This window comes from Pontitalea aquivivens (assembly GCF_046507575.1).
GTDB lineage: Bacteria > Pseudomonadota > Alphaproteobacteria > Rhodobacterales > Rhodobacteraceae > Pontitalea > Pontitalea aquivivens.
The window spans coordinates 1-55310 of record NZ_JBKFEY010000018.1 but is presented as its reverse complement, the minus strand read 5'-3'; the positions used below and the strand labels follow the sequence as shown (position 1 = coordinate 55310).

52 protein-coding genes and 2 pseudogenes are annotated in these 55310 nt (G+C 63.9%); 22 read left to right on the top strand and 32 right to left on the bottom strand.

Annotation, left to right across the window (positions count from 1 at the left end; genetic code table 11):
• The 11 genes from ACK8OU_RS15475 to ACK8OU_RS15425 all read right to left on the bottom strand — a co-directional run.
• A partial coding sequence (locus ACK8OU_RS15475; RefSeq protein WP_458524357.1) for a hypothetical protein occupies positions 1 to 206 on the bottom strand: 206 nt, incomplete at its 3' end.
• Between the two features lie 8 nt (positions 207 to 214).
• Complete coding sequence (locus ACK8OU_RS15470) at positions 215 to 1411, bottom strand: GIY-YIG nuclease family protein (RefSeq protein ID WP_410304313.1); 1197 nt, start codon at positions 1409 to 1411, stop codon at positions 215 to 217.
• A complete protein-coding gene (locus tag ACK8OU_RS15465) occupies positions 1404 to 3452 on the bottom strand; it encodes a pseudomurein-binding repeat-containing protein (protein WP_410304312.1) in 2049 nt (682 codons plus the stop codon). Before ACK8OU_RS15465 ends, ACK8OU_RS15470 begins: the two co-directional genes overlap by 8 nt.
• Positions 3452 to 3895: a hypothetical protein gene (locus tag ACK8OU_RS15460; RefSeq protein ID WP_410304311.1), complete on the bottom strand. Its 444-nt coding sequence runs from the start codon at positions 3893 to 3895 to the stop codon at positions 3452 to 3454. Before ACK8OU_RS15460 ends, ACK8OU_RS15465 begins: the two co-directional genes overlap by 1 nt.
• Positions 3892 to 6627: a class I SAM-dependent DNA methyltransferase gene (locus ACK8OU_RS15455; RefSeq protein WP_410304310.1), complete on the bottom strand. Its 2736-nt coding sequence runs from the start codon at positions 6625 to 6627 to the stop codon at positions 3892 to 3894. The genes ACK8OU_RS15460 and ACK8OU_RS15455 overlap by 4 nt, the downstream gene beginning before the upstream one ends.
• A complete protein-coding gene (locus tag ACK8OU_RS15450) occupies positions 6624 to 7046 on the bottom strand; it encodes a type II toxin-antitoxin system VapC family toxin (RefSeq protein WP_410304309.1) in 423 nt (140 codons plus the stop codon). The genes ACK8OU_RS15455 and ACK8OU_RS15450 overlap by 4 nt, the downstream gene beginning before the upstream one ends.
• A 3-nt stretch (positions 7047 to 7049) precedes the next feature.
• Positions 7050 to 7298 carry a FitA-like ribbon-helix-helix domain-containing protein gene (locus ACK8OU_RS15445; protein WP_410304308.1) on the bottom strand — a complete coding sequence of 83 codons (249 nt, stop codon included), beginning with the start codon at positions 7296 to 7298 and terminating at the stop codon, positions 7050 to 7052.
• A 48-nt stretch (positions 7299 to 7346) separates the two neighbouring features.
• Positions 7347 to 7622, bottom strand: coding sequence for a WGR domain-containing protein (locus ACK8OU_RS15440; RefSeq protein WP_410304307.1), 276 nt, complete (start codon positions 7620 to 7622; stop codon positions 7347 to 7349).
• 85 nt (positions 7623 to 7707) lie between these two features.
• On the bottom strand, positions 7708 to 8640 hold the full coding sequence (locus tag ACK8OU_RS15435) for a DUF2493 domain-containing protein (RefSeq protein ID WP_410304306.1): 933 nt from the start codon (positions 8638 to 8640) through the stop codon (positions 7708 to 7710).
• A 364-nt stretch (positions 8641 to 9004) separates the two neighbouring features.
• Positions 9005 to 10036: a DUF7146 domain-containing protein gene (locus ACK8OU_RS15430; RefSeq protein WP_410304305.1), complete on the bottom strand. Its 1032-nt coding sequence runs from the start codon at positions 10034 to 10036 to the stop codon at positions 9005 to 9007.
• Between the two features lie 3 nt (positions 10037 to 10039).
• A complete protein-coding gene (locus ACK8OU_RS15425) occupies positions 10040 to 14419 on the bottom strand; it encodes a strawberry notch-like NTP hydrolase domain-containing protein (RefSeq protein ID WP_410304304.1) in 4380 nt (1459 codons plus the stop codon).
• Between the two features lie 176 nt (positions 14420 to 14595).
• On the opposite strand from ACK8OU_RS15425, the gene ACK8OU_RS15420 reads away from it, so the two are divergent.
• Complete coding sequence (locus ACK8OU_RS15420) at positions 14596 to 14889, top strand: hypothetical protein (RefSeq protein WP_410304303.1); 294 nt, start codon at positions 14596 to 14598, stop codon at positions 14887 to 14889.
• 523 nt (positions 14890 to 15412) lie between these two features.
• Here ACK8OU_RS15420 and ACK8OU_RS15415 read toward each other — a convergent pair.
• The 9 genes from ACK8OU_RS15415 to ACK8OU_RS15375 form a co-directional block, all read right to left on the bottom strand.
• Complete coding sequence (locus ACK8OU_RS15415) at positions 15413 to 16114, bottom strand: RES family NAD+ phosphorylase (protein ID WP_410304302.1); 702 nt, start codon at positions 16112 to 16114, stop codon at positions 15413 to 15415.
• Positions 16111 to 16512 (bottom strand): antitoxin Xre-like helix-turn-helix domain-containing protein, encoded by a 402-nt coding sequence (locus ACK8OU_RS15410; RefSeq protein WP_410304301.1) that lies wholly within the window; start codon positions 16510 to 16512, stop codon positions 16111 to 16113. Before ACK8OU_RS15410 ends, ACK8OU_RS15415 begins: the two co-directional genes overlap by 4 nt.
• 58 nt (positions 16513 to 16570) lie before the next feature.
• Positions 16571 to 17215, bottom strand: coding sequence for an antitoxin of toxin-antitoxin stability system (locus ACK8OU_RS15405; RefSeq protein WP_410304300.1), 645 nt, complete (start codon positions 17213 to 17215; stop codon positions 16571 to 16573).
• On the bottom strand, positions 17208 to 17627 hold the full coding sequence (locus ACK8OU_RS15400; RefSeq protein WP_410304299.1) for a hypothetical protein: 420 nt from the start codon (positions 17625 to 17627) through the stop codon (positions 17208 to 17210). Before ACK8OU_RS15400 ends, ACK8OU_RS15405 begins: the two co-directional genes overlap by 8 nt.
• A 650-nt stretch (positions 17628 to 18277) precedes the next feature.
• Positions 18278 to 18655, bottom strand: a complete 378-nt coding sequence (locus ACK8OU_RS15395; protein WP_410304298.1) for a DUF6915 family protein — start codon at positions 18653 to 18655, stop codon at positions 18278 to 18280.
• Positions 18656 to 18665: 10 nt separating this feature from the next.
• Positions 18666 to 19157 (bottom strand): DUF6878 family protein, encoded by a 492-nt coding sequence (locus ACK8OU_RS15390; RefSeq protein ID WP_410304297.1) that lies wholly within the window; start codon positions 19155 to 19157, stop codon positions 18666 to 18668.
• A 102-nt stretch (positions 19158 to 19259) separates the two neighbouring features.
• Positions 19260 to 19778, bottom strand: a complete 519-nt coding sequence (locus tag ACK8OU_RS15385; protein ID WP_410304296.1) for a DNA repair protein RadC — start codon at positions 19776 to 19778, stop codon at positions 19260 to 19262.
• Positions 19779 to 19887: 109 nt separating this feature from the next.
• A complete protein-coding gene (locus ACK8OU_RS15380; RefSeq protein WP_410304295.1) occupies positions 19888 to 20052 on the bottom strand; it encodes a JAB domain-containing protein in 165 nt (54 codons plus the stop codon).
• Between the two features lie 103 nt (positions 20053 to 20155).
• Positions 20156 to 20386 carry a helix-turn-helix transcriptional regulator gene (locus ACK8OU_RS15375; RefSeq protein WP_038145517.1) on the bottom strand — a complete coding sequence of 77 codons (231 nt, stop codon included), beginning with the start codon at positions 20384 to 20386 and terminating at the stop codon, positions 20156 to 20158.
• 374 nt (positions 20387 to 20760) lie between these two features.
• Here ACK8OU_RS15375 and ACK8OU_RS15370 point away from each other — a divergent pair, with 374 nt between their 5' ends.
• The 7 genes from ACK8OU_RS15370 to ACK8OU_RS15340 all read left to right on the top strand — a co-directional run bounded on the left by ACK8OU_RS15370 (position 20761) and on the right by ACK8OU_RS15340 (position 27391).
• Entirely contained in the window at positions 20761 to 21357 is a 597-nt protein-coding gene (locus ACK8OU_RS15370; RefSeq protein WP_051855734.1) for a TetR/AcrR family transcriptional regulator, read from the top strand.
• Positions 21358 to 21360: 3 nt separating this feature from the next.
• Positions 21361 to 22506, top strand: a complete 1146-nt coding sequence (locus tag ACK8OU_RS15365) for an efflux RND transporter periplasmic adaptor subunit (protein WP_038145515.1) — start codon at positions 21361 to 21363, stop codon at positions 22504 to 22506.
• Positions 22503 to 23636 (top strand): ABC transporter permease, encoded by a 1134-nt coding sequence (locus ACK8OU_RS15360; RefSeq protein ID WP_038145513.1) that lies wholly within the window; start codon positions 22503 to 22505, stop codon positions 23634 to 23636. Before ACK8OU_RS15365 ends, ACK8OU_RS15360 begins: the two co-directional genes overlap by 4 nt.
• 1 nt (position 23637) lies before the next feature.
• Entirely contained in the window at positions 23638 to 24330 is a 693-nt protein-coding gene (locus tag ACK8OU_RS15355) for an ABC transporter ATP-binding protein (protein WP_038145510.1), read from the top strand.
• Positions 24331 to 24415: 85 nt separating this feature from the next.
• Positions 24416 to 24898 carry a cytochrome b gene (locus tag ACK8OU_RS15350; protein WP_038145508.1) on the top strand — a complete coding sequence of 161 codons (483 nt, stop codon included), beginning with the start codon at positions 24416 to 24418 and terminating at the stop codon, positions 24896 to 24898.
• A gap of 89 nt (positions 24899 to 24987) precedes the next feature.
• Positions 24988 to 25365: a hypothetical protein gene (locus ACK8OU_RS15345; RefSeq protein WP_038145505.1), complete on the top strand. Its 378-nt coding sequence runs from the start codon at positions 24988 to 24990 to the stop codon at positions 25363 to 25365.
• A 70-nt stretch (positions 25366 to 25435) separates the two neighbouring features.
• Complete coding sequence (locus ACK8OU_RS15340) at positions 25436 to 27391, top strand: heavy metal translocating P-type ATPase (protein ID WP_410304294.1); 1956 nt, start codon at positions 25436 to 25438, stop codon at positions 27389 to 27391.
• Here the strand turns inward: ACK8OU_RS15340 and ACK8OU_RS15335 are convergent.
• The 3 genes from ACK8OU_RS15335 to ACK8OU_RS15325 all read right to left on the bottom strand — a co-directional run bounded on the left by ACK8OU_RS15335 (position 27388) and on the right by ACK8OU_RS15325 (position 30309).
• Positions 27388 to 28038 (bottom strand): DUF924 family protein, encoded by a 651-nt coding sequence (locus ACK8OU_RS15335; protein WP_410304293.1) that lies wholly within the window; start codon positions 28036 to 28038, stop codon positions 27388 to 27390. The two genes, ACK8OU_RS15340 and ACK8OU_RS15335, sit on opposite strands and share 4 nt — an antisense overlap.
• A gap of 68 nt (positions 28039 to 28106) precedes the next feature.
• Positions 28107 to 30026 carry a heavy metal translocating P-type ATPase gene (locus tag ACK8OU_RS15330; protein ID WP_410304292.1) on the bottom strand — a complete coding sequence of 640 codons (1920 nt, stop codon included), beginning with the start codon at positions 30024 to 30026 and terminating at the stop codon, positions 28107 to 28109.
• Between the two features lie 64 nt (positions 30027 to 30090).
• Positions 30091 to 30309: a heavy-metal-associated domain-containing protein gene (locus ACK8OU_RS15325; RefSeq protein WP_028714023.1), complete on the bottom strand. Its 219-nt coding sequence runs from the start codon at positions 30307 to 30309 to the stop codon at positions 30091 to 30093.
• A 108-nt stretch (positions 30310 to 30417) separates the two neighbouring features.
• Between ACK8OU_RS15325 and ACK8OU_RS15320 the strand changes: the two genes are divergently transcribed.
• Positions 30418 to 31332, top strand: a complete 915-nt coding sequence (locus ACK8OU_RS15320) for a LysR family transcriptional regulator (RefSeq protein ID WP_410304291.1) — start codon at positions 30418 to 30420, stop codon at positions 31330 to 31332.
• 33 nt (positions 31333 to 31365) lie between these two features.
• On the opposite strand, the gene ACK8OU_RS15315 is transcribed toward ACK8OU_RS15320, so the two are convergent.
• From ACK8OU_RS15315 to ACK8OU_RS15305, 3 genes are all read right to left on the bottom strand, one after another.
• Positions 31366 to 31839 (bottom strand): hypothetical protein, encoded by a 474-nt coding sequence (locus ACK8OU_RS15315; RefSeq protein WP_410304290.1) that lies wholly within the window; start codon positions 31837 to 31839, stop codon positions 31366 to 31368.
• Positions 31840 to 31981: 142 nt separating this feature from the next.
• A complete protein-coding gene (locus ACK8OU_RS15310; RefSeq protein WP_410304289.1) occupies positions 31982 to 32974 on the bottom strand; it encodes an FAD:protein FMN transferase in 993 nt (330 codons plus the stop codon).
• Entirely contained in the window at positions 32955 to 34511 is a 1557-nt protein-coding gene (locus ACK8OU_RS15305) for a flavodoxin domain-containing protein (protein WP_410304288.1), read from the bottom strand. Before ACK8OU_RS15305 ends, ACK8OU_RS15310 begins: the two co-directional genes overlap by 20 nt.
• A gap of 95 nt (positions 34512 to 34606) precedes the next feature.
• Here ACK8OU_RS15305 and ACK8OU_RS15300 point away from each other — a divergent pair.
• From ACK8OU_RS15300 to ACK8OU_RS15275, 6 genes and pseudogenes are all read left to right on the top strand, one after another.
• Positions 34607 to 36385, top strand: a pseudogene (locus ACK8OU_RS15300) (Tn3 family transposase); the annotation flags it as partial.
• 64 nt (positions 36386 to 36449) lie between these two features.
• On the top strand, positions 36450 to 37109 hold the full coding sequence (locus ACK8OU_RS15295) for a response regulator transcription factor (RefSeq protein WP_410304287.1): 660 nt from the start codon (positions 36450 to 36452) through the stop codon (positions 37107 to 37109).
• A complete protein-coding gene (locus ACK8OU_RS15290; RefSeq protein ID WP_410304286.1) occupies positions 37106 to 38464 on the top strand; it encodes an ATP-binding protein in 1359 nt (452 codons plus the stop codon). The genes ACK8OU_RS15295 and ACK8OU_RS15290 overlap by 4 nt, the downstream gene beginning before the upstream one ends.
• Before the next feature lie 302 nt (positions 38465 to 38766).
• A complete protein-coding gene (locus ACK8OU_RS15285) occupies positions 38767 to 39759 on the top strand; it encodes an alpha/beta hydrolase (RefSeq protein WP_410304285.1) in 993 nt (330 codons plus the stop codon).
• 96 nt (positions 39760 to 39855) lie between these two features.
• Positions 39856 to 41631 (top strand): PHA/PHB synthase family protein, encoded by a 1776-nt coding sequence (locus tag ACK8OU_RS15280; protein WP_410304284.1) that lies wholly within the window; start codon positions 39856 to 39858, stop codon positions 41629 to 41631.
• Positions 41632 to 41714: 83 nt separating this feature from the next.
• Complete coding sequence (locus ACK8OU_RS15275) at positions 41715 to 42074, top strand: hypothetical protein (RefSeq protein WP_410304283.1); 360 nt, start codon at positions 41715 to 41717, stop codon at positions 42072 to 42074.
• 181 nt (positions 42075 to 42255) lie between these two features.
• Here ACK8OU_RS15275 and ACK8OU_RS15270 read toward each other — a convergent pair whose 3' ends face one another.
• Together ACK8OU_RS15270 and ACK8OU_RS15265 are read right to left on the bottom strand one after the other, a co-directional pair.
• The gene (locus ACK8OU_RS15270) at positions 42256 to 42642 is read right to left on the bottom strand and encodes a hypothetical protein (protein ID WP_410304282.1); all 387 of its coding nucleotides are present in this window, start codon (positions 42640 to 42642) and stop codon (positions 42256 to 42258) included.
• A 50-nt stretch (positions 42643 to 42692) separates the two neighbouring features.
• On the bottom strand, positions 42693 to 43100 hold the full coding sequence (locus ACK8OU_RS15265; RefSeq protein ID WP_410304281.1) for a hypothetical protein: 408 nt from the start codon (positions 43098 to 43100) through the stop codon (positions 42693 to 42695).
• A 171-nt stretch (positions 43101 to 43271) separates the two neighbouring features.
• On the opposite strand from ACK8OU_RS15265, the gene ACK8OU_RS15260 reads away from it, so the two are divergent.
• The 5 genes from ACK8OU_RS15260 to ACK8OU_RS15240 all read left to right on the top strand — a co-directional run bounded on the left by ACK8OU_RS15260 (position 43272) and on the right by ACK8OU_RS15240 (position 50044).
• Positions 43272 to 43919, top strand: a complete 648-nt coding sequence (locus ACK8OU_RS15260; protein ID WP_410304280.1) for a TetR/AcrR family transcriptional regulator — start codon at positions 43272 to 43274, stop codon at positions 43917 to 43919.
• Positions 43916 to 44944, top strand: coding sequence for an HlyD family secretion protein (locus tag ACK8OU_RS15255; RefSeq protein ID WP_410304279.1), 1029 nt, complete (start codon positions 43916 to 43918; stop codon positions 44942 to 44944). The genes ACK8OU_RS15260 and ACK8OU_RS15255 overlap by 4 nt, the downstream gene beginning before the upstream one ends.
• Complete coding sequence (gene rbbA / locus ACK8OU_RS15250) at positions 44941 to 47670, top strand: ribosome-associated ATPase/putative transporter RbbA (protein WP_410304278.1); 2730 nt, start codon at positions 44941 to 44943, stop codon at positions 47668 to 47670. Before ACK8OU_RS15255 ends, rbbA begins: the two co-directional genes overlap by 4 nt.
• A 1-nt stretch (position 47671) precedes the next feature.
• Positions 47672 to 48796: an ABC transporter permease gene (locus ACK8OU_RS15245; RefSeq protein ID WP_410304277.1), complete on the top strand. Its 1125-nt coding sequence runs from the start codon at positions 47672 to 47674 to the stop codon at positions 48794 to 48796.
• A 276-nt stretch (positions 48797 to 49072) separates the two neighbouring features.
• The gene (locus ACK8OU_RS15240) at positions 49073 to 50044 is read left to right on the top strand and encodes a LysR family transcriptional regulator (RefSeq protein ID WP_094463109.1); all 972 of its coding nucleotides are present in this window, start codon (positions 49073 to 49075) and stop codon (positions 50042 to 50044) included.
• Here the strand turns inward: ACK8OU_RS15240 and ACK8OU_RS15235 are convergent.
• The 4 genes and pseudogenes from ACK8OU_RS15235 to ACK8OU_RS15220 all read right to left on the bottom strand — a co-directional run.
• On the bottom strand, positions 49977 to 50216 hold the full coding sequence (locus tag ACK8OU_RS15235; RefSeq protein ID WP_410304276.1) for a DUF2274 domain-containing protein: 240 nt from the start codon (positions 50214 to 50216) through the stop codon (positions 49977 to 49979). The genes ACK8OU_RS15240 and ACK8OU_RS15235 overlap by 68 nt on opposite strands.
• A 2-nt stretch (positions 50217 to 50218) precedes the next feature.
• Positions 50219 to 51346, bottom strand: coding sequence for a TraB/TrbI/VirB10 family type IV secretion system protein (locus ACK8OU_RS15230; protein WP_410304275.1), 1128 nt, complete (start codon positions 51344 to 51346; stop codon positions 50219 to 50221).
• Positions 51343 to 52371: a P-type conjugative transfer protein TrbG gene (gene trbG, locus ACK8OU_RS15225; protein WP_410304274.1), complete on the bottom strand. Its 1029-nt coding sequence runs from the start codon at positions 52369 to 52371 to the stop codon at positions 51343 to 51345. The genes ACK8OU_RS15230 and trbG overlap by 4 nt, the downstream gene beginning before the upstream one ends.
• Positions 52368 to 52556: pseudogene (locus ACK8OU_RS15220) on the bottom strand (VirB8/TrbF family protein); the annotation flags it as partial. The gene trbG and the pseudogene ACK8OU_RS15220, both read right to left, overlap by 4 nt.
• Positions 52557 to 52756: 200 nt before the next feature.
• Here ACK8OU_RS15220 and ACK8OU_RS15215 point away from each other — a divergent pair.
• Together ACK8OU_RS15215 and qatB are read left to right on the top strand one after the other, a co-directional pair.
• Positions 52757 to 54625 (top strand): KAP family P-loop NTPase fold protein, encoded by a 1869-nt coding sequence (locus ACK8OU_RS15215; RefSeq protein WP_028714056.1) that lies wholly within the window; start codon positions 52757 to 52759, stop codon positions 54623 to 54625.
• 223 nt (positions 54626 to 54848) lie between these two features.
• Positions 54849 to 55310, top strand: a 462-nt coding sequence (gene qatB / locus ACK8OU_RS15210) for a Qat anti-phage system associated protein QatB (RefSeq protein WP_410304273.1), incomplete at its 3' end; no start/stop codon positions are given.

Here is a 55310-nt window from a genome sequence, read left to right as displayed (position 1 = left end):
CGCTCAGCACAAACGCAGCCGACCTGAAGCGAACCGGGATAGTCCGGATGCTCCATGATATGGGCATACCGGATTTCGGCGCTCTCACACATCTCGCAGAGTTGGCTGGGCTCTTCCAAGTCTTCGACCGCTACACAGGTCCAGCCTTTTTTCGGGACGCCTGCCTCTGACCATTTCCCTCGACGCGTATGACGGTCCCGATCCATCGCCTATCCTACTTCAAAATCGGCTTGAGTGCGGCAGCATGGGGATCATAGCGATAGCTGGTTATTGTGCCGTCCCTGATCTTGTCGACTGCGTCGTTGATCGCGAATAAGGGTACGAGGAACCACTCTCGCGGAACCACAGGCCTTCCAAAGCGATCCATGATCTCGATCTCGAGCCGTGCGGGTTCGAAAATGCGGTGGATCAGGTTCTCCAGCTTGGACCGGTTGATGTTGTAGAGTTCATATGTCGCAACCACCTCGACATTCGCCATAAGAAACGTCGGCTGCAGATGCGCGCCAGCGATCCGCTTATCAACGCTCATATTGGTGACACCGATCTTGTGCACGAGTTCCCGGTTTGCCGTGACAAGTGGATGATCGGATTTGCTGCGAAGAACATAAATGATCCCGCTCGCCTCATCACCGTCGAGTGTCTGATCCGAAAAAAGTGGCCCCGCCGATGGATCTGTGATCCGGCGTCCAGCGTCGTCCTTGTTTAACGCCCTCTGCAGCGAGCGCATCAGCATGTTGCTCTCAGTGCCGTTGTCAAAAATCACCCGCAGACGCGCATCCGTGCGACCTTGCTCATTGGTGATAGTCTCGCCCTTGTCCGCGACATAGGCTTTCTGACCACTGACGATGAAAAAGCGTCCTTTCTCGATCTCGGCCTTCATCTCGAACGGGCGGGTCTCGCGCAAACCGGTATCCAGCTCTTTCTGGACCTGCTCAAACAACGGCTTGAACGTCGCAAAATCTTCACATTTCTCGCGGTTTGCCACCTCATCTGCGGCCTTTTTCTCGGCTGTCGACCGGACGTGCTTCAATTCTGTGAGTGGTGATCTAGCGACTTCCACGCCCAGCTCAGCGAGAAGGGCGTCGTCATCTAAATCATCAGGCTCTGACGCCGGGAGAGCGGAAGAGGTGTCTGCAAGGAGACCTTGCTGGTCCAGTGGGGCAAGGAGATCGCGGCACTCCTGCAAGTCGCGGATGCGATCAAGTCGCACGGCGTAGAGACGTTCAAATATCTCGCGGTCTTCCCCGTGTTGGGGAGGCCGACCGTGCTCTTTGGCAAATTGCAGGATTTCCTCAAAGCCTGCGATGATGCGCTCTTCACGTGGTGTACGGCTGAGCTGCTTCTTGACCTCGACCTCGACGCCAAGCTCAGCAAGGAGGGCATCATCGTCCTCGGTGAAACCCTTAGCCATTGGCAGCCTCCTGCTTCATGCGGGCGAGATATGCCACGCCTTCGGCCATTTTCTTCTCCCATGGATCAGGCGATGTGATGGAAGGCAGACGACCCCGCTCCTGCTTGAACTTGACAGCGCGCTTCGCCAGATCGCGCGCCTCGTCCGGTGACAGTTGCACTTTTTTCGCCGAGATCACGGCCTGAACCTGCCGAAGGCTCTCCTCGCTCATCGTCTTTGCCAATATCGAATAGGCTTCGCCGAAGGGGTTGATCCGGTCGATCAAGTCGATGTCGAGCTCACGCACATCCATCGCGAATTTGCGCACCCCGTCGATCAGCGCTGTGTTTCCCGTGGTCTGCGTGTCGTCGCCGCTCGACAGAGCGATCTCTTTCGCCTTCTGGGTCAGGTTCAGCGCGGCCACCGCATGCTGGCGCACGGCTTCCTGATCCTCGGCGTCCAGCTCCGGGAACTTTGCTCCGACGATCTTGCCCATGCGAACCTGCGTCAGTTCCTCGGGCACCAACTCCTCATCGAAGAGCCCGCGCTCGATCGTGGTCTTGTCCTGAACGAAAGCCGTGATCACCTCGTTAAGGTCTTCCTGGCAGATGCGCTTGGCTTCCTTGCTCTTGGGTTCGACGAGGCCCTTGATCTCGATCTGGAACTGCCCGCTGGCCTCGTTGAAGCCGACGTTCTCCTTGTTTGGATCATAGCCGCCCTCGCCGTAGTCGAACCCTTCGACAGGGCCACTTTTCACGGTCTTGGGCGTGAAGTTGAAACGCGGGGCCAGCACCTGCTCCATCAGGAGGCTCGCGGCGATCGCTTTCAGCGTATCGTTGACCGCCTCGGTCACGGCTTCGGCCGCGGCATCAGGCTCGGCGATCAGATTGGTGAACCGGGCGCGCGTCTTGCCCTCGGAATCGCGGGTGGCGCGGCCGATGATCTGCACGATCTCGGTCAGGCTGGCGCGATAACCGACCGTCAGGGCGTGCTCGCACCAGATCCAGTCGAACCCTTCCTTTGCCATCCCCAGGGCGATGATGATGTCGACATGGTCGCGGTTGTTCTTCTGCGCAGGGTCCTTCAGCGCAGCTGAAACCTTGTCGCGCTTGGCGGGCTCATCATCCACCAGATCGGCGATGCGCAGCACCCGCCCCTCGGGCGTCTTGACCAACTGAAACCCGGTGGCGGGGTCGGTGCCCTGCCAGTCGCCCAGGGCGTCGATGATGTGCTCGACCTCGCGATGCTTGTCCTTGGTGCTCTCGCGCGAGTTTACGTTCGGGATATGCAGGATCGTCTTCTCGGTCGGGTCGAGCACCTTGAGGATGTCATCCGCATAGGACCCGGAATAGAAGAAATACCCGATGTCGAGCGACTTGAGGTATTTGTAGCCGTTCAGCTGCTCGTAGTAGGTGTAAGTGACCGTGTCGAACCGCGCCTCGTCCTCGGGCGACAGAACGGCCTCGGCATCGCCGCGGAAGTATGATCCGGTCATGGCGACCAGATGTACTTTGTCGCGGGCGACCAGCGCGCCCAGATGCGTGCCCAGCTTGTTGTCGGGATTGGCCGAGACATGATGGAACTCGTCCACCGCGATCAGGCGATCGTCAAAGACCTCGATCCCGAACTTGTCGACGGCGAAGCGGAAGGTCGCGTGGGTGCAGACCAGCACCTTGTCGTCGCTCGCTAGGAACTTGCCCATGGCGCCGACCTTGCCGTCATCACCACCGGGGGCGTTGCACAGGTTCCATTGCGGCTGGACGGTCCAGTCGGCCCAGAAGCCATACTTGCTGAGCGGTTCGTCGTTGAAGCTGGACCCGATGGATTTTTCCGGCACCACGACGATGGCCTGACGCAGGCCCTGATTGTGGAGCTTGTCGAGCGCGATGAACATCAGCGCGCGGCTTTTGCCCGAGGCCGGGGGCGATTTGATCAGCAGGTATTGCTCGCCGCGCTTCTCATAGGCGCGTTCCTGCATTGCGCGCATGCCCAGTTCGTTCGACTTGGTCGAGCTGCCATTGGCGGCGTATTGGACAGAGACGGAAGGAATACCTTTGGTCATTACTTTACCTCGAACTCTTCCAGCAGTTCACGCATCCACGAAGAAACGCTCGGCCATGAGTAGGATCTGTATTTGCTCCACGACTTAGAATCGTTGATGCGTCCAGCCGCATCTATCCGGTTCGCCATTTCATCATGCGGGTAGACATAAACACGGTCACCTTCCGGGTCTGGATCAACAAAGGCGATGTACAGCTCCTTGCCGACGTATTTGTCGTCGATAGTCATGCGCCCCTTGAGTTGAACACGATAAAACCGCTTGCCGTCATTATGGTATGCGATGAAATCTGCACCAAGCCAGTCATCCGACAAAAGGATGCTGTTATATCCATATTCAGCCAAGCGCCCCGCCACACGGTGGAAATTGTAGGTTTCCTTTTGGCGAGAGTTTAAATCCTTGTAGACAGCCTTGTTCAGCGCCAGTGGTTCAGTTGGATGGGTCATGCGCTCACCTTCGTCGTCATCCGCGTGTACATCTCGAACAGTTTTTCCAGCCGTTCGGTGTCGTTGCGGAAGCGGCGGCCGATGTAGATGCGTTCCAGCACCTCGTCGTTGTGGTCATGCGCGGCGCGGAGGTTGGCGGGCATTTTTTCGGGGTCGTAGAGGTCGGCGATGGTGGCGGGGAAATGCGCCTCGCGGGCCAGAAGGATGCCGATCGCCGCCGCTGTCAGATCGGCGCGGTTCTTTTCGGTCAGCTTGGGGACGGGGAAGGTGTTCCAGCCGAGAGTGTTGGAATAGCTGAAATCAGTTCGCATCCGCACACAGACCGTGCCGATCCAGACCCAATGCAGGCGCGAGGCGATCAGCGCCATGTTCCAAAGCGGGGCGTCGTAGAGGGCGAAGAGTTTATTCGACGCGATTGCGCTTGAATCCTGAAAATCACAAGGAAGGTATTCCCGGTTTTCAGAACTGACTCCCGGAACAAGGATTTGCGTGCGCTTTGCTACACCGCCTATCTGAACAAAGCGATATGGCTTAGCCGCGAAGTCCTTTGTGGACTGCGCAGGTGACTCGAGCCTGTTAGCCGTCACTTTCTCTAAGCGATCAGCGATAAAGGGATTTGCTTTCGCGTGTTCGAATTCGTCAGCCTCAATCCACAGGCAGAAACGTAGCTTTCCATTGATGAGTTCTTCGGAGCCGACAAAGGTGCGAACCATGTGTGCAACTGTGCTGTCTGCGCGAAGTTTTTGGGCTTCTTCAGCGGAAAGAAAAAGATGCCCGCCATCTCTTGGCATGTTTCCGAAGAGCATCTTAGCTTGCTCACCGAGAGGCTCATTCGCCTTCAATACTGCCTCAAGTTGGTTTGGCACAAGATATGGTCCAATGCCTTCACATTCGCGGACTGTGTCACCGCCATACAGCAGCTTCGGCCTTGATGAAGTTTGACCAAGACCAACTATAATTACCGTTACACCTGCATTATGGCTCGCCAAATTGCTCCACTTAAAAGCGCTATGGGCAAAGCGAATTTCAACGCCTCGGGCTTTTGCAAGTGGCCATATTTCAGAAGCCTGTTGTCCTTGGCAGATGCTGTTGGTTGTCACGAAAGCTGCCACAGCGTTTGGAACCGCTTGGACATAATCCAAATACTTGGCGATCCAGCCCGCTACAAAATCAGTAGTCTTTGCCAGCTTGGAGTGCTTGGCCCATGCGACCACCATGTCCTCTTTTTGCTCAGGCGATTGCCACTTACTTCCACGGTAAGGCGGGTTCCCGCAGATATAGGTCTCGCCCCCTTCGTTCGCGAAATCGATCTGTGCCTGATCCAGCGGCGACATGAACAGGTCATCGGCCTGAAACTTCACCCCCGTCCCCGTGGGCGGGCAGACTGACAGCCAGTCCAGCCGCAGGGCGTTGCCGCAGGTGATCCAGTTCTGCGCGTCCAGCGGCAGGAATTCGGCCAGCGCCTCTTTCTGGCCGCGATAGGTCACGTCGCATTGGTATTCCGCGATGATCAGCGCCAGCCGCGCGATCTCGGCCGAGAAATCCCGCAGCTCGATCCCGCGATAGTTGGTCAGGGGAATATCGGTGCGCCGCAGCGGCTCGCCCCGCCGCTTGTTGATCTCATACTCGATGCTGCGCATTTCCTTGTAGGCGATGACAAGGAAGTTGCCCGACCCGCAGGCGGGATCGAAGACGCGGATCTTGGCCATGCGCGCCCGCAGATTGGCCAGCTTGCGCGCATTGTCGCCCGCCGCCTCCAGCTCCGCGCGCAGATCATCAAGGAAGAGCGGGTTCAGCACCTTCAGGATGTTCGGCACGGAGGTGTAGTGCATGCCGAGAACCGAGCGTTCCTCTTCATCCGCGACGGCCTGGATCATCGACCCGAAAATGTCGGGGTTGATCTGCGTCCAGTCGAGGCTGCCGATATGGGAGAGATAGCGCTGCGCGATCTTGGAAAAGCGCGGCACATCGGTGCTACCGGAGAACAGCCCGCCGTTCACATAGGGAAAGGCATCGGCCCAACGGGGCAGCTTGGCCTCGGCGCGTTTTGGGATGGGGGTGTTCATCGCGCGGAAGATTTCGCCGATGACCTCGTGCGTGTTCGAGCCGTCGCGGTTGGCCATCTGGTCGATGGTGGCGGTGAACAGGTTGTCGCTGACGAAGATGTCGGTGTCTTCGGCGAAGAAGCAGAAGATCAGCCGCGCCATGAAATGGTTCATGTCGTGGCGTTTGGAGGCCACTCCCCAGTCGGGGTTGTCCTTGATCAGCTCGACATAGAGCCGGTTGAGACGGCTGGTCGCGCGGATGTCAAAGGCGCTCTCGCGGATCTGTTTGACGGTGGAGATCCCGGCCAGCGGCAGGAAGAAGCCGAAATGGTCGGGGAAATCGGTGTAGCGGCAGGCGATGGTTTCGCCGGTGGTGATGTCCTCAGCCTCGAGGTCGATGCCGTCGGTGGCGAGGATGAACTTGGCCTTGGCGCGGGTGGTGGCGGGGCTGTCGCGAAGGGCGGTCAGGGTCGCCGCGATGTCGCCCGGGGCGCAGGTTGTCAGGTGGATGTTGTTGGTCTGAAGGACGCCGCCGAGGTCGGACTTGTTCGACGCGCCGGTGCGCAAGCGCTTGATCGTCGTGTCCTTGTTTCCGAAGGCCATGAGGAAGGCATAGGGGAACTCTGCCGCGTCAAAGGGCTGCTCGGCGAGTTCGGAAACGGCTTGTTCAATCTCAACGGCGTTCATGCGGTAGTCCAGGGGTTGATCAGGTCGATATCGCAACCCTCGAAGTCAGGCGTATTGCGTGTGGCGACGGTGGCGCCGCAGGCGTGCGCAATGGATGCGATCTGGCAATCCGCCTGGGCGATCGGCCGCCCGGCGGCGCGTCGTCCGGCGGCAATGGTGGCATAGGACTGCGCGGCGTCGCTGTCGAAGGGCAGGATACGCCCGGCCAAGTCCTCGCGCAGGATGCGGTCCACAGCGTCAACCAGCGCGGCGCGGCGTTTGCCGTTCCCCATGATCGCGAGACCATAGCGCAGCTCTGCCTCCGATATCGAGGTCAGGTAGACGTTCAGCCCGTCCTGCGCGGACAGCCAGTGTTCGACCTTGGGCTCCGGGGCCGGGCGCAACAGCTCGGAGATGACATTCGTATCGAGAATGATCATGCGTCAGGCCTGGTCGAACGCGGGCGGTTCACGCATGGCTTCGCGCTGCGGAAGGTCGAGATCAATGCCGCCCAGAGGCGCGACACGCGCGCGGATCGCCGCGGCAAGATCGTGGTTGGGTTTTGCCTCACCAACGACGTGGCGCAATATCTCGCGCGCCTCCTCTTCCATCGAACGGCCATGCTCGGCCGCGCGGATGCGAAGGCGGCGCTTCACGTCATCATCAAGGTTCCGGATGGTAATGCTTGCCATGATATCCTCCTGAGAGGAGTGTAATCATCGCAATCAATGCGATCAAGACTAATTGCCTGAGTGCAGAGCCTCATAGCCCCGCCGCTTCTTCACTGCTGCGAGCTTCATCAACGCGGTGATCGCTTTGCCTTCGTCCGGGTGGGTCTCGATCATCATCTGGCCACGGAAGCCGATCCGACCCCACTCGCGCACGAGGCTAGCACGGCCGAAAAGATCGCGCTGTACGCTCAGCCGATAGAAGCGACGCATGTTGCGCGCCAGATCGATCCGGCGCATCTGCACGTCAATCGGGAAGACATCGAGCTGGATCGGGCTATGGTACATGTAGTGATCAATTGAGGTTTCCTACACAATATCAGGTGGAAGTGTGCGCTTCCACCTCGATTTCCCCGCGAGGGGAAAAGGGGGCTCACGCCCCCTTCTCGAACTTCATGACCGGGATGCCCAGCTTCTTGGCCTTGTCGGCGAGGTTCTCCTGGATGCCGGTGCCCGGGAAAACGAGGACGCCCACGGGCAGCACATCGAGCATCGCGTCGTTGCGCTTGAAGGGCGCGGCCTTGGCGTGCTTGGTCCAGTCGGGCTTGAAGGCCACCTGCGTCACGCTGCGAGCCTCGGCCCATTTGGCGGCGATGAGCTCTGCGCCCTTCGGGCTGCCACCGTGCAGGAGGACCATGTCGGGATACTTGGTCCGGACCTGGTCGAGCTTGCCCCAGATCAGGCGATGATCGTTGAAGTCGGTCCCACCGGTGAGGGCAACCTTGGGACCTGCGGGAAGCATCACCTCGGTCTCTGCGCGGCGCTTGGCGGCGAGGAAATCGCGGCTGTCGATCAGAGCTGCGGTCATGTGCTGGCGGTTCACCATCGAGCCGGTGCGAGGCCGCCAAGTTGATCCCGTGTGATGGACGAACTCGGTGGCGGCGTGATCTCGCATCATATCCATGCAGTTGCGCCGTTCGATCAGCGTCAGGCCTTCGGCCGTCAGGCGCTCGAGTTCGGTGGATTTCACCTCGGAGCCGTCCTGCTCGCGCTGAAGGCGGCGCTGCACCTGCTCGTTCTCGTCGAGCGACCGCTCAATCCTCGCTGTGGCGCGGTGAAAGAGGTTGACCTGGCCCCAGAGCACCTCTTCGAGGTCGGGTTCCATGCGGGTGTCTTCCAGGGTCGCGACGAGGGCATCGAAGATGTCGGCGACGGCGACCGCGAGGCGCTGCCCATCGGGCATCGGGCGCGGATCAGGCTCATCAAAAGGACGGAAGCCATAAAGCTGCAGCTCGTCGAGCGCATGGGCGGTCTGGGATGCGGTGTGGGCGGGTTCATACGCGTCGTCGTGGGTGTGGATCGTCATCGGTTCTTGCCTCCGGGCCTGTCTCGTCCGCGCGTCATCCCGCGCGGCCTTCATGGGCTGCGAAAGCCGTCACGGGGGACGCCCCTTCACCCCCTTTCGGGGCCGGAACGCATGTGGAGGAGGACGGGGGGCGGCTGATTTGTCTCGAGATGCAAAGGCGGGGCGAGCCCCGCCGGCGGAAATCAGTCGCCCCCCGTCCTTGAAGGGGCGGCCCCTTTGACGGCCGCCTGCCCATCTCTTGAAGGCCGCTCGGGGGACGGGTGGATGAGATTGCCCGGGAAAAGGCAGCGACGATCCAGAACCGCGACAGGATTGCAGGACCCCTGCCCCGCACTCCCCCAGAAAGCCCCCTGCGCGATGCAGCTCACGCCAACAGGCGTTGACGATCCTCTGGCCCGAACTGACCTGCCAGATGCTTACGCAGCGCCTCCTTGCCGTTCGCGCGGAGATCATCGTTGAAATCTCCGAGCAGCGGTTCCAACACCCGAACGGCAATCCCGACCTCGGTTGCTCTGGCGCTCAACCTCTCTGCCGCGCGTCGCCCGGCCGGATCGCGGTCGATGGCGATGTAAAGGCGCTGCAGCCCCTTTGGCAGCAGGACGGCCCCGAGGTGACCCGACGACAGCGCCGCCCAGACGGGAAGGCCGGGCACTGCCTCGACGAGCGACAGCATGGTCTCGATGCCTTCGCCGACCACGAGGATGTCATCATGCGGGGTCAGCCTGACGGCATTGCCCAGGAGGTGACCCATGGCCCGCCGCTGCGTCTCGACCTCCGCCTTCCCCTGTCCGTCAGGTGCCAACCAAGTGCGATGCACACCCTGCAAGGCCCCTGCCCCATCGGTGACCGCAGCTATCAGCGCCGGTCTGGGGATGCTCCGGGTCTGGCCCTCATCCCGATGCCAGCACTTCGGGTGGAAGCGCAGCGCATTCGTCAATCCGCCTTGGGTGATGCCTCGGGAGCGGAGGTAGGTGTCGGCAAGCGTGCCTGCGACCGGCATCGAGGCTGCAAACAATCGCGCCGCTGCCGCTGGTGTGCCACCGGGGGGTTTGGCCTTCTTCGGCACTGGCGTATTCGGGAGGACCGGCTGGGGACGACCAAGATGCGCCCGGGCCTCGGCCAGAAGATCGGGAAAGCGCGAGATCCCGGTTCGCTCGCGGATGATGTCGAGGAGATCGCCATGCAGTCCGACCGCCGCATCCTGCCATTTGCCACGGGCGCCCGGCCCCGAAGTGGGTCCAGTCAGCCGCACGAAGAGCGACCGGCCGGGGTTGTTCTGCAAATCGCCGACGATCCAGTAGGACCCTTCCCGCCGTCCGGCGGGAAGGTAGGCGCGACACACGCTCTCTGCGTTCTCCGCCAGAGCGCGGATCACGTCTTCGGTCTCGGAATACATGGCTCAGCACCCTCCACGCGCATGTAGTCCCGTCACGGGACAACGTGCAAGAAGACGATCAAGCACTGCGATGCCGCTGGAGTCTGCTGGACAGAAGAGCCGCAGTTTCCAGGCGATGATCTCCGAGAAGAACCCATCTGCCTTCAGCCGGTCCTTGGCGGCACCCAAAAAGCCCGACAGCTCGATCCGGTTGACGCCCATGACGCGCGAGCGGTGCAGCTCCATCCCTTCGGCCAAGCGCACGACCGTCTTGCCCTCCAGAACAAGGGCATGGACTTGCGCCGCCGTGAGCTTCGGCGCATCGGCGGCAAGTGTGGTCGCGACCCACGACGGCGAAACGCGGCGACCGATGATGCGCTGACCATCGTCGGTTTGTAGCCGGTAGACGCGGGTCTCGTCCTGCGGCAGTTGCTTCCAAATCGGCAGCAGCAGCCCCGCCACGATGTGCAGCGTGGTTTCCGTGAATTCCGGCACCTCGGTCAGTTCCGCGGTCCATGCGGCGGCGAAGACTGCGCGGTCGGCTTCCAGCCAATGGGTGTCTTCCATGATCTTGGCCGGAACCGTGCTGGCCTCCAGCGGGCGGATCAGCCGCAGGCGGGGTTCGATGGTGCCGTCGTCCAGCATCAGGCTGGTGGCGGGCACCTGCACGGCAGCCCTGTTTGAGCGGCTGTTAACGAGAAGGCGAGCCTTGGGATCGTCGAGCCAGTCGAGCGCATCCGCCAGCGCGGTCGGCGTGTTCCGCCGTTTCTCCGCGATGGTCAGCAGCTGGGTTTCCGCGCCGGAGCCGGGATGGGTGTAGATTACCCGCGCATCTGTGACGCGGAAGCTTTCGGCGCGCAGCGTCTCGAGCCCGAGATCGTAGACCCCGGCAGCGATAGCGCCCTCGATTCGCTGGTCGAGGAGTTCCTCGAAGACCGAGAACAGGACCGCCTGCATGTCGATCGTCAGCGCCAGCAGGCGATTGAGGAAGGTTGTGATCGGCGGCAAGTCATCCTTCAGACCGTTGTCATCAGTCAGGCTGAGGCCGGTCGCATCCTCAAACGCCCCGAGCGAGCAGCCCGCAACATCGCCGCGATAGATGCGGCGGTAAAGCTGGCGCAAGGCATCGCGGGCATAGGGGCTCTCGAGGTTGTCCTCGGGCCGGAACAGCCCCTGCCCGCCGGTCTGGCGTTGGCCGCGCGTGATGGCCCCGAGCGTGTCGAGGCGACGCGCGATGGTCGACAGGAACCTCTTTTCTGCTTTCACATCGGTGGCGACGGGGCGGAACAGTGGCGGCTGCGCCTGATTGGTGCGGTTGGTGCGCCCGAGGCCCTGGATCGCGGCATCGGCCTTCCAGCCCGGCTCGAGCAGGTAGTGGACCCGCAGGCGCTGGTTCTTGGCCCCGAGGTCGGCGTGGTAGCTCCGCCCCGTGCCACCGGCATCCGAGAAGATCAGGATGCGCTTCTGGTCATCCATGAAGGCGGCGGTTTCCGCAAGGTTGGCAGACCCTGCCCGGCTTTCCACGACGAGGCGGGCGGCAGGACCTTCGCCTTTTCTCACGATGCGGCGCGAGCGGCCCGTGACCTCGGCCACAAGGTCGGTGCCGAAACGCTGGACGATCTGGTCGAGCGCCCCGGGCACCGGCGGCAGGCTGGCCAGATGCTCGATCAGCGCGTCGCGCCTCCGGGCGGCCTCGCGGCATTCGACCGGCTGGCCATCGCGCGTGACCGGGCGCGAGGAGAGGTTGCCTTCGCTATCGGTGAAGGGCTCATAGAGCTGCACCGGGAAGGAATGGGCGAGGTAGTCCAGGCAAGCCTCTCTTGGCGTGATATCCACCCGCACATCGTTCCACTCGTCCGTGGGGATCTCCGACAGGCGGCGCTCCATCAGCGCCTCACCTGTCGAGACGATCTGGATCACCGCTGCATGGCCAGCCGCGAGATCGGCGTCGATGGCAGCGATCAGGGTGGGGGTTTTCATCGAGGTAAGCAGATGGCCAAAGAAGCGCTGCTTGGCGGATTCGAAGGCAGAACGCGCAGCGGATTTGGCTTGCCGGTTCAGCGTGGCGTTCTCACCCGTGATATTGGCCGCCTCCATCGCGGCGGTGAGGTTGTTGTGGATGATGGCGAAGGCCCCGGCATAAGCATCATAGATGCCGCGCTGCTCAGGGGTCAGCGCGTGTTCCAGCATCTCGTATTCGACGCCGTCATAGGAAAGTGACCGGGCGGTGTAGAGGCCGAGCGACCGCAGGTCGCGGGCGAGGACCTCCATCGCGGCGACGCCGCCGGCCTCAATGGCCTGCACAAACTCGGCACGGGTTGCGAAAGGGAAATCTTCGCCGCCCCAAAGCCCGAGGCGTTGCGCATAGGCGAGGTTGTGCACTGTTGTCGCCCCCGTGGCGGAAACATAGACCACACGGGCATTGGGCAGCTTGTGCTGGAGCCGCAGGCCCGCCCTGCCCTGCTGCGAGGCTTCCGTGTCGCCGCGTTCGCCCTTCGATCCTGCGGCATTCGCCATGGCATGGCTTTCGTCAAACAGGATCACCCCGTCGAAATCAGCCCCGAGCCAGTCGACGATCTGGTCGACGCGGGACTTTTTTGCCCCCCGCTCCTCGGAGCGCAGCGTGGCATAGGTGGTGAACAGAATGCCCTCAGAAAGCGGGATGTCGCGGCCTTGGGCAAATCGTGAGAGCGGCGTGACCAGCAGCCGCTCCTGGCCAAGGGCAGACCAGTCGCGCTGAGCGTCCTCGAGGAGCTTGTCGCTCTTCGAGATCCAGAGCGCCTTGCGCCGACCGTGGCACCAGTTGTCGAGCACAATCCCGGCCGACTGACGGCCCTTGCCCGCGCCTGTGCCATCGCCGAGGAAAAACCCGCGCCGGAAACGGATGGCGTCGGGATCATCGTCCTTGGCGGCCGAGACCATATCGCCGGTCTCATCCACGGACCAAGACCCGGCGAAATGCGCGCCATGCGCCTCGCCCGCGTAGATCACGGTCTCAAGCTGCGCGTCGGACAGAAGGCCATCGTGCAGGATGGCGGTTGGAAGCTTGGGCCGGTAGCTGGGTTTTGGGGGCGCGACCGAGGCCATGGCCGCCGATTGCACCAGCTTGGTCGGGTGCGGTGTAGCGCCGGGGATGTCGATCGCCTGCAGCCGGAAGGTCTCATAAATGGCATCCGACAGGCGCGTGCTGGCCCCGTCCTCGGTTGCATCGCGCAGGGTATAGGCGAGGTCTGCGGCCTCGATCTGCACCACGGTGTTGGTGGGGGCTGTTGCAGGCGTGGCGCGCGACGAGCTGATGCCTGTGCGCGTGGTGCGGGCAGGATTTCCCGGGAAGGGGGAAGTGAGGCCCTGCCCGGCTGGTGCGACCTGCGCCAGCACGAGGCGCGGAGGGACGTGGGTGGTGATCAGCGACAGCAGGCTCGCGACATCAGGCGATATCGGGCGCGTCAGATCGGCTGTGATGCCGCCCGGCTCGCCACCGCGGCATTTGTCGAAGACAGAGATACGGGTCTCGAAACTCGTGCCGTGTTTGGCAAACGCGGCACCTGACACGGCGCCTGTGAACACCAGATGCGCGGTCTCGGTCAGGCGACCGAAGGTCTCAGCCCAGGCGGGCGCATCGGGCGCGAAACGGGCACCGGTGATGGCGACCAACCGTCCGCCGGGGACCAGACGCGCAAGCGCCGAGCGCAGATGCCTGGCTGTCGCCTCGGTGGTGCGGGCATCGACATTGGCCACCGCCGAGAAGGGCGGGTTCATCAGGATGACGCTCGGGCGCAGATCCGCGTCGAGATGATCGTCGATCTGGGCTGCGTCAAAGCCCGTGACGGGGCGGCCCGGAAACAAGCGACGGAGGAGATCAGCGCGGGTGTCGGCAAGCTCGTTCAGCGCGAGGCTGCCGCCCGCGAGTTCCGCGAGGACCGCCAGAAGCCCGGTACCAGCCGATGGCTCCAGCACCAAATCGCGCGCGGTGATCTGTGCTGCAGCCATTGCGGCCAGCCCCATGGGCAGCGGCGTCGAGAACTGCTGGAACCGCTCCATCTCCTCGGACCGCCGCGTATGGGTCGGCAAAAGGCCGGACACCTTGGCAAGGATCGGCAGCAGCGCTGCGGGCGAGCCCGCCCGCGCCAACATCGCGCGGCCAAACTTCCGCAGGAACAGGACCAGCGCTGCCTCGCCCGCCTCATAGGCCAGCTTCCAGTCCCAGGCGCCGGTCGCGTCAGAGCCGCCAAAGGCGCGCTCCATCTCAACGCGCAGGCGCAGCGCATTGATCTGGAAACCCTGCGCCAGATCAGGCTGCAGCGCATCGGCCACACTCAAGATCGCAGCAGCCGTATCGAGGGACGGGATAGGGGCGACAGGCGCAAGGGCGCGCTCGGTCGCAAAGGGGGCGAGAAGGGTCATCGGGAAACTCCGGAATGAGGAACAGGATCAGGCCCGGACACCCTCTTTCGGGCACCCTCAGGCCTGACCTTCCCCGGCCATCCTCTTCCTCTCAAACCCCATGATTTCCGCAGGTGGCTTGCTTTTGTTCCTGTTATGTTCTATTTTACGAGCCACGCTAAGAAGGGAGATCCCCGATGGAAAGCACCACTTACGCCCTGCCCGCGACGCCCAAGCAGATCGCCTACGCCCGCGCGCTGGCCCTGCGCAACCAGACGCTTTTGCCGTGGGAGGTTCAGCAAGATCGGCGCTCCTTGAGCGCCTGGATCGACGCGCAGGCCAAGCTGAAGCCGGGCACGCAGGACAGCCGCCCGACATCAAAGCAGGTCGCCTTCGCCGAGCGTCTCGCCCGGATCAAACGCCGCGCCGTGCCGGAGGAGTGTTTCCGCGACAAGGGGCTGATGTCGAAGTGGATCGACGGGAACAAGTGAGCACGGCACCGGCTAGCTCCGGCCTTCCGGAGCTTCTGCCATACCGTGGCTTGGCAAACCGAGCGTAGTTGCCAACCTATAGATTGGCAGATTTGCCCTTTGGGACATCAGCCTCGGTCAAGCTCCTGTCCGAAGGACCAAGGTCTGGTCGCGGCGGCAGACCGGGACGTACACCGCTGAGACCTTCGGCAACCGCTGCAAGTCGTTGCCGTCTTTCGACCCAGCGTCTTCAGATCTCCCTTCACGTGGGGCTAGTCCATCAATTCTTTGGAAATGGTGATATTGGAGCGTCCATAACGCTGGAAAAGCAACCTCATCGAAGAAAACTATAGTGGTCTCTTGGGGCAGAGACGTCGCCTTCCTCAGCGCGTCTATAGGAAGCCCAGAAGACCGGCGGACTCAGTCCAAAGCCTCAAAGAACAACTGATGGTCACATGACTTCAAGTGCGTGACGTCCGGCCTGTTGCCGTTTGCCGGTTTCATGTCTTCGCCCCCCCAAAAAAAGCGCATGCGCCATTACTCGTCAGCCGACGGCAGTAAGCGAGTAGTGCGGTGTCCCATCCCAAACAAGATCCCAAGAAGCGCCCGGCCGGACGTTCTGGATGGCGTGGGGCTCGAAGCAGACGAGGCAATTCCCGCCCGGCGCGGGAGCCCGAACTGAGGGGTAGATCAGGCCCCGCGATCCAGCCCGGCGAAGATGTTGGGCCAGGCTTTGGCCCTCGGGATATCCGACAGCCGGATCGGGATGCAGCGCTGGGTGTTCCGGCTCATCGGTCAGATCATCGAAGATCCCGATGAAATCCGCCAACAATTCCACATAGCGAGCGCTGTCATGGAAGCTGCCGGTAAAGCCGAGTTCACGGGTGCGGTGCCAGGCCACTTCGCTGACAGAAACCATCACCTCCCACGCGCAGTACCAGGCGCCACGATCTTCGGTGTTGAAGCGGTTCCCGCCGGCGCGGGTATAGGTGAAGGCGGCGTTGACATGACTGTCGCCGTAAATGCGCAGATCGCGGCTGCGCCGCTGCCAGGCAAGCTCGCGCGGGTCCAGATGGGGATTGCGGCCACGTTCGGCCAGAAGGCGGCCGCTGGTCAGGCCCTCGATCACTGCGAGGATCTCCATCTCGTCATCGGTATCGACGAGACCGCGCAGGGATGGCGGCTTGTGGTAGGTAGCGGGCAGAAGACGAACGAGACCGCGATCGGAAATCTCGGTCTGCTTCATGCCCCACCACGCAGCGCATCCAGATAGGTCCGAACCGCGAGAATTTGCGGCAAGCCGCCGTCGATGGCGGTGTCAACCGGACGGCTGCCTCCGAACAGCGGGCCGGTGTTCGGTCGGGTGAACCAGCTTCGCGCGAGCGGCTCGGAGAAGTAGAGTTCGAGCGATTTGTAGATGCCGATCACCGCACTGAGTCGCAGCAGTTGATCCTTGGTCAGTTCTCCCGCAAAGTCCGGCTTCTTGGCGCGCTTCCACGTGCTCACCGTCATATCGGCAAGGCCAGCCGCTTCGTTCAGGTTAAGGCCCCAGGCATCGGCCACGCGCGCATAGGCCTTCAACGCGACGGCGTTGATCTGTGCGGGTTCTCGGATTTTCTCTGCGACGTACATGGCGTCCTCCATTGGACTGAATATAGATCATATGGCCTCGTTGTAAAGATCAAATGAACTGCCCGCGCTCTCACCCGAACCGGCGCCCTTCTTCGGTGAAGGTGTACTCGTTGACGATGATCCCCTCCTCTATGGCCTCGTCCGAGGTCAGGTGGTCGTATTCAGCCTCAAGCTGGCGGTAGACCCAGCGGGCGAGATCGCGCAGCGCCTCGGTCACAATCTCTTCGGCATCCTCGCTGGGCGGCTGCCAGGTCGGGCTATCGCGGGTGACGTCCACGGACATGCAGTATTCGTGGTAGTAGCGGCCGCGGTGGCTGACCTCGGCAGCGATCTGGTAGAAATTCCGCCGCTGGATGGCCTGCAGGCGGTCGGCGATGCCATGCAGCGTCGCGTCGGTCGGGGCGTAGTCACGGATGCGTGCAGCGACGCCCTTGGTGTGGCTGAGATAACCTTCGAAGCAAGCCCCATCCCCTTGGCTCCAGAATCCTGAGAACCAGATGCAGGGTTTGGCCCGCGTCCCGCCGCCCATCAGGCGCACGGGCGTGGTTTTGAGCCGGACGCCGAGAATATCGCAGATACGCTCGAAATCTTCGTAGACCGTGTCCCACCAATCGTCGTGAGGCCCAAGCTCGCGATACCAGCTGCGCGCCTTTTCCTTGGCTGCATCTGAAAGCTCGGGGAACTGGTAGACGGTGGTGCAGATGACCTCAGGCATCGACGTCCTCCCCGTTCAGCGCGGCGGCCAGCCATTCATGGCTGCTCGTCCAGCCGACGCATTTCCGCGCGCCGAGGTCGATGACATGCGCGCCGCCGCCGAAGGCGTCGAGGCGAGGCCGGGAACAGGTCAGACCATACTGGAACCCCCAGAGGCCGGTGAGGTCGAGGTCTTCTGCCAGGCGTAGCACGAAGCGGATAACCGCCTCGACATCGCCGTGCTCGTCGTCATGGATCCAGAGGGTGCTGCCCTCAGGCGCATCCTGGTGCACGAGGTCGAAGCCTGCGACCTCCGGGTCATCGGCGTCCTGATCGGCTTCGCGCAAGCTCTGGAACAGGGCAAGGGCCCGGGCGGCCTTGTCGGGCGTGCCGACGTCGATCAGGCATGAGAAATGGGTGAAGTAATCCGCCATGGGGACCTCCTGAGATTGAGAAACCCGGGCCTAGGGGCCGGGCGCTGGATTGGGATGAAGGGTTGGTTGGAAGCGATCAGCCGGTCGGATTGTCGCCCGATGCCTGCCGTGCGGCATGCGCGCAGAGCATCTGCCGGTAGAAGGGGTGGATTCCGGTAGGGGGCAGGATTGTATCACAAGGCCCTAACGCCCCCACTTTCCATTCAATTTGAGCCGTATGGCCGCCTTCGTGGCTGCCAAGACGCTGGCACGCCCGTTTGGTGGCTGTGAAGGTGGCAAGAAATAGGGATGATTACTTCACAAACCGGACACATCCAGCCTCAGCCCCCCAGATGCGCCACGACGCACGGTGCTGTCACAACGTCGTCCCAGTTTATCGAGTGGTTTTCGGGGACACTTTCTGCATCAGCAAAATCAAGAAGTTATGAGGCAGAAAATCCAATAGGTTCAAATGGTACACAGTCGCCGGATTTTCTTATGTTACGATCCTGCCCCCTACCGGAATCTACCCCTAGAAGCGCTTGCGCGCCGTCCGGAAGCTGCGCACGGCGCGCGTATCGGGGTGCAGCGCCCGGACCGCCGCGCGCAGAACTGTCTGGGGCGATGCCGTCGGCGGCAGACCGAGGCGCAAGTATGCGGGATCAGTCATGTCAGCTGACCTCGACCACGGGCGAGGCGAGATGCGGATCGACCAGCGCTTCGATCTTCTCCGACCGGCCCATCCAGGGTTCGGGCCGGATGGCCTTCACCCAATCGGCAAAGCTCGGGATGAAGCCGAGATCTTCTTTCACATGTTGTTCACCAACCCATCGGGTCGGGATGATGCGCCCGGTCGAGAGCGTGAGGGTCTGGCCGAAGATCGTCTCGGCCATGAATATGCCCTCAGCATGGTGCCGCAGGGCCCGGTGCCGAAAATCGGCAGTGATCTCCTTGCTTTGGTCGAACCATGTATGCACCGCGATGAAATCATCAACCGTGCCGCCCCATTTCTTCACTGAGGACAGGGCGTGGTGGTAGGGATGTGCCATCGTCGCCCCCTCAGAAATCGTGCGTGTAGAGTTCGGACGAAGTGAAGCGCTCATTGAACTCGAGGTGGATGCAACGGGCCGCGGCGTCGAAGCAGAACTCGCCGTAAGCGCCGTCGTTGTTTTCCCAACCGCCATGGGTGTCGGAGAGGAAGTCGTAGGTGAGCTGCTCGACGACATCCTCCAATGACAGGTTGCGCATTTCGACCTCGGGATCATCCCACGTCAGCGCGGCATAGGGGATTTCAGTCGCGGGGAAGTCGACAGCCGTCTCACCCGCCCAGGCGCCGATGCTTTCGATCTGGCCGCTGTCACCAGCACCGTCGAAGGTCACGGTGACATGGGTGATGCCGGCGGCCATGAGGCCATCGAACAGGCGGTCCTTGTTGCCCGGGCGCAGGGCGAGGGTCCGGGCGGTGCGTTCGGCATGCGCGGCAAGGATCGCCCCGAAATCGACGGTCGAAGGCCGCAGCGGGGCGGCCAGAGTGGGTTCAGTCTGGGTCATGGATAACTCCTTTCGGTGAGGACAGGTCAGACCCCCGGGTGGCGCACTCTTCTGCCCCCCGAAGGCTCAAACCCTTCCCATCCCTCCTCTGTCTCTCGGGCGTCACGCCGCGATCTGCAGCGCGCGGGCGGCAAAGGCGCGCCAGAGCGGATCGACCAGACGCGCATCCAGCAGATCAGCACGGTGACGCAGCCGCTGCGCCAATTCAGGCTCGTGCCAGCCAGTGGCACGGCAAGCATGGGCGCGAAGTTGAACCGCCTCGGTCACGACGCCCCGCGCCTCAAGAGCATTGGCGACAGGGTGGCACCAAGCCACAGCGCCATGACTGGCGGCCCCGGCAAGAACCAGGCGCTGGTCGTAATCAAGGATGGCCAGAAGCTGCGGCGCTGCATCGGAGCCGTTGTCCTCGGCAAGTTCAAACGCCCCCTGCATGGCATCGGCCAGCGTCGCAAAACGCTCAACGACCACGGGGGCAGCGGTGCCCGACATCAGGGCTTCCGGCGTCCGGTGCATCCGCGTCAGCGCGAAAGGCAGGCTGGGATCAGAAGCGACAGTCCCACCATTTGCGACAGGACCCATCAGGCGCGGGCTCGGTTGGAGCGGCAGGGGAAGGTCAAACATGGCAATATCTCCAACGGCGCGGGAAGCCACTCTCCCCGCCTCATCCGTCAAAGACCAAACCGCCGCCCTCTTCCTCGAAGGGGCGACGGCAGCAAGTCTGGTGCCACGATCAGAGCTTGCCGAGGGCCCGCAGGCTCAGCTCCGTTCCGGCACCGACGATGATGTGGTCATGCAGCGTCAGGCCGAGATACTTGCAGCCCTTCTGGATCTCCTTGGTCATACTGAGATCGGCTTCCGACGGCGTCGGATCGCCCGAAGGGTGGTTGTGGATCACCCATTTTAATCTACTATTATATTGAATATGCTATATATTAATACTTTTTGAGAGTAGGTGGGGACGTCGTTCGGGGTATGTAGGTCGTGCTCTAGTATGATCATCACGCTTGATCCTCTACCTGCACGTCGGTTCGAGCCAAAACACGGCAGTTCACTTTGTTCTTTTCGTCCCAGGCATCGAGCTCGCTCTCAGGATAGAGTACCGCTTTGCCAATCTTGACGAACGATGGACCAATCTTCATGGATCTCCAGTTCCGCAGGGTTCCGGGCGAAACTGTTCCGCGATAGCGCTGAGAAACCTCCTCGGGTGTAAGAAATCTGTTGTCTGCCATGATGGTCTCCTCGCGTTGGGTACCACGCGGTGACTGGGTGACTAGATGCGGCAGCGTTCTTCAGTCACGGTCAGCGAGCGTCTAGGCTGTTCGTTCATTTGCGGTCACGGATGAACATGCGCCCTCTTAAAAAGCGGAGAAAGCAGAAAACTACTATCGTAGGGTTGCCGGTTAGTCCCGGCTAAACATCGGTGGGTTTGCTGATCGGCGTCGATCTATGATTTGTCAGAGGAGGATGCTCTGAAACGAGCTTCCCATCTGGCCCCCAGTGTCGTGACAATCAATACATGCAGAAAGTGACGCCCGATAATTGACGCATCGCGTGAGTCCGCTTAAATTTGTTTGTGATCGCTTACTAACCAAAGAGGCGCCCCGTGCGCAAGTCAGCAAAACTCCGCAAGGCCGAGATCGTGGCCACCGTGCTCGATCTGACCGACCGGATCGGGCCGGACCGGGTGACGACAGGCGCCGTCGCGTCGCAGATCGGCGTCACGCAGGCGGCGCTGTTTCGGCATTTTCCGACCAAGGCGGCGCTGTGGCAGGCCGTGGCCGAGCATGTCGCCGAGCGGATGACAACGGCCTGGGACGAAGCTCTCAACCTCGGCAACGCGCCGGTTATCCGGTTGCGCGCACTGATTGCCGCGCAATTCGCGCAGATCGCTGCGACCCCCGCCCTGCCGATGCTGCTGTTCTCACGTGAACTGAACGTCACCAATGCGGAACTGCGCGCCACGTTTCACGGCAGGCTCACGGCCTTTCGTGGCCTGCTTGCGCGGGAGGTCGGCGCCGGGCAGCAGGCGGGCGTGCTTTGGGACGACGTCGCCGCAAACGATGTGGCGGTGCTGCTGACCGCACTCGTGCAGGGGGTGGCAATCCGCTGGGCGCTCGGCGCGCGCGATTTCAACCTTCGCGAGGAGGGATTGCGGCTGTTCGACGTGCAATGCCGGCTTCTGGCTGTGCGAGGAGAATAGACGATGCGGCGCATCTCGTTGTTGGGCGTGGTGCTGGCGGCCGCCGTTGGGGTCGGCTTCCTGTTCTTCACGGAGCGCCCGCTGACGGTGACGGTCGTTCAGCCCGTACACGATGTGACCCTTCGCATCTACGGGCTCGGCACCGTCGAGGCGCGCATCCTCAGCCGTGTCGGCTTCGAGGTGGGCGCCGCGCTGACCCGGCTTTCCGCCGATGCTGGGGACAGCGTGACTAAAGGGCAGGAGCTTGCCGTACTTCATTCCACAGAGCAGGAAGCGCGCGTGGCGCGCGCCCGCGCGGCGGTGGCGGCGAACGAGGCCAATCTTGCCAAGGCCGGCGCGGCGGTGGTGCGCGCCCGCGCCGTGCTGGCCGAGCGCGAGGCGGCGAACCGGCGCCAGCAAGGGTTGGTGCAGCGGGATGTCGCCTCGGCGCAGCGCGCGGAGGAAACGCAGCGCGACGAGGACGTGGCCCGCGCCGATCTGGCGGTGGCCGAGGCGGATGTCGCAGTGATCCAGGCGCAAGGCGCGGATGCGGCGGCGGCCCTGCGGCAGGAGGAAGCCTTGCTCGCCCACCACCGGCTGGTCGCGCCCTTTGATGCACAGGTCGTGACCCGCCATGCCGAGGCGGGCACGGTGGTGAAGGCCGGCGATCCGATCTTCACCCTGATCGACCCGGCCACCATCTGGATCCAGGCTTATGTCGACGAGGAGCGCGCCGGCCAGCTTGCCATAGGCCAGCCGGGCACGATCCGGCTACGGTCCCAGCCTTCGGCCGAGTTCCACGGTTCCATCGCCCGCATCGGCATCGAAAGCGACCGGGTGAACGAGGAGCGCCGCGTCTGGCTGACCTGCTCCGACTGCCCCGCCGAGATGTTCCTCGGCGAACAGGCCGAGGTGCGCATCACCACCGGCAACAGGGACAGCGCGCTGATGGTTCCCGAAGTCGCCATCACCGGCTTCGACGGCCATCGCGGCATGGTCTGGACGGTGCAGGACGGCCGCCTTGCGCGGGTGGGGCTGACCTTCGGCGCCCGCGATGACCGCGGCCGGGTCGAGGTCACCGGCGGCCTGCCCGAAGGTGCCACCATCGTCGCCGGCCCGCCCAAAGGCGCGGCCGAGGGCCGGCGCGCCCGTACCAGCGAGGCGCCATGAACCTCGCGCTCAAGGACATCCGCCATGGCCTGTTCCGGTTCGTGCTGACCTGTTTCGGGCTGGGGCTGCTGATGACGGTCGTGCTGGCGATGATCGGTATCTATAACGGCCTCGTCTCGGACGCGCTGGCGGTGGTAAAGGCACCTGCCGCAGATGTCTGGGTGGTGGAGGCCGGCACCAAGGGACCGTTCGCGGAAGCCTCCAGCATCCCCGCCGACACGCGCGACGCGGTGGCGCGGATGCCCGGCGTGGCCGAGGCCGGCGCGGTCAACTATCAGAACCTCGAAGCGCCTCATGCCGGGCGCACGCTGCGACTCTATGTCGTCGGCTACGAGCCGGGCCGCCCCGGCGGGCCGCAGGCGATCGCCGAGGGGCGCGGCATCGGCGCCGGTCATTTCGAACTGGTGGCCGACCGCAAGACCGGCCTGCTGCCCGGCGAGACGATCCGGCTCGGGCGCAACCGCTTTACCGTGGTCGGGCTGGTCGAAGGGGCGATGAACTCGGGCGGGGATCCGGCGGTCTATGTGACGCTGGCCGACGCGATGGCGCTTCAGACTGAACTCGACCCCGCCGCCCAGCGGGTGCAGGCCGCGCGCGGGGCTGTCTCCGTCAAGTCCGCATCGGTCGCCGCCATAATTGCCCGCATGGCACCGGGCGCCGATGTCGATCTGCTGACCGCGACCGTGCGCCAATGGAAGCACCTCGCCGCCATGACCCAGGCCGAACAGGAGGAACTGCTGCTGGCCTCGGTCGTCGACAAGGCGCGCCGCCAGATCGGGCTGTTCCTCGGCATTCTGCTGTCCGTCAGCGCCGTGGTGATCGCCCTCATCATCTACACCATGACCATGGAAAAGCTGAAGCAGATCGCCACGCTGAAGCTGATCGGCGCGCCCGACCGCACCATCATCGGGCTGATCGTGCAGCAGGCGATGATCCTTGGCGCTTCGGGCTGGGGGATCGGGCTGCTGCTGATCCTGACGGTCAAGGACTATTTCCCCCGCCGCGTCGTGCTGGAGCCGTTCAACGCCATGGTCCTAGCCGGGATCATCGCCGCCGTCTGCCTCTTGTCCTCGGCGCTTGGCGTGCGGGCGGCGATGAAGGTCGATCCGGCCACCGCGCTGGGGGGCTGAGATGGCGCTTGGCGACACCCTGATCGAAGTCACAGGCGTGGCCAAGCATTTCGGCGAGGGCGAAACCCGCGTCGATGCCCTGCGCGCGGTCGATCTGACGGTGCGCGCCGGCGAGGTGATCGCCCTGCTGGGGCCATCGGGGTCGGGCAAGACGACGCTGCTCAACGTCATCGGCTGCATCCTTGCCCCCTCGGCGGGCCGCGTGGTGCTGGATGGCGAGCCGGTGTTCGACGGCAAATGGCTGCGGCGTGATCTGCGCCGGCTGCGGCTGGACAAGATCGGCTTCATCTTCCAGTCGCATAACCTGCTGCCCTTCCTGACCGCGCAGGAAAACGTCTCGGTGGTGCTGGACCTTGCCGGCTGGCCCCCTGACGAAGGCCGGGCACGGGCGCGTGAATTGCTGGATTATCTGGAGGTCGGCCATCGCGCGATGGTCAAGCCCGCGCTGCTGTCGGGGGGCGAGGCGCAGCGCGTGGCGATTGCCCGCGCGCTGGCCAACCGCCCCCGCATCATCCTTGCCGACGAGCCCACTGCCGCGCTGGACGGCGCGCGCGCCGGGCTGGTGATGGACCTCATGCGCCGACTGGCCGTCGAGCAGGAGGCCTGCATCGTCACCGTCACCCATGACGAAAAGATCTTCGACCGCTTCGACCGCCTGATCCACCTGCGCGACGGCCATCTGGTCAGCGCGTGACGGGCTTGCGGGGAGGCAGACATGACCACAAGACCCTGCACCCCGATCCTGCAACTTCACCCGTCCTTGAAAAGGCACAACCAAGATGCAACCGACATCCTATTCCAGACCCCAGATCATCCTGCATTGGGTCATTGCAACCCTCGTCTTTTTCCAGATCTTCATGCATGACGGCATCGTCGGGGCATGGGACGGGCGGATGGACGGCACGCTGCCGAACCAGCCGACGATCAATCCCCATGCCGTTGCCGGCGCGCTGATCCTGGTTCTCGTCCTGTGGCGGCTGGTGCTGCGCCGTCGGCGCGGCGTTCCGGGCCTGCCGGAAGGCGAGCACCCGGCCCTGAAGGCTCTGGCAACGGGCACGCATGCGGCCCTCAACCTCCTGCTGATCCTGATGGTGCTTTCCGGCGCGGCCGCCTGGATGACCGGCATCGAGGCAATCGGCGATGCCCATTCCATCGCGCGGTTGGTCCTGGTTCCGCTGGTCATCCTGCATATCCTCGCGGCGCTTTACCATCATTTCTGGCTCAAGACCGATGTGCTGCGGCGCATGCTTGGCCGGCCCTGAGGCGCGGTCCGTTCCGCGTATCGCACCCCATGACCCATGGCGGGCCGGGTCACACCCACCCGGCCGATCCCCAAACCCCGGAGGAAGACATGACGACAAGATCGCGCACCCTGACCATTACCGCCGCCGTGGCGACGGTCTTTGGCCTCCTGACCATCGTTTCGGGCGGCAGGGCGCTGTTCGGCGGCGTCGATATGGGTGCAGCGGTGCCCTTCGTTCTGTGGTTCAACTTCCTTGCCGGGTTCGCCTATGTTCTGGCTGGAATCGGCCTGTGGCGCGGCGCGGGCTGGGCACCGATGCTGTCGCTGGGCATCGCGCTGGCGACAGTGGCGGTCTTTACCGCCTTTCTGTGGCATGTGGTCTCGGGGGGCGCATGGGAGGCGCGCACCATGGGCGCGATGATCCTGCGCAGCAGCATCTGGATCACGATTGCCGCACTTGCCTTTCGCGGCCGCCGCACCCACTGATCAAGGCATAAACCCAAGCCAGCCAGCGACTGCGGCCCCATGCCGCAGTCGTGCCAGCCAGGACCCTGACATGACCAAATCCTCTTCCATCGACCTGTCCATGGCCCTTTCGCTGGCCACCGTGCTGGGCCTCGCAATGGCGGCTGCCGGGCGGTGGCTGCCGGGCGAGGCATGGGCACCCATCGAGCTTCCGGGTCTGGTGCTTGCCTATCTGGCTGGTGGCCTGCCGACCGGCTGGCGCGCGCTTTCGACCCTGTGGCGCGAGCGGGTGCTGGACATCGACCTGCTGATGATCGCCGCCGCCATTGCCGCCGCAATCGTCGGTGCCCCGTTCGAGGGCGCGGTGCTGCTGACGCTGTTCAGCATCTCGACCACGCTGGAGGAGCGCGCGCTTGGCCGGGCGCGCCGCGCCATCGAGGCGCTGATGGCGCTGCGCCCCGAGACCGCCTTGCGCAAGACCGCCAACGGCACCGTCGAGGAGGTGCCCGCCGAGGTGCTGGCCGTCGGCGATGTGGTGGTGCTGCGCCCCGGTGCGCGGGTGCCCAGCGATGGCGTGGTCGTCACCGGGCGCGGTGGCATCGACGAGGCCAATATCACCGGCGAATCCATGCCCGTGTCGAAAGAGGCCGGCGCGCAAGTGTTCGAGGCCACGATCAATCTGGATGGCGTGCTGGATGTCGAGGTCACGCGTAGCGTCAGCGACAGCACCATCGCCCGCATGATCCGGCTGGTGACCGAGGCGCAGGCCGCCCGCGCCCCGTCCGAGCGGTTCAGCGAATGGTTCGGGCAACGCTACACGGTCGCCGTCATGGCGGGCGCGATGCTCGCCTTCGCCGCCTTCTATTTCCTGGGACACGACTGGGAACAGGCGCTTTACCGGGCTGCGACATTGCTGGTCGCGGCCAGCCCCTGCGCCATCGTCATCTCGGTTCCCGCCGCCATCCTGTCGGCGCTGTCGGCGGCGGCGCGGGGCGGTGTTCTGTTCAAGGGCGGCGGCGCGCTGGAGACGCTGGCCGAGGTCGATATCTTCGCCTTCGACAAGACCGGCACCCTGACCACCGGCCGCGCTGCGGTGACGCGGCTGGTCGCGCTGGACGGCGATCAGGCCGGCTTCCTGTCGCTGCTTTCCGGGCTGGAGGCGCATTCCGAACACCACATCGCCGCCGCCATCCACCGCGAGGCCCTGGCCCGCGACTTGCAGCCGGTCGCGGTGACGGATGTGAACGCAAGGCCCGGCATCGGCATCGAAGGCCGCGATGCCTCTGGCCCGGTCTGGGCCGGCAACCCCTATCTTGCGCAGGCGATGGGCGCCCCGCTGGATCACCCCGCCCTGCAATCCTTGGCCGAAGGCGCGGACACCGTGGTATATCTGGGCCGTGGCGCGCAGGTGCTGGGCGCGGTCACCGTCGCCGATGCGCCGCGCGGCAGTTCGGCCCCGGCGCTGGCGGCTTTACGCAAGGGGGGCGTGCGCCGCATCGTGATGATGACCGGCGACCGCCGCCCGGTCGCACTGCGCATCGGCACGCAGCTTGGCCTTGCCCCCGACGAGATCCACGCCGAAATGCTGCCCGAGGACAAGGTTCGCGCGGTCGGTGCGCTGACCGACAGCGGCAAGGTCGCCTTTGTCGGCGACGGGGTGAACGACGCCGCGGCGCTGGCCCGCGCCGATATCGGCATCGCCATGGGCGCGGCGGGGTCCGAGGTGGCGCTTCAGGCCGCCGATGTGGCGCTGCTCTCCGAGGATATGGAGCGGCTGGCCGATGCGCAGCGCCTGTCGCGCCGAACCTCAAGGGTGATCCGGCAGAACCTGACCTTTGCCATCGGCGCCATGGTGGTTCTGGTCATCGGCGGGCTGTTCTTCGACCTGCCCTTGCCGCTGGTGGTGATCGGCCATGAAGGCGGCACGGTGCTGGTGGTGCTGAACGGGCTGCGGCTGCTGTCGGACCCGATCCGCCGGCCCAAGGCACCGGCGGGCGGACAGGCATTGCCGGGCGCGGCGCTGCCGGCCTGGCCGGCGGGGCGTTAGTCCCGAAAGGCGCGCAGATGGGGGAAATCGCCCCTTTGCAGATACGCCTCCTCCTCGGGCGTCGAGTTGCGGCCAAGGGTGGCGTTGCGATGCGGGTGGCGGCCAAAGCTGGCGATGACGCGGCGCACCTTGCCGGCCTGATCGACCAGCGAGGCATAGAGCGGGCGCAAGGCCGACGGCGCGCGGGCGGCAATGTCGCGCCGCAGGGCAATCAGCCGGTCGATCCGGGCCAGATGGTCCGGCCCCTCGGCATGGCCCAGAGGCTGGGTGAAGGCGATCTGGAACCACGGCAGGCCAAGTGCCGCCCAGTCTCCGTTTTCCAGCCCCGCCAGCGCCTGCGCCAGTGCTGCCGGGTCTTGCGCATATGCAAGCGCGCTGCCCCGCCACAGCGAGCGCGGGAACTGGTCCAGCACCACGATCAGCGCCAGCCTGCCCCCGGGCGTTGCCGCCCAATGATCCAGCGCCCCCGCCGCGCCGCGTTCGGTCAGCGGGCCGAACCGCGCCGCAATCTCACCGTCCGCGCCGCCATGCATCCGCCAGCGCCACAGCTTGGCATGGCGGTCGGGGTCGATGTCCAGCGCGCGGCCCTCGGGGAACCAGAAATCCAGAACCTCGCGGATGTCCCGAACATCATTGCTATCGGTCATGTCATCCCCCATGAAAACGCCCCCGCGCCATGGACACGGGAGCGGAATTGTCGATGAGGCACAAGCGCCTAGGCGGTCGCGGGCACCGCTGCCTGCGCAGGCCGGCGTCCGCCGGGACCGCGCGGGACGCGCAGCAGGCGCATGGCGTTGGCGATCACCACCAGCACCGAAAGCTGGTGGATCAGCATGCCCTCGGCCATATGCACATCGCCGCTGAACACGCCAAACAGCAGCCCGGCCACGGTCAGCAGCGCAATGACGAGGTTCTGGCGCATATTGCTCAGCGTCGCGCGGGAAATCGCCATCGCCTCGGGCAGTTTCTCCAGATCGTCGGCCATCAGCGCAATGTCGGCGGTCTCGATCGCCACGTCCGAGCCCGCGGCCCCCATGGCGATCGAGGTATCAGCGGCAGCCAGCGCTGGGGCGTCGTTAATGCCGTCGCCGATCATGGCGACATGGCGGCCCTCGGCCTGAAAGCGGCGGATCAGGTCCAGCTTGTCCTCGGGCATCAGGCCGGCATGAACCTCGTCGATGCCGATCTCGGCGGCGATGGCCTGGGCGGCCTGCGGCTGGTCGCCGGTCAGCATGGCGATGCGGCTGACCCCGATGTCGCGCAGCCGGGCAATGGCGCCCTTGGCCGAGGGGCGGGGCTGGTCGGACAGCCCGAAGATGCCCGCGATGCGCCCGTCCAGCGCCACGATGATCGGCGTGCGCCCGCGCCCGAGAACCCCGGCCAGCGCGGCCTCGGCCTCGGCGTCGAAACCGATGCCCAGCCGGTCGAACAGCCGCCGGTTGCCGGCCGCGACCTGCCGCCCGTCGTGGTGGACCACCAGACCCATGCCAGCCACTTCCTCGACCGTCTCGGGCGCGGGAATCTCGCCCTCGGCACGGCCGGCCTCGATAATCGGGCGGCCCAGCGGGTGGTCCGAGCCGGATTCGGCGATCGCCGTCCAGTGCAGCAATTCGGCACGATCGATTCCGCCAAGAGGCACGATCTCGACCAGGCTGGGGCGGCCCTCGGTCAGGGTGCCGGTCTTGTCCAGCGCCAGCATGTCGATGCGGCCGGCGCTTTCCAGATGCTGCCCGCCCTTGATGAGGATGCCCGAGCGCGCCGCCCGCCCGATGCCGGCGACGATGGAGACCGGCGTCGAGATCACCAGGGCGCCCGGACAGGCCACCACCAGAAGGGTCAGCGCGAGGCGAATATCCTGCGTCACCGCCCAGGCACCCAGCGCCAGCACCATGATGCCGGGCGTATACCATTGGGCGAAACGCTCGATCATGCGCTGGCTGGGGGCGCGTTCCTCCTGCGCCTCTTCGACGCGGCGGATGATCCGGGCCAGCGTGGTATCGGCGCCGATGCCGGTGGCGCGGATGCGCAGCACGCCATTTTCCGCGATGGTGCCGGCATGGACGTGGGAGCCGGGGGCTTTCTCGGCCGGGATCGGCTCGCCGGTGATGGCGGCCTCGGACACGGCGGCGTTACCGTCGATCACCTCGCCATCGACGGGGATGCGGTTTCCGGCGCGCACGAGCACGACCTCATTCGGCTGGACGGCACTGGCGGCAATCTCGACCGGCTGGCCGTCGCGGATCACGGTGGCGACCTCGGGCGCGGCCTTCAGCAGATCGGCCAGCGCGCCACGGGTCTGGCGCAGGGTGCGGGCTTCAAGCCAGGCGCCGAAGCTGAACAGGAAAGTAACGGCGGCCGATTCCCAATATTCGCCGATGAACAGCGCGCCAATAGCCGCAACGGTCACCAGCAACTCGATCGAGAAATGGCGAATTCGCAGCGCGTGGAACGCCCGCCAGGCGATGTCAGAGCCGGCGATAAAGGCCGCCGCCAGCATAGATGCCGCCCAGAGCCCGCGCAGGCCGAACCCGTAAAGGGCGATCAGGCCCAGCACGATCAGGCTGCCGCTGATGATGGTCAGCCACTTCCTGCGGCTGGCCGACTGGTGAAGAATTGTCAGGATAGGGGTCAACATGCGGGGCCTCGTGATGTGAAGGCCCGGCCGCGCGGGCAGGCACGGCCGGGCTGGAAGGGATGGGTCAGAATGCGGCGGGGCGGGCCTCGTAGCCGGTGGATTTCACCACCGAGACAAGGGCCTCGACCGGGGCGGATGCGGGGTCATGCTCGACCTCGATGCGGCCGGTGTTGAAATGCACCTTGGCGGCGGTCACGCCGGGAGTTGCCGCCAGCGCCTTCTCGATCTTGGTGACGCAGGAGGGGCAGGAAAATTCGTCGCTGCGCAGGATGGTCTTGGTCATGGCTGGTTCCTTTCATGTCGCCGCCCGGTGGGGCGGTCATTGCTTGTGAACTCAAGATATGCTGTCCTTTCAGGATCAGGAGTGGCAATTTCGACAAGGGATCATTGCATGAATGCACAGGCGCAGGATTGGGACGATCTGCGGTTGTTTCTGGCCGTGGCGCGGGCGGGGTCGCTTTCAGGGGCGGCGCGCAGCCTTGGCGTTACCCATTCCACCGTCTTTCGCCGCATCGGCGCGTTCGAGGCGCGGTTGCGGGTGCGGCTGTTCGACCGGCTGCCCGGCGGCTATGCTCTGACCCAGGCGGGCGAGGAGATGCGCGATTCCGTCATCCGCATCGAGAAAGAAATCACCGCGCTGGGGCTGAAGGTTACCGGACAGGACCAGCGGCCCACTGGGACGATCCGCATCACCACGACCGACCTGCTGGCGGTGGGTGTGCTGCCCCGCCACGTCGCCGCCTTCCGCGCCGAATGGCCCGAGATCGAGATCGAGGTGGTGGTGGCGGATACGGTGCTGGACCTGACCCGGCGTGAGGCCGATGTCGCGTTGCGGCTGGGCAATCCGGGGCAGGAAACGCTGGTCGGGCGGCGTGTCGGGCGGCTTGCCTTCGCTGTCTATGGTGCGGCGGGCCTTCATGCGCGGGGGGCGGACGATCCGGCCGATGGCGACTGGATCGGCTACGGCTCGGCCCATGGTCCGCTCAGCCGCCGCCTGGCCCGCTGGTGGCCGGATGCGCGACAGGTTTACCGGACAAACTCGATCATCGCCGCCCATGCCGGTGCGAAGGCGGGGATCGGACTTGCCGCCTTGCCTTGCGTGATCGCCGATTGCGACCCCAGCCTGATCCGCGCCGCCGCGCTGCCCGAGGACTTCATGCTGGACCTGTGGTTGCTGATTCACGAGGATCTGCGCCAAACCGCGCGCATCCGCCTGTTTCTGGACTTCATGGCGACGGCCCTGGCGGCCGATGCCGACCTGCTGGAGGGGCGCTGCCCGTGCAAGACAAGGCCGGCGCAGGCGTGACGCCCGCGCCGGCCCATGCCTGCGCCCGTGGCGTCAGTCGATCATCTGCCAGCCGGGATGCTCGAAATGCTCGCCATAGGCGTTCAACGCCTGAACAATCGTCACCGCGCCAGTCTCGACCTCGCCGGCCTCCAATGCCGAGATGCCGGTCATCACCTCACCAAGGACGATATGGAACTGCTCGTCTACCTCAGGTTCCAGCACACAGTTCTCGACCATGAAATCGACCTGCTTCTGGACATCGGCAGCGACCCCATTCGCGGCATCGGCCGGCAGGGTGCCGTTGTGGATCGCGGCCAGGTTCGCGGCCATGGTTCCGTGAATCGCGGTCATGCCGGTGATCATGTTCTGATCGCCCTGCCATTTGGCGCCATCGTTCAGCGTGATCTCGATAGCCCCCGCGCCATGGCTGTCATGTCCCTGGGATTGCGCGGCGGCAATGCCAGCTGACCCCAGCGCGAGGGCGAGAGCGACAGCGACGGTGGTGAAAGATTTTACAGTCCGCATAGTGATCTCCTGTATCTGCCAAGTGGTTCTGGCCGCGGCGGGCATCGACAGACGCAGCCGGGCTTGGGATAGACATAAGCTGTCCGTTTTCGCACGAGAATTGACAAAACCTGCAAAGACCCATTGCACGAATGGACAGACCTCAGGCACAATCCAGACCCTCGCGGCCTGCCGCCGATACCATCGGGCTGTCGAACAACGCCCCGACGGCATGGGTCCGGATGCCGCCTGCCTCGCGCATCAGAAACAGCGCATCGAGGGAAAGGCGTGCGGCGAGTTCGCCGCCCGCCTGCGGACCCTGCACCATCAGCGCGGTTGCCCAGGCATCGGCTTCGGCACAGCTGCCCGTGACGACCGTGACCGAGGCCGGCGACGACCGCAGCGGGCCGCCCGTCGCCGGGTCCATCGTATGCGACAGGCGCTGGCCCTGAACGGTGATATGATGCCGGTAATCGCCCGAGGTGGCGACGGCGGCATCTTGCAGCATCAGGACCGAGTGGCGCGCGCGGCGTTCGGGATCCGGCGCCTCGACGGCGACGGTCCAGGGCATGCCGTCGGGCCGCAGCCCGGAGGCCCGCATCTCGCCGTCGATGCCAACAAGGAACCCGGTGATGCCGAAGCCCTGCAACATTTCGGCCAACCTGTCGACGCCGTAGCCCTTGGCGATGCCGTTCAGGTCGAGCGTGATGGGTGCATGTTTTCGCGCCAACCCGGCCGCGCGGTCGATCTCCAGCACCTCATGCGCGGGCGGGCGCGTGATTACCATGGTCGCACGGATAGCTCCGGCATCGGCCTCCTCGGGGCCGAAACCCCAGGCGCGCACCGCATCGCCCATGCCGATGTTGAAAGCACCGCCCGATACAGCCCCGATCCGCAGCCCGAGGTTCAGCACCTCGGCCAAGCCGGCAGGAACGGCCACCCAGGCGCCTGCGGGCGCCCGGTTTAGGCGCATTAAGTCGCTGTCGGGTTGCCATGTCGACATCGCGGCATCGACCTCCGTCACGACCGCTTGCAGGGCAGCCTGCACCGGGGCGGGGTCCAGCCCGGCATCGGCGTGGAAAAGCGCCGACCAGCGCGTGCCCATGGTCGGGCCGTTCAGCGCGTGGCGGCCCGGGTCAGTAGATATCTTCGGCATAGCGCCCCTCCGCTTTCAGCGCGAGCGGGGTAAGGCCCGTCGGCGCGAGGATGTCGGTCAGCGCCTCGGCCACACCCGAGGCCATGTCGCGCCCGCCGCAGACCATGATGCGCGCCCCTTCTTGCACCAGCCGGATCAGTTCAGCGCTCTCGGCCCGCAGCGAGTGCTGGACATAGCGCGGCTTTGCCCCGCGCGAGTTCGCGGTGGTCAATCGCGCCAGACGGCCATCGACCTGCCAGCCGGCCAGATCGTCGCGATACAGGAAATCGCTGTCGGGGTGGCGCATCCCGAAGGCCAGATGGATGGGCCGCTTGCGGCTGTTGCCCCGGATGAAGCCCGCAAGCGGGCCGATTCCGGTGCCAGCGCCGATCAGGATCAGCGGCGAGCGTCCTCCTGCGGCATGGAAAGCCGGATTGTGCCGGACCAAGGCGCGGATCGCCTGGCCCGGCTCCAGCGCCAGAAGCTGACCCGAGCAGAGGCCGCCGGGATGCTTGCGCACCACGATCTCGACGAACCCGTCGCGCCGTCCGGACGCCAGCGAGTAGAAGCGCGGCAGGTCCGCACCCTCGGGCAGAACGCCGAGGAGATCACCGGCCTGAAACCGGCCACACCCCCGACCTGTCAGCCGTTGCAAAAACGTCGCCTCGGGTAGGGCAAAGCGCAGGATCGTGGTCGGCGCCTGCACCTCCGCCCCGTAATCACGGCGCGAGATCAGGGTGAGCCGCCCCGTCACGGGCGGGGTTGGCATATGTTCGAGCGTAAGCTCGATCCCCAGCGCCGCCCCCAGGGCGCGGCCCCAGCGGGCGAAATCCTGCGGCGACTGGCGATCGACCGTGTCGAAGGGCATCAATTGCGCCCAGCCTTTGGCAGCAGCCCGCTTCGCGACTTCATCGGCGAACGCGCAGAACGCGGGAAAGCTGCGATCGCCGAAACCAAGCACGGCAAGCGGGGCCTCAGGGACGGATTCCAGCGCCGCGAGGCGTTCAATGAACCCCTTCGCCGTGGCGGGAGCCTGTCCCTCGCCCCAGGTGGCGGCGAGAATGACGAACCGTTCGGCCTGCGGATAGCGCGCCGGCTCGAAACCGGACATTGGCGCGACATGAACACGCTGGCCCGCCGTGGTCAGCGCATGTTGGAGCGTCGCAGCGAAACCCCAGGTGCTGCCGCCCTCCGAGCCCACCAGCAAGATGGTCGCAGCGCCGTTTGCAGGATGATTGCCACGGAGACGCGGTCTTGACCGCCGCTCCGCGAACCAGAGCACAAGACCACTCACCCCTATTGCCGGCACGCCGAGCGCCAGCACACCCAGCACGAGGCCGAGAGATGCGGCCCCCTGCCCGGTATGCAGCATGTAGATGGTTTCAGATATCCGTTCCCACATCGTCAGCTCGGCCCAGGCCAGAAGCTCACCCGTCCCCTGATCGAGATAGCCGGTGCCGCGATCCGTCTTCAGAGTGAAGGCGTCCGTGGCGTCGCCAGGATAGGGAAAGCTCAGCTCGCGCAATTCCGTGACAGCAATCACGGAGAGCGGCTCCATCGCAGCAAGCGAGACCCCGGTGCTGCCGCTGACCTCAGTCGGAAAGGCCGGCGGTGCGGCTCCATCCGGCAGAAGATCGAAGGTCGAGGCGGCCAGACACCTTGGCCGCCGACCCTCTGGCGCATGTCGGACATGGGTATCATCGCTTCCGCCGCTACGCACCGCGCATGCTGCGGACGCTCGACATTCGCGCCGCGCCCGTGGCGGAACCGCTGCTGGCGGCGAGCACAATCATCGCGGGCACGGAGACGACGGAGATCCTGCCGCTGACGTTTCTGCGCCGGGGGTCGAAGTGGTTGCGGCACCTGAACGCGGATGGCGGCGATGCAGGCCGTCTGTGGGAAGTCGCGGTTCTGTTCCATCTGCGGGAATCCTTCCGCTCGGGCGATGTGTGGCTCGCCCATTCACGGCGGTTTGGCGACCTGAAGGAGGCGCTTGTTCCGGCAGAGGTTGCCCGCGCCACGCCGAAGCTAGCCATGCCGTTTGAGCCCGATAGCTGGCTCGCCGACCGCAAGGCACGAATGTCCGACGCCCTGCGTCGCTTGGCGCGGGCTGCAAAGGCCGGGGCCATTCCGGGCGGGTCGATCGAAGATGGTGTGCTGAAGATCGACCGCCTGACCGCCGCTGTTCCCGAAGAAGCCGAAGCCATGGTCCTCGACCTCTACAAGCGCCTGCCGGAAATCAGGGTCACGGATCTCTTGCTGGAAGTGGATGACGAGGTCGGGTTCACCGAAGCCTTCACGCATCTGCATACGGGTGTGCCTTGCAAGGACAGGATCGGCCTCTTGAACGTGCTGCTTGCCGAGGGACTGAACCTCGGCCTCAGCAAGATGGCAGGGGCTACCAACACCCATGACTACTTCCAGCTCTCCCGCCTGTCGCGATGGCATGTCGAAGGCGAGGCCATGTCGCGCGCACTGGCAAAGGTGATCGAGGCGCAGTCCGCGCTGCCGATGGCACGGTTCTGGGGTGCCGGACAAACGGCATCGAGTGATGGGCAATTCTTCCCGACGACACGACAAGGCGAGGCGATGAACCTCATCAACGCCAAATACGGCCAAGAGCCCGGGCTGAAGGCCTACACCCATGTGTCCGACCAGTTCGGCCCCTTCGCCACCCAGACCATCCCGGCCACGGTGAACGAAGCTCCCTACATTCTGGATGGCTTGCTGATGACGGGCGCGGGCCAGAATATCCGCGAGCAGTATGCCGACACGGGCGGCTTCACCGACCATGTCTTCGCGGTAACAGCCCTCTTGGGCTTCCAGTTCATCCCCCGCATCAGGGACCTGCCATTGAAGCGCCTCTATCTCTTCGACCCGGCAGCCTGCCCCAAAGAGCTGAAGGGGCTGATCGGCGGCAAGATCAAGGAACCCCTCGTCACGGCAAACTGGCCCGACATCCTGCGCAGCGCTGCCACCATGGTCGCGGGCGTCATGCCCCCGAGCCAATTGTTGCGGAAGTTCGCTGCCTATCCCCGACAGCACGAGCTGGCCTTGGCCTTGCGCGAAATCGGACGTGTCGAGCGCACGCTCTTTATCATCGACTGGCTGCTCGATGCCGACATGCAGCGCCGCGCACAGATCGGGCTGAACAAAGGCGAGGCTCATCACGCTCTGAAAAACGCCCTACGCATCGGCCGCCAAGGGGAAATCCGCGACCGGTCCGCCGAAGGGCAGCACTTCCGCATGGCAGGCCTCAATCTGCTCGCCGCCATCATCATCTACTGGAACACCAAACATCTCGGGGAGGCAGTCACAAGCCGCCACCGCGCCGGTCTCGACTGTTCGCCCGGCCTTCTGGCTCACATCTCGCCCCTCGGATGGGCGCACATCTTACTCACAGGGGAGTACAGGTGGCCGAAAAGAGCTTAGCGTAGGATTTAGCACCGTCCGGCAGCAGACCCCTAATGGCCAGAGGCAAACGAGTAGGAAGATCATGCGGATCCTGCTGATCGAGGATGATACCGTTCTGGGTGCCGCCGTGCGGGACCAGATCGCCGCGGGTGGCCAGTCGGTGGATTGGGTCACGCGCCTGGACGCAGCCGGCGATGCGATGGCCGGCACCGGCTATGATCTGGTATTGCTGGACCTCATGCTGCCCGACGGACGCGGCATCACCTTCCTTCGGTCGCTGCGCACCAGCGGCGACGTGACGCCGGTGATCATCCTGACCGCGCTGGACCAGATTTCGGACCGGATCGAAGGTTTGAACGCCGGTGCCGACGACTATCTGGTGAAGCCCTTCGATCTGGCCGAGCTTTCCGCGCGGATCGGCTCGGTCGCGCGGCGCTATAGCGGCAATCCCAACCCGATCATCGTCCACGGCGCGCTTACCGTCGACCTTGCCTCGCGCAGCATCCGCCGCGACGGCCGGCCGGTGCAGCTCACCGCACGTGAATGGGCACTGTTCGAGACGTTCCTCACCCGCCCCGGGCATCTCTTGTCCAAGGTACAGCTCGAGGAAAAGCTTTATGCCTTCGATACCGAGGTGGAAAGCAACACCATCGAGGTCCATGTCAGCCGGCTGCGCAAGAAGCTGGGCGCTGAGGTGATCGAGACCGAGCGCGGGTTGGGCTACCGGCTAGGTTCGCCATGACGATGCCACGCAGCCTTCAGATGCGGTTGGGGGTGTCGCTCGGTATCCTTCTGACGCTTCTGTGGATCGCAGCCGCCGCCACCACGGCGGTCATGCTGCGGCACGAGATGGACAGGATCTTCGACTCGTCGCTACAGGAAGCGGCGCAGCGCCTGCTGCCGCTGGCCGCTGTCGAGATCGTCGGACGTGAGGAGGAAGGTGTGACGCAGCACCTTGCCGACCTGCGCGACCACGACGAATTCCTCACCTATATTGTGCGCGATGACGAAGGGCGAATTCTTCTGCAATCGCATGAGGCCGATCCCGCCATCTTCCCTGAATGGAACGGTCCGGGCTTTCGCACAACCGCAACCCATCGCCTGTATGGCGAGGACGCCCTGCAAGGCACGATCCGCCTCACGGTCGCCGAGCCGCTTGCCCATCGCGCGGCGGCGGCACGCGATGTCTGGGCGGGCCTGGGGTTGCCGCTGCTGGTATTCATCCCTGCCGCACTGTTGGCGATCGTATTGACTGTCCGCTCGGGTCTGGCCCCGTTGCGCCGCTACCGCGACCGGCTGGCCGCGCGTTCGCCGCGCGACCTCGCCCCCGTCGCCTGCGACGATCTTCCCGTCGAGGCCACCCCGGTGGGGACGGCGATCAATGTGCTTCTGGCGCAACTCAAATCCACATTCGAGGCCGAACGCACCTTCGCCGCCAACGCAGCGCATGAATTGCGAACACCGCTGGCAGGCGCAATCGCGCAGGCCCAGCGGATACAGGTGGAAACGAAAGATACCGGCGCCGGCCACAGGGCTGCCGAGATCGAGGCCTCGTTGAAGCGGCTGGCCCGGATCGCGGAACGGCTTCTGCAACTGGCCCGAGCAGAAGGCGGGCGGTTACGGCTCGATCACCTATCCGATCTTCGCATCACTGCCCGTCTGGTCGTGGACGATATCGAGAGGACAGCACCGAACCGGATCGCGCTCGCCCTGCCGGAGCACCCGGTAATGTCCGACCTCGACCCCGATGCGTTTGGCATCATCGGCCGCAACCTCATTGAGAACGCCCTGCGGCACGGCGCATCTGACAAACCGATCACGGTAAGCCTCAGTGAGGACGGCACGTTCCGCGTCGCCAATGAAGGCCCCGTCGTGCCGACAGAAGCACTTGGCCGGCTGACCCGCCGTTTTGAGAGGAGGACAGCCGGAACGGAAGGCAGCGGGCTTGGCCTTGCCATCGTCGCCAGCATTGCCGATCGGATTTCGTCAAAGCTCACCTTGCAATCGCCAAGGCCGGGAAGCTTGTCCGGCTTTGAGGCGATCGTGGTTCTCCCGATAGCTTCACGGAAGCTGAGCGAAGCTGCCGGCGCCCGATAGTCGCGACAATCGGACCAACCTTCGGCCGGCCGTTCGCAGCCCGGCTGGATGCTTGCTTTACATGACTGAGGCGCCTTGGTGAGTTGAGGGTGAGGTTGCCTGGGGGATTGATACTAGTGAGTAATTACTTCTATTATGTGTCGATATGATTTTTGACCTCACGAAAGGTGCCGTGATACATTATGCGTGTTCGGGTCCTCCTGCTGGTCCTTCTCGTGATACCTTGGCTGGGCGCTGGGTGCGCATCTCGACCAGGTGACAGTGTCCTTGTGCCGGTTCCAAGTCTGCCGGGAGCAGATGTCGTGACCCTGTATGCAGCAACCAACCGGTTGCGACAGGAATCCCCCGACGATCCTGCATCTGGTTTCAGTGATGCGCGAGCCACGACCTTCTCGGCGGCACGCTTTTCCATCTCGATCCCGCCCACGCACAAGGCCGGCAACATCGAATGGCCGGGGCGGCATCCGGATCCACTGGTCGCCATGACCGTCGCCGCCAGACAGGACATGCCGCTGTCGGCCCTCATCGATCACGTTGCATCTGGACCGGAACGTGCAGACGTGCGGGTTTTCGTGCATGGCTACAACACCAGTTTTCAGGAGGGCCTGTTTCGCCTGGCGCAGATTACCCATGACAGCGGCGGAGAGGGTGCGGCTATTCTGTTCTCTTGGCCATCAAATGCGGCCATGATGGGATATGCCGCCGATCGTGAGGCCGCAACCTACTCGCGTGATCACCTGACAGGACTGCTGGCAACGCTGGCTCGAGACATACGGATCGGCCAGATCACCGTGTTGGGTCACTCAATGGGCGGGTGGTTGGTAATGGAGGCACTTCGCCAGTTGCGATTGACTGGGGATGATCCCACTCTTCGCCGGCTACAGGTCGTTCTGGCCGCACCGGATATTGATGTAGACGTATTTCGGGCGCAACTCAGCGTAATAGGACCACTGGATCCACCCTTGGCTGTACTCGTCGCCCCCGACGATCGAGCGTTACAGATCTCGGCAAGGCTGAACGCCGGACAACCGCGGGTTGGGGCGTTGAATGTAGGGGATCTACGGGTTACCGCTGCCACCGAATCGTCTGGCGTCGCCCTCATTGATGTTGGCGATATCCGATCTCCGGATGCTCAGGGACACAGCCGATATGCAATGCTTGCCGCGCTCTATCCAGGCATGCGTCAACGACCAGGTCAGGCGATATCGGATGCTGGCGCATTTGTTCTGGAGCGGACCGGGGCGGCTGCGGCGAGTCCCTTCATCCTGATCGCCGGAGGGATCCCGGAAAACTGATGTCTACGATCACCTGAACAGACCGGCTTTGCGAGGTGGTTGCCCTTACTTCAAAAAGCAAGTATTAGTTTACTTCTATGAAGGTGGAGCGCGACCATGACTGATTCGCCTGAGGCAGTCGCCGCCGCAAGAGCAGGCGATAGTGAATCACATGGTACCGACCCGCTCGATCAGCTGGCGCATATGACACTTGCTCGCGCCACCCGCGGGCTGTCGCCCGCCGCCGCGCAACTCGCCTGGCATGACTGGGCGCTTCATCTGGCAATCTCGCCGGGCAAGCGGCGAAAATTGCTTGAAGAAGCCTTCGATGGGCACCGGCGGTTTCTAAACTATGTCTTGCGTTCGGCCGCCAACCCCAACTGCCCCAACTGCGTTGAGCCCTTGGAACAGGACCGCCGTTTCGAAGGCGACGCCTGGCAAAAATGGCCCTTCAACGTCATCCATCAGGGCTTCCTGCTGCAACAGGAATGGTGGCAATCCGCCACGTCCGGGGTGCGGGGCGTCTCGGGCCAGCATGAGGACATGGTGTCCTTTTCCGCCCGGCAATGGTTGGACATGTTGTCGCCGGTCAATTTTTTCTGGACCAACCCCGAGGTGCTGCAAAAGACCGCCGAGACCGGTGGCGCCAATCTGTGGCGGGGCTCGATGAACTGGTTGGAGGATCTGGGAGGGATCCTTGCCGACGCGCCACCCGCGGGCAGCGAGGATTTCATTGTCGGCAAGGACGTGGGGCTGACGCCGGGCAAGGTCGTCTTCCGAAACCATCTGGTTGAACTGATCCAATATGCGCCCACCACCTCCAGGGTCCATGCCACGCCGGTGCTGATCGTGCCGTCATGGATCATGAAATACTATATTCTCGACCTCTCGCCGCATAATTCGATGGTGCGCTGGCTGGTCGATCAGGGGCACACCGTTTTTATGATCTCGTGGCGCAATCCCGGCTCGGACGACCGCGATCTGGGGATGGAGGATTATCGCCGGCTTGGGGTGATGGCGGCACTGGATGCGGTGGGCACCATCGTGCCGGATCGCCAGGTGAACGCGGTCGGCTATTGCCTTGGCGGCACGCTGTTGGCGATTGCCGCCGCGGCCATGGCGCGCGACGGAGACGAGCGACTGCGCGGCATGTCCCTCCTGGCGGCCGAGATCGACTTCCGCGAACCGGGTGAATTGTCGCTGTTCATCGGCGAAAGCCAGCTTGCCTTTCTTGACTCGATCATGGCCGACAAGGGTTATCTAGACGGTTGGCAGATGGCCGGCGCGTTCCAGTTGCTCAATTCGCAGGATCTGATCTGGTCGCGCCAGATGAAGGAATATCTGCTGGGCGAACGGCAGGGCCTGTTCGACCTGATGGCCTGGAACAGCGATACCACACGTATGCCGGCGCGGATGCACAGCGAATATCTGCGCAAGCTCTATCTGGATAACGACTTTGCCGACGGACGCTATCTGGTCGATGGCATTCCGGCGGTACCGAGTGACATCCGTCTGCCGGTCTTTGCCGTCGGCACGGTGCGCGATCATGTGGCGCCGTGGAAAACCGTTTACAAGGTCCATCGGCTGATCGGCGGCGCCGACGTCACCTTTGCCCTGACCAGCGGCGGCCACAATGCCGGTGTGGTCAGCGAGCCGGGGCGCGCCAATCGCAGCTTCCAGATCGCGACGCGCAAACATGGCCAGCGTTTTACCGATCCCGACAAGTGGCGCGAGGAAATCCCGGTGCAACAAGGCTCATGGTGGCCGGCTTGGGGCGATTGGCTTGCCACGCGCTCGTCCGAGGAGCAGGTCGCCCCGCCGTCGATGGGGGCCACGAAAGCTGGCCTTGCGCCGCTGGGGGATGCTCCCGGCACCTACGTGCTGGAGAGATGATCGCAGTGGTTCAGGAAAAGCGACAGATCAAAGCGGGCGTCAGGCAACAGGCAAAGCCCCTATCCCACCGTAAGGAGTCTGCAATGGAGATCGATATGCACCCTCTTAACCTGCATAAGGCAAATTTAGAGCTGATGCTTCGTATTCTGAACCTGTCACAAGATTTCCGCCATCGCGGGCTTGAGGCCGCATGCCGCTATCACGAGGATGTCATCGCAAAGACCAGGGCAGAGGTCGGCCGAGTCTCGCAGCAATGCGAACCCGAAACTTCCTTCAGCTTGCCGACAGATATTTTCATGCAGTTGGCTGGAGCCAGCATGAGCGGGGTCCTGGCCATGGGGGCACCACTGGTTGCGGCGCAGACTGCCTATGCTCAAGGCCTGCAAAAGGCGATCCAGGAATGGCAAGCTGCGGTCGTGCAACGCGCGTTGCCGGGTTCCTGAGTTGTGATGTTGGCAGTCCGACGGCCGGGGGTATGACTCGGTCCTATGCGCATCTCAGGTGGTCCATGATGCAGGCCATGAGGATTGCAAATCAATGACAGAGCGCCGCTCATGAAGTGCAGCTTGATCAGCAGGCTGAGACGCTCCATCCAGCATGTTGTCGATGTCGATTTCCGCAGGGTCAGGCTGTTCGAGCAGCTTTCGACCGCGGTTTGACCAGCAAGGCGACGGCGGCCCAGAAACTCAGGCGCAGGATCATTGCGCCCAGCGTTCGCGTCTCCCATGCACCGCCCAGCAGGACGTAGAAGATGAAACAGCCAAACAGCACCAGCAGCACTACAGCCAGTCCACGAGCAAGAAACAACCCACTAGGCCGGGCCATAACTATGCCCGTCCCGGCTAGAACATAGAAAAAACCAGACAAGAAATTAACCCACAGCACGAGCGGTACAAAATTGCCGGTTGCTGCGGTTGCAGATCTGCTACCGAGCAGAACGCTGCCGCCTTCTGCAACAGTAGCTAACCCGAAGACGATGGCGAGACCGCCGAATATCCAGTTGCGTATCATACTTTATATCCTGCTGGCCGTTGGTTCTTCCTGTCGTCCGAAACGTGGGTTCAGTTGTTCAACTGCAACACCATGCCGTCAGAGTTGCGAAACCGCCCACCACCGAGGTTCTCAAAGCTATGGCATGAGGTTCCGGGATTTGGCCCGCCCCTCACGGTCATGCACAGCCGATCGCCATCGCGCTCCCAACTACCCGTTCCGGAAAAGAATGGGGCGCGGATCGTGACTGTGCCGCTGACATCATAGCGCAAATGGACCCTGGCCCCCATGCGCCGCGCGACCAGATCCTTATCGACGATCTGCTCCGCAATCTCGGCGGCACTCATGACCTCGGCCTGCGCGGGGTGTGCCACAACCGTCAGGCTTAAAGCGGCGATGAGGATGAGGGCATTTGGCGTGACGTAACATTGTGAGGTCTCCGATTGATCCCCACCCTCGAACTTGGCTCTCGCCGGCATCGCGCATCTCCACATTTAAGAATCAAGCGATCAATTACTTCTATTCATTTATCATGCGAATCCTGGATGGCCAATGGTTACTTCACCAGATTTTCCCATTGACGAGTCATCTACAAACTCATAGGAAGTGAACACATACTTTCATCAAACACGCTTATCCGAGGGCATATCATGCGTGCAAAATATCTGCCCGCCGAGCAGCGCCGCGCCGAGGCGGTCGAGGCGGTCGTGGAACTGGCGGCGCACGCCAATCCGGAAACCATCACCACCACCGAGGTTGCCGCACATATGCGCATGACGCAGGGGGCGCTGTTCAAGCACTTCCCGAACAAGGAAGCGCTCTGGCTGGGGACGATGGAGTGGGTGGCCGACCGGCTGCTGGCGCGCATCGATCGGCTGGCGGGCGCGCAGGCCGAACCCATGGCCGCCCTCGAGGCAATGTTTCTGGGCCATATCGACTTCATCGCCGAACATCCCGGTGTGCCGCGGATGATCTTCGGTCAGCTTCAGCGCAACAGTGATACGGCGGCGAAACGGATGGCGCGCGTGCTGCTTGAAAACTACGCCACGCGGCTGCACCGCATCCTGTCGGCGGGCGTGGCAGAAGGCGCGCTGAGCCGGGAGCTGGATATCGAGGCCGCAGCCACGCTTTATTTGGGCATGATCCAGGGTCTTGTCGTGCAGCTTTTGTTGCATGGCGACGTGACCCGAATGCGCGCCGATGCGTTGCGAGTTTTCGTAATCTATCGCACGGGCGTCCTGGGTAGCGCCAACCCACCGACCGGTAACGCCGACGACTGCAACGAGGTCACACCATGACCCGCCGTGTTTCCATGATCATCCTTGCCATTGCGCTGGCCGGGCTGATGGGCTTTGGCGCCTGGACGGTGCTGTTGAAACCCTCCGACCTGCCACCGGATGGATTTTCGCGCGGCAACGGCCGCATCGAGGCCGATCTGATCGACATTTCGCCGCGACTGGCGGGGCGCATCGCGGAAATCCGCGTGCGCGAGGGAGACCGGGTCAGCAAAGGCGACGTGCTGGTGGTGATGGATACGGCAGAACTGCGCGCACAACTGGCCCGCGCCGAGGCAGCCGTGGAGAGCGCCCATGCCGCCGTCGGGGTAGCCTCAGCTCAAGTGGACGAGGCCAAGGCGCGGCTGGCGCTGGCAGAGAGCGAGGCGACCCGCACCGAGCGGTTGGCCAGCCGCGATATTACCTCGCAAGCCAATCTGGACATCAAGCGCACCGAGGTCAGTGTCGCCGAAGCCGGACTTGCGGCGGCCCATGCAACGCTTCGGTCACGGGAACGCAGTGTCGATGCCGAGGCCGCAGCCCGCGACGAGATCGCGGCCAGGATCGCAGATGCCACGCTGCATGCCGAGGGAGCGGGACGGGTGCTTTACCGGCTGGCCCAGCCGGGCGAGATCATCGGCGCCGGCGGCAATATCCTGACGCTGGCCAGTCTCGAAGATGTCTATATGGAATTTTTCCTGCCCGCCGCTGACGCACCAAGGGTGGTAATCGGTGACGAGGCGCGGATCGTGGCCGACATCATGCCTGATCGCGCGATGCCGGCGCAGGTGATGTTCGTCTCGCCGCAGGCCCAGTTCACCCCCAAACAGGTCGAGACCCTGACCGAGCGCGAAAACCTGATGTTTCGTATACGGGTGCGGGTGCCGCCTGAACTGGTGGAGGCGCGCACAGATCAGGTCAAGACCGGCGTGCGCGGCGTGGTCTGGGTGCGGCTGGCCGATCCGGATGGCCACCTGCCAAGCTGGCCCGTCGGCCTGACGCCACCGTTGATCGACCTGCCCGCGACAGCCGGCGCAGACACGCCATGACAACGCCCGAACCCGTCGCCCGGCTGGAGGGTGTCACGCATCGCTATGGCAAGGTGCTGGCGCTTGCGGATGTCTCGCTTGACCTGCCCGCCGGGCGGATGGTCGGGCTGATCGGCCCCGACGGGGTCGGCAAATCGACGCTGATGGGGCTCGTTGCTGGCGCCAAGCGCCTTCAGGAGGGCGGCATCACCTGCCTTGGTGGCGCCATGGGCAGCGCGCGCCACCGCAACGCGGTCGGCAACCGACTGGCCTTCATGCCGCAGGGCTTGGGCAAGAACCTCTACCACGATCTTTCGGTGCGCGAGAATCTGGAGTTCTTCGGCAAGCTGTTCGGCCTCGGCCGGGCCGATCGGTCGGCAAGGATCGCGCGCCTGACGCGGGCGACCGGGCTGTTTCCCTTTCTCGAGCGACCCGCCGGCAAACTCTCGGGGGGGATGAAGCAGAAGACAGGGCTTTGCGCGGCGCTGATCCATGACCCGGACTTCCTGTTGCTGGACGAGCCGACAACCGGCGTCGATCCGCTGTCGCGCCGCCAGTTCTGGGATCTGATCGACGCCATTCGCAGGGACCGTCCGCAAATGAGCGTGCTGGTCTCGACCGCCTATATGGAGGAAGCGGCGCTGTTCGATCACCTGGTGGCGATGAACGACGGTCATGTTCTGGCAGAAGGCTCGCCGCAGGCGCTGATGGAGCGGACCGGCACCGGATCGGTTGGGGATGCCTATGTCAGCCTGCTGCGGCGCACGGGCGGGGCGGATGACGGCGCAGCAGATACGTCGGTGATTTCGCCCGCGGCACCCTCTCCCTCACCGGATGGAGACATCGCTATCAAGGCGCGCGGCCTGACCCGGCGTTTCGGCGATTTCACCGCTGTCGACAACGTCAGCTTCGACATTCCGCGCGGGGAGATTTTCGGCTTTCTCGGCTCGAACGGTTGCGGCAAGACCACGACCATGAAGATGCTGACCGGCCTCTTGCAACCCAGCGAGGGCAAGGCCTGGATCTTCGGCCGCCCCATCGCCGAGCAGGGCATGGATGCCCGCGCCCGCGTCGGTTTCATGACACAGGCGTTTTCGCTTTATGGCGAACTCAGCGTGCGCGAGAATCTGGTCCTGCACGCGCGACTGTTCCATCTGCCCCGCGAACTGGCGCGCACCCGCATTGATGATCTGGTCGCCCGCTTCGGTCTGACGGATTACCTTGACCAGCCTGCGGGCAGCTTGCCGCTGGGGCTGCGGCAACGGCTGTCGCTGGCAGTTGCCGTCATCCATTCACCGGAAATTCTGATCCTGGACGAGCCGACTTCGGGCGTGGATCCGCAGGCCCGCGATGATTTCTGGCAATTGCTGATGGAGCTGTCGCGCAAGGACCGGGTGACGATCTTCATTTCAACCCATTTCATGGATGAGGCGCTGCGTTGTGACCGCATGTCACTGATGCATGCCGGCCGTGTCCTGATCACTGACACGCCGCAGGGCATCGTCGCACAAAGCAGCACAGCCGATCTGGAACAAGCCTTCATCCACTATATTTCCACTGCCATCCCGCCCGAGGCGCCGGTGGCCGAGGGGCTGGCAAGCGAGCCGGCCCCGCCTGTCGATGCCACCGGCTTCAGCCTCAGCCGGATGCTGGCCTATACCGCGCGCGAGGCAATGCAGGTGCGCCGCGATCCGGTGCGGCTGGTTTTCGCCTTTCTGGGCAGTGCGGTGTTGCTGCTGATCATGTCCTTCGGCATCTCGCAGGACGTGCGCGACATCCCCTTCGCGGTGCTGGACCATGACCGTAGCCCGGAAAGTCGCGCATGGCTGTCAGCCTTCGAGGATTCGAACTGGTTTGTTCGCCATGCCGATCTGCAGGACGTGGACGCGCTGCGCGAGCGCCTTGCCAGCGGCGAGCTAACACTGGCGGTCGAGATCCCACCCGACTTCGGCGCCAACCTGCGTGCAGGCCATGGGACCGGCATTGCCGCCACCATCGACGGCACCGACACCAGCCGTGCGGGCACCGTGGAAAGCTATGTGACCGGCGCCAACCAGATGGCGGGAGCAGCATTGCCGACAGGCCCGGCCTTGGTGACGCCAGCCGTGCAGATGGAGCCGCGCTTTCGCTACAACCCGGCGATGGAGAGCTTGCCGGCCATCGGCCCGACCATCCCACCGATGCTGCTCTTGCTGTTTCCGGCGATCCTGATGGCGGTCAGCGTGGCACGGGAAAAGGAAATCGGCACCATCACCAATTTCTATGTCACGCCGACCGGGAGGGCCGAGTTCCTGATCGGCAAGCAACTGGTCTATGTCGGTATCACGCTGATGAACTTTGCCATTCTGACTGTGCTCGTGGTGGTGGTGCTGGGGGTGCCGCTGAAAGGCAGTCCAATGGTGCTGGTCCTGGCCACACTGGTCTATGCGCTGGCGGCGACCGGCTGGGGACTGATGATCTCGATGATCGCGGGCACACAGGTGACGGCAGCCTTCGCTGCCGCAGTTCTGTCGGTCATGCCAACGATGCAGTTCTCGGGCATGATGGTGCCAGTCTCTTCGCTTGAAGGGCCGGCACAGACCATCGGTTACCTATGGCCGACCACATGGTACATGATGGTCAGTGTCGGCAGCTTCACCAAGGGTATGAGCCTTGCCGACCTTGGCGATGCGCTGTGGCGACTGGCGCTGTTCGGACCAGCGTTCACCGCCATCGCCATCCTGTTGCTGCGCAAGCAGGAGCGGTAAGATGCGCGCCATCCTGAACATCTTCTGGCTAATCGGCAAAGAGATCAAGAGCACTCTCGGCGATCCGGTCATGGTGGGGCTGATCCTGTGGTCGTTCTTTTTCGCGGTGATGATGGAGGCGCGCGGCGCGGGCGACACCGTGCACAATGCCTCCATTGCCATTGTTGACGAGGACAACTCGCCACTCAGCCGCCAGATTGCCGGTGCCCTGATGCCGCCCTGGTTCCAGACCCCCCTCTACATGACCGCCAATCAGGCGGCGGCGGCGATGGACCGGGGCGACGTGATGTTCACGCTGAATTTCCCGCCCGATTTCGGTTCTGACGCCATCGCGGGCCGCGCGCCGGTGGCGCAGTTGCTGGCGGACGCAACCGCCGTCTCGCAGGCGCAGCTTGGCAGCGATTACCTTCGCAATATCGTAGCTGACGAATCGCGCGTCTTTCTGACCGGCCGATCCGACGCGCCCGTACCTGATCTGAATCTTGAACTGCGCCGCGCCTTCAACCCAAACGGCAATCCGATCTGGTTCAAGACGCTTTCATCGCTGCTCAATCAGCTGTCGTTGCTGACCATCGTCCTGACCGGTGCCGCAATGCTACGCGAGCGTGAGCACGGCACCATCGAGCATCTGATGGTGATGCCGCTCTCGCCGGTCGAGGTGGCACTGTCCAAGGTGCTGGCGGTTATGCTTATCGTATTGGTGGCCTTTGTCGGCTCGCTGCTGGTGGTGGTGCAGGGCATCCTCGGCGTGCCGGTGGCGGGGTCGATGCCACTTCTGGTCATGGGGGCGGCGGTCTATCTGTGGGCAGCGGCGGCAATCGGGATGCTGCTTGGCACGCTGGCGCGTTCCATGGCGCAGTTTGCGCTCCTGATCGTGATGACCATCATTCCCATCATCATGCTGTCAGGCGGCTTCAGCGCCATCGAGAGCCAGCCCGACGCCGTGCGGCGCCTGACCATGCTGCTGCCTTCGCGCCACTTCCTCGCCTTCGCTAAGGCGGTTGCCTTCCGTGGTGCCGGATTGGCGGCGGTCTGGATGCAGCTTGCGCTGATGATCAGTCTCGGCGCCGCCTTCTTCGCGGCCAGTCTGGTGCTGTTTCGCCGCTCAATGAACGTGACGGGGTGAGCTTGAGGTTTTTTATGCCCATGTTCGCGGCCGGTGCGTTCGGCATGAAGGTGTCTGGGGCGGCCCGCCATGTAAGCGACTTCGAGGACGACCTTTTGGAACCACGCTCGGAGCTTATGTCCGCTATCAGCGCAATGACGCAACTTTTGCCGCCATGGCTTATGAGGGACGGCATCTTCGGCCTTGAGTTCCGGACGGCGTTCTGATGACTGGTTTGGCCCTTTGTGGTAGCCGCAGCGCCGGCCTCGACGTTCCTAGGCATGGCAGGGTGCCAGCATGACGGAAGACGTGGTCAGGCAACGTGATGTCATCGAGCTTCGCCATCTCCGTTATTTCGTGGCTGCGGCCGAGCATGGCAGTTTCCGCAAGGCGGGGGCGGCTCTCGGCCTGTCGCAATCGGCAATCAGCCGGTGTATCGCCGATCTTGAGGGTCATATCGGGGCATCCCTGTTCCACCGACATACATCGGGGGTCACGCAAACCTATGCTGGCCAGCGCTTTCTTATTCGCGCGCGTGAAGTGATCAGGAGTGTCAGTGAGGGCGCGCACGATGTCGCGGTGGTCGGACGATCTGAAGAGGGGAGAATACGGATTGGTATTTACTCCTCGATCGCCTCGGGCTTCCTGGCCGAGTTGCTTGGAACCTATGGTCGGCGTCACCGCAAGGTCGAGATCGAGATGGTCGACGGTAATCCCGTCGAGCATGTTTCGGCGATCCGGCAGTTGAACCTCGATGTCGCCTTCGTCACCGGGACGAGGGAGTGGCCCGATTGTGAACGACAGCTCCTTTGGTCCGAGCGCGTGTTCGCTGTTCTGCCATCCGATCACCGCTTGACCTGCAGTGAGGGGCTGACCTGGCGTGATCTGTCCGAAGAAACTTTCATGGTGAGCGAGACCGCACCAGGCCAGGAGATTCACGATTATCTGGTTCGCTGCCTTGCCGGTCTCGGAAAGCACCCCGAGATCCAGATGCAGCAAGTCAGCCGGGACAACCTTGTGCCGCTCGTTGCGCTCGGCCGGGGGCTGACGCTTGTGAGCGAAGCCATGACCGTGGCACAGTTTCCCGGCGTTGCTTATCGACCGATCCTCGGGGAGGTTCTTCCCTTCTCGGCAGTGTGGTCCGCAAAGAATGACAATCCAGCGTTTCGACGACTCCTTAGCCTGGCAAAGGCATTGGCGATCAAACCTGCCCTGCAGGGCGCGGGCCGGCACGCCGCGCCTTCGCAAAGCCCCGGTCAGTTGCAATGAACCGCTCCAGCATCGGCACGATCAACCTGACCGGATCAGCAACAGGCTGACCACTCTCGCGGGCCAACACCTCGGCATAGATGATCAGATCGCGGTGGAGCGGTGCGGGCAGTTCCACGGTGATCTTCACGGACTTGTCGTCAGGCAGCGGGCCGAGTTTCAGCTTGGTCATGGTCAGCCTCCTGTCGGCTCGAATACGAGATCGCGCATCACCATGATCCTGACCGGGAAGCCCGGTCGGATGGTGAGCGTGGGTGCGACTTGCAACTGGCGCTGGACTATCTGCTGGCCCGCCTGATTGACGGTATCCTGCGCCCCGTCGCGGATGGCGCGGATAAGCCGGTCCTCGTCGCTCGTCGCCAGTTCCGTGCCGACTGCGAGCAGCGTGGAGAGGCCAGCCGCTTTCATCAGATCCCACCAATGATAGTCGATCCCGTCTTCAAGGCCGGCATAGCCGCTGGCATCCGCGCCCGGCAGGCGCTCCAGAACGATGGAGCGGCCGCCGGGCAGGATCAGGCGATTCCACACCAAGAGCACCCTGCGCTGGCCGAAGGTCACGCCATCATCGTATTGGCCGATGATGCGCGTTCCCTGCGGGATCAGGAGCAGCGAGCCGGTGGGGCTGTCATAGACGTTCTCCGTCACCTGCGCGGTGATCTGGCCGGGCAGATCGGAACGGATGCCGGTGATGAGCGCGGCCGGGATCACGGCCCCGGCCTGAAGGATGTAGGGCGATGCCAGCGGCGCGACACGATCCGGTGCGACAGTCTGCCGGTCCACGGGTCCATTGAGAAAAGCCGCGTGCCGGTCCTGCGTCGCGGGCTGTCCGCCGAGGCCAAGACCGGCAAGGCCGGGCGCAGCCGTTCCTGCCGGCCCTCCGGTGCGCGGGCCTGACTGGAAGAACACACCGCTCAACCGTGCGGCTTCTTCCTCAGCGAGACGACGCTGTTCATCCGGATCGACGGCGGGTGTCGCGATGGGCGGCGGCGCGACAGGTTGCCCCCGGTTCTGCGCCTCAAGGATCGGACGGCCAAGATCGCCCGGCAACGCCGGTCCAAGGACCGGGCCTGTATAGTCACGCGGCAAGCCGGCGAGGCCGTCCGCCGTAGGCCGGTTCTCGGTCGAATAGAGTTCGCTGCCACCCGGTCCCGCGTCGCCGGTCTGAAGCGCATAGATCAGCGCCCCGCCGATGCCGAGCAAACCGACTGCGCCAACGCCCGCCAGAACCTTGCGGGACAATCGCGTGACGCGGGGCGGCTCGGCGCGCAACCGCATGGGAGCCGTGGTGTCGGTGCCACTCATGAGGGTGATCCTCCCGTGGTCGCACCGGCTGGCTGGGCTGCGGCCTGCGTCTGCTCGAGGCGGACGATCCTGACGACCTGCTGGCGGTCGCCAGAGCCAAGGCGCAGCTCTGCCGCGCCGAACAGCCTGTCCACGATCAGGACGTTCTGGTGGATGCGGCTGTTGACGATCTCCGGTTCACCGTCCGATCCAAGGACGAACAGAGGCGGCATCTCGCCCTGGACGATGCCGCGCGGGAATACCACATAGACGCGCCTGCCGTCGTCGAAGACGGAGACTGGACGCCATGGCGGGCTGTTACCCTGCACCTGCAAGCCGTAGCGATAGTTGCGCACGGCCTCGGCAGGGATGACGGGGGCCGACAGTGCGGTCGCGCGGCTGCCCGGCGGTAGTGCGGGATAGGCCCAGGCGACGGCAGGCATGTAGAGCGCTTCCCGCGCGCGCAACTCGATCATGTAGATCCGGCGGTCGGTGGTGATGACGAGGTTGGTCGAGATGTCCGGCCGGGTCGGCTTCACCAGCACATGCACCCGGCGGGTCGGGCCGCTGCCGCTCTCGGTATCACCGATCACCCACCTGGCCGTGTCGCCGGCGGCGATCGGTCCCGCGCCTGTCAGGCTCTCGCCCGGTTCCAGCGCGATGGTGGTGATCTGCCCGACGGCGGCATAGACCTGATAGAGCGCGCCTTCCGACCAGGGATAGATCTGTATGGCATTATAGTAGCCTTCCCGGCGCGGCTCGACGCGGGCAGCGGCATTGGCGTTCTCGACGCGGGCCGTCGCCGTGCCGGCAGCCTCGCCACCCCGCGCCACAGTCCAGGCGGGCGGGACATGCAGCGGCCGGGGCGTTGTGTCGGTCGCAGCCGCCTGCACGGTCGGCAAGGGCGGCACATCGGCATCGTAGCTGAACTGCGGTGTCCGGTTGGTCGCGCAGCCGGCCAGTATGGTCGCGGAAAGCAACAGAGCCGCGAAGGCGGATTTACGGAAAGCCGGAAAGCCGGTTTTGCGGAAAGTCGTGGCAGTCATTGGCTCATCTCCCGCGACCAGTTGATCGCGTTGACATAGATTCCGAGGGGATTGGCGCGCAGCCGCTCGGCGTTGCGCGGGGGCTGGATCACGATGGTCAGGATCGCGGTCCATCGCTCGGTGGTGGAGAGCTGGCCGTTTTCGTAGTGGCGTTCGGTCCAGGCTACGCGGAAACTGTCCGGGGAAATCTATCAGCGCGACGTTGACCTGAAACCTTCCAGGATTACGGCCTATGAACGGTTCTCCGAGCGAGTGTAGCAGGCATTGGACAAAACCTGGGGGCCAAGTCAGCAACGCTCGCTTCGGAAGCAATTCCTGTCTAACTTTAAGTAAACGGACAAAATAGTTGCGCGATTCGGCGCGAGCAGAGGATTAACCTGAACCGATGTGGCCCGACAATGAGACTGAACGGGACTTCCTGAATTTCTCGGGCGTAGCAGACACGGTGGCGGAGATCATCGTTCAGGCGCGAGGACGGCCGATCTCTATTGGTGTGTCCGGGGCTTGGGGCATCGGTAAATCCTCGCTGATCAAGCTCACTCAGGCGTCGCTGGCTGCGCGGCCCCGCAAGGAAGGCGAGCGGGAATTTGTGTTCGTCGAGTTCAATGCCTGGCTTTATCAGGGCTACGACGATGCGCGCGCCGCGCTCATGGATGTGATCGCAACCAAGCTTGAGCACGAGGCCAAGGCGCGTGGTAAAGCGGTCGATAAGGCCAAGGCACTGGTAAAGCGCGTGAGCTGGCTGCGGGTCGCCAAGCTTGTTGCAGGCTCGGCGGCGGCGATGTCGCTCGGCCTGGCGCCCACCGGATTGCTCGGCGAGGTATGGGGGTTGGGCAAGCGCTTCTTGTCAGGCGGCATCGATGGCGAACTGATCGAGGAGGCGAAGGGCAAGGCAGGTGAGGTCGCCGAGACGGCGAGCGGATTGCTTAATCCAAAGGAGGAAACATCGCCGCCCAAGGAAATTCAGGCGCTCCGGGACAACTTCGAGGAAACGCTTGAGGAACTCGGCGTCACGCTGGTGGTGCTGATCGACGATCTCGATCGATGCCTGCCCGAAACGACGATCTCGACGCTTGAGGCGATCCGGCTGTTCCTGTTCCTGAAGAACACCGCCTTCGTGATCGCCGCCGACAATGACATGATCAAACATGCCGTTCGACGGCACTTTGAGGGTGTCCCCGATGATCTTCTCGTCACAAACTACTTCGACAAGCTGATTCAGGTGCCAATCCGTGTGCCGCCCTTGGGCACCCAGGAAGTGCGCGCCTACATGATGCTCTTGTTCGTCGAGAACAGCGACCTTGCGGATGATGTAAAGGAGAAGATCCGTAGCGGAGTTGTCGCCCAATTACGACAGACTTGGGCAGGCAAGCGCGTCGACCGCGCGTTTGTGCAGTCGCTACACGGTTCCTTGCCTGCCGAGTTGATCGGCCGCTTCGATACTGCGGACCGCTTGGCCCCGCTCATGACGACAGCGTCGGGCATTCTGGGCAATCCACGCCTGATCAAACGATTCCTCAATGCGCTTGCTATCCGCATGACGATCTCCAACGCGCAGGGCGTCGGCGTCGATGAGGCGGTCTTGGCCAAGCTGCTGTTGTTCGAGCGGCTCGGCAACGCGAAGGCATTTGCCGAATTGATGGCACAGGTGAGCGCAAGCGACACCGGCAAGCCTGTCTTCCTCGCCGAATGGGAAGAGAAGGCGATCGCGGGGCAGGAACAAGCTCTGGCAGCACCTTTTGATGAGCCCTTTTTCGCGGAGTGGCTGACGCTGCCGCCGACACTCGCTGATACGGACCTGCGGGGAGCCCTGTATGTGAGCCGTGAACATGCGCCGCTGATCACGCCCGAGGACCGCCTTTCCTCGGAGGCAGCCGAGCTTTTGACGGCGCTCTTGCAACATCCGGAGATGGCATCGAGTCTGAAAGACCGACTTCTGCGGGTGCCTCGGACCGAAACCACCGTGATCATGGACCGGCTTCTGGATCGTGCGCGGCAGGAGCAGGAATGGGGCGTACCAGCAGTTCTGGAAGCCTGCCTTGTCGTGGCCGACGCCGACCCGCCGCAGGGTGCGAGGCTTGCCGCCTTCTTGGGCGAGCGTCCGGCCGCGCAGATCCAGGCGAATATCGTACCGAAGATCGGGGACCAGCCATGGTCGAAGGGGGTCTTCGACAACTGGGATCGGGGGCAGGTGTCCAGACCGGTTAAGGCGGCGATCAAGAGGCAGAGGGAAAATGGGAACGTCACAATCTAGTGGAGGCCCGGGCAGCGGCGTCTCGATGGTGCCACCCTGGACCCCGGACCCGCCCACGGGAGAGGCGTCTGGCAATGGGGCGGAAGGCGGGGACGCTCCAGCCGATGACGGTGTTGCGGCCCCCCAGGTGCCGCCGGCGCCCGCACCACTTGCCCCACCAGCCCGCTTCCGCGGTGCGCGTCGTGCGCTAGGCGAGTTCGCAAAATCAGGCGATGGTGGGGACATGCGGCGCAGCATGGGTCACTACGTCCGGACCGGCTATGGCGGATCGGCAACAGCGACTCGGCGCTTCGGAGGTACGGCGGCAACCGCCGGTGCGCTTGGCGGAGCGCTGGCGCGGGTTGCAGCGGGACAGCCGGCCGAGCCAGGCAGCCCGCTTGATCCGGCACTCCTCGCCGGCCGCAATGTGCAGGAAGTTATGAACGCCGTTGTGGAGGCGGTTCGGCCGGTCGACGGGACGCAGGACGCAGAAGCTGAGCGCGCGGCAATTCGGGATGCCTTGACCGAGCTTCTTACCCGGTTCCCAGATGCGGATCTGCTAAATCTCGACCCTGAGCAGCGCGCCTTCGCCATCGAGCGTTTCACGGCAATCGACGTCTTCCGTCGCTTTGAACTCGATGTCGGCAAGACCATCGTTGAGAAGGCGCCGAGTGCGGTGACAGCTCTGTCTCGGCTCAAGGAAGTG

Bases quoted from the DNA above. Each gene is read 5' to 3' on its own strand.
- ACK8OU_RS15235 (WP_410304276.1), bottom strand. From the start codon at position 50,216: ATGACCAAGCTGAAACTCGGCCCGCTGCCTGACGACAAGTCCGTGAAG.
- ACK8OU_RS15310 (WP_410304289.1), bottom strand. From the start codon at position 32,974: ATGCCGAAGATATCTACTGACCCGGGCCGCCACGCGCTGAACGGCCCG.
- ACK8OU_RS15425 (WP_410304304.1), bottom strand. From the start codon at position 14,419: ATGACCCTTCTCGCCCCCTTTGCGACCGAGCGCGCCCTTGCGCCTGTC.
- ACK8OU_RS15305 (WP_410304288.1), bottom strand. From the start codon at position 34,511: ATGGAGCCGCTCTCCGTGATTGCTGTCACGGAATTGCGCGAGCTGAGC.
- ACK8OU_RS15290 (WP_410304286.1), top strand. From the start codon at position 37,106: ATGACGATGCCACGCAGCCTTCAGATGCGGTTGGGGGTGTCGCTCGGT.
- ACK8OU_RS15470 (WP_410304313.1), bottom strand. From the start codon at position 1,411: ATGGCTAAGGGTTTCACCGAGGACGATGATGCCCTCCTTGCTGAGCTT.
- ACK8OU_RS15245 (WP_410304277.1), top strand. From the start codon at position 47,672: ATGCGCGCCATCCTGAACATCTTCTGGCTAATCGGCAAAGAGATCAAG.
- ACK8OU_RS15360 (WP_038145513.1), top strand. From the start codon at position 22,503: ATGAACCTCGCGCTCAAGGACATCCGCCATGGCCTGTTCCGGTTCGTG.
- ACK8OU_RS15350 (WP_038145508.1), top strand. From the start codon at position 24,416: ATGCAACCGACATCCTATTCCAGACCCCAGATCATCCTGCATTGGGTC.
- ACK8OU_RS15460 (WP_410304311.1), bottom strand. From the start codon at position 3,895: ATGACCCATCCAACTGAACCACTGGCGCTGAACAAGGCTGTCTACAAG.
- ACK8OU_RS15395 (WP_410304298.1), bottom strand. From the start codon at position 18,655: ATGGCACATCCCTACCACCACGCCCTGTCCTCAGTGAAGAAATGGGGC.
- ACK8OU_RS15260 (WP_410304280.1), top strand. From the start codon at position 43,272: ATGCGTGCAAAATATCTGCCCGCCGAGCAGCGCCGCGCCGAGGCGGTC.
- ACK8OU_RS15230 (WP_410304275.1), bottom strand. From the start codon at position 51,346: ATGAGTGGCACCGACACCACGGCTCCCATGCGGTTGCGCGCCGAGCCG.
- ACK8OU_RS15465 (WP_410304312.1), bottom strand. From the start codon at position 3,452: ATGACCAAAGGTATTCCTTCCGTCTCTGTCCAATACGCCGCCAATGGC.
- ACK8OU_RS15275 (WP_410304283.1), top strand. From the start codon at position 41,715: ATGGAGATCGATATGCACCCTCTTAACCTGCATAAGGCAAATTTAGAG.
- ACK8OU_RS15445 (WP_410304308.1), bottom strand. From the start codon at position 7,298: ATGGCAAGCATTACCATCCGGAACCTTGATGATGACGTGAAGCGCCGC.
- ACK8OU_RS15430 (WP_410304305.1), bottom strand. From the start codon at position 10,036: ATGTATTCCGAGACCGAAGACGTGATCCGCGCTCTGGCGGAGAACGCA.
- ACK8OU_RS15415 (WP_410304302.1), bottom strand. From the start codon at position 16,114: ATGAAGCAGACCGAGATTTCCGATCGCGGTCTCGTTCGTCTTCTGCCC.
- ACK8OU_RS15270 (WP_410304282.1), bottom strand. From the start codon at position 42,642: ATGATACGCAACTGGATATTCGGCGGTCTCGCCATCGTCTTCGGGTTA.
- ACK8OU_RS15295 (WP_410304287.1), top strand. From the start codon at position 36,450: ATGCGGATCCTGCTGATCGAGGATGATACCGTTCTGGGTGCCGCCGTG.
- ACK8OU_RS15405 (WP_410304300.1), bottom strand. From the start codon at position 17,215: ATGCCTGAGGTCATCTGCACCACCGTCTACCAGTTCCCCGAGCTTTCA.
- ACK8OU_RS15420 (WP_410304303.1), top strand. From the start codon at position 14,596: ATGGAAAGCACCACTTACGCCCTGCCCGCGACGCCCAAGCAGATCGCC.
- ACK8OU_RS15255 (WP_410304279.1), top strand. From the start codon at position 43,916: ATGACCCGCCGTGTTTCCATGATCATCCTTGCCATTGCGCTGGCCGGG.
- ACK8OU_RS15455 (WP_410304310.1), bottom strand. From the start codon at position 6,627: ATGAACGCCGTTGAGATTGAACAAGCCGTTTCCGAACTCGCCGAGCAG.
- trbG (WP_410304274.1), bottom strand. From the start codon at position 52,371: ATGACTGCCACGACTTTCCGCAAAACCGGCTTTCCGGCTTTCCGTAAA.
- ACK8OU_RS15330 (WP_410304292.1), bottom strand. From the start codon at position 30,026: ATGTTGACCCCTATCCTGACAATTCTTCACCAGTCGGCCAGCCGCAGG.
- ACK8OU_RS15335 (WP_410304293.1), bottom strand. From the start codon at position 28,038: ATGACCGATAGCAATGATGTTCGGGACATCCGCGAGGTTCTGGATTTC.
- ACK8OU_RS15325 (WP_028714023.1), bottom strand. From the start codon at position 30,309: ATGACCAAGACCATCCTGCGCAGCGACGAATTTTCCTGCCCCTCCTGC.
- ACK8OU_RS15280 (WP_410304284.1), top strand. From the start codon at position 39,856: ATGACTGATTCGCCTGAGGCAGTCGCCGCCGCAAGAGCAGGCGATAGT.
- ACK8OU_RS15265 (WP_410304281.1), bottom strand. From the start codon at position 43,100: ATGCCGGCGAGAGCCAAGTTCGAGGGTGGGGATCAATCGGAGACCTCA.
- ACK8OU_RS15435 (WP_410304306.1), bottom strand. From the start codon at position 8,640: ATGACGATCCACACCCACGACGACGCGTATGAACCCGCCCACACCGCA.
- ACK8OU_RS15345 (WP_038145505.1), top strand. From the start codon at position 24,988: ATGACGACAAGATCGCGCACCCTGACCATTACCGCCGCCGTGGCGACG.
- ACK8OU_RS15215 (WP_028714056.1), top strand. From the start codon at position 52,757: ATGTGGCCCGACAATGAGACTGAACGGGACTTCCTGAATTTCTCGGGC.
- ACK8OU_RS15440 (WP_410304307.1), bottom strand. From the start codon at position 7,622: ATGTACCATAGCCCGATCCAGCTCGATGTCTTCCCGATTGACGTGCAG.
- ACK8OU_RS15375 (WP_038145517.1), bottom strand. From the start codon at position 20,386: ATGGCAGACAACAGATTTCTTACACCCGAGGAGGTTTCTCAGCGCTAT.
- ACK8OU_RS15365 (WP_038145515.1), top strand. From the start codon at position 21,361: ATGCGGCGCATCTCGTTGTTGGGCGTGGTGCTGGCGGCCGCCGTTGGG.
- ACK8OU_RS15240 (WP_094463109.1), top strand. From the start codon at position 49,073: ATGACGGAAGACGTGGTCAGGCAACGTGATGTCATCGAGCTTCGCCAT.
- ACK8OU_RS15340 (WP_410304294.1), top strand. From the start codon at position 25,436: ATGACCAAATCCTCTTCCATCGACCTGTCCATGGCCCTTTCGCTGGCC.
- ACK8OU_RS15385 (WP_410304296.1), bottom strand. From the start codon at position 19,778: ATGTTTGACCTTCCCCTGCCGCTCCAACCGAGCCCGCGCCTGATGGGT.
- ACK8OU_RS15390 (WP_410304297.1), bottom strand. From the start codon at position 19,157: ATGACCCAGACTGAACCCACTCTGGCCGCCCCGCTGCGGCCTTCGACC.
- ACK8OU_RS15320 (WP_410304291.1), top strand. From the start codon at position 30,418: ATGAATGCACAGGCGCAGGATTGGGACGATCTGCGGTTGTTTCTGGCC.
- ACK8OU_RS15355 (WP_038145510.1), top strand. From the start codon at position 23,638: ATGGCGCTTGGCGACACCCTGATCGAAGTCACAGGCGTGGCCAAGCAT.
- ACK8OU_RS15410 (WP_410304301.1), bottom strand. From the start codon at position 16,512: ATGGAGGACGCCATGTACGTCGCAGAGAAAATCCGAGAACCCGCACAG.
- rbbA (WP_410304278.1), top strand. From the start codon at position 44,941: ATGACAACGCCCGAACCCGTCGCCCGGCTGGAGGGTGTCACGCATCGC.
- ACK8OU_RS15450 (WP_410304309.1), bottom strand. From the start codon at position 7,046: ATGATCATTCTCGATACGAATGTCATCTCCGAGCTGTTGCGCCCGGCC.
- ACK8OU_RS15400 (WP_410304299.1), bottom strand. From the start codon at position 17,627: ATGGCGGATTACTTCACCCATTTCTCATGCCTGATCGACGTCGGCACG.
- ACK8OU_RS15315 (WP_410304290.1), bottom strand. From the start codon at position 31,839: ATGCGGACTGTAAAATCTTTCACCACCGTCGCTGTCGCTCTCGCCCTC.